Source organism: Pseudomonas sp. SM4 (genome assembly GCF_051913165.1).
GTDB lineage: Bacteria > Pseudomonadota > Gammaproteobacteria > Pseudomonadales > Pseudomonadaceae > Aquipseudomonas.
Genome location: NZ_JBODOE010000008.1, coordinates 249,703 through 305,700 on the forward strand (window position 1 = coordinate 249,703; position 55,998 = coordinate 305,700).

General features: G+C 60.8%; 53 protein-coding genes (2 of these 53 cut by a window edge). 30 read left to right on the forward strand and 23 right to left on the reverse strand.

The features are described 5' to 3' along the window. From gshB to ACQ4MY_RS17250, 7 genes are all read left to right on the forward strand, one after another. Nucleotides 1-963, forward strand: the 3' portion of a protein-coding gene (gene gshB, locus ACQ4MY_RS17220; RefSeq protein ID WP_122604418.1) for a glutathione synthase. The gene continues 9 nt to the left of window position 1, outside the view; only the last 963 of its 972 coding nucleotides appear in the window; its start codon lies beyond the left edge, outside the window; the stop codon is at nt 961-963. A gap of 107 nt (nt 964-1,070) precedes the next feature. Next, nucleotides 1,071-1,970 carry an energy transducer TonB gene (locus ACQ4MY_RS17225; protein ID WP_008077848.1) on the forward strand — a complete coding sequence of 300 codons (900 nt, stop codon included), beginning with the start codon at nt 1,071-1,073 and terminating at the stop codon, nt 1,968-1,970. A 240-nt stretch (nt 1,971-2,210) separates the two neighbouring features. Then, complete coding sequence (locus ACQ4MY_RS17230) at nt 2,211-2,783, forward strand: YqgE/AlgH family protein (protein ID WP_440095928.1); 573 nt, start codon at nt 2,211-2,213, stop codon at nt 2,781-2,783. Beyond that, on the forward strand, nt 2,783-3,220 hold the full coding sequence (gene ruvX, locus ACQ4MY_RS17235; protein WP_008077844.1) for a Holliday junction resolvase RuvX: 438 nt from the start codon (nt 2,783-2,785) through the stop codon (nt 3,218-3,220). Before ACQ4MY_RS17230 ends, ruvX begins: the two co-directional genes overlap by 1 nt. A gap of 81 nt (nt 3,221-3,301) precedes the next feature. Next, nucleotides 3,302-3,808, forward strand: coding sequence for a bifunctional pyr operon transcriptional regulator/uracil phosphoribosyltransferase PyrR (gene pyrR, locus ACQ4MY_RS17240; RefSeq protein ID WP_008077843.1), 507 nt, complete (start codon nt 3,302-3,304; stop codon nt 3,806-3,808). A 27-nt stretch (nt 3,809-3,835) separates the two neighbouring features. Further along, nucleotides 3,836-4,840, forward strand: coding sequence for an aspartate carbamoyltransferase catalytic subunit (locus tag ACQ4MY_RS17245; protein WP_007913665.1), 1,005 nt, complete (start codon nt 3,836-3,838; stop codon nt 4,838-4,840). Beyond that, entirely contained in the window at nt 4,837-6,108 is a 1,272-nt protein-coding gene (locus ACQ4MY_RS17250) for a dihydroorotase (RefSeq protein ID WP_440095929.1), read from the forward strand. The genes ACQ4MY_RS17245 and ACQ4MY_RS17250 overlap by 4 nt, the downstream gene beginning before the upstream one ends. A 147-nt stretch (nt 6,109-6,255) precedes the next feature. Here the strand turns inward: ACQ4MY_RS17250 and ACQ4MY_RS17255 are convergent, their stop codons facing one another. Then, the gene (locus ACQ4MY_RS17255; RefSeq protein ID WP_008077835.1) at nt 6,256-6,675 is read right to left on the reverse strand and encodes an NINE protein; all 420 of its coding nucleotides are present in this window, start codon (nt 6,673-6,675) and stop codon (nt 6,256-6,258) included. 250 nt (nt 6,676-6,925) lie between these two features. Between ACQ4MY_RS17255 and ACQ4MY_RS17260 the strand changes: the two genes are divergently transcribed. Further along, nucleotides 6,926-7,549: a C40 family peptidase gene (locus ACQ4MY_RS17260; protein ID WP_008077834.1), complete on the forward strand. Its 624-nt coding sequence runs from the start codon at nt 6,926-6,928 to the stop codon at nt 7,547-7,549. Nucleotides 7,550-7,632: 83 nt separating this feature from the next. Here the strand turns inward: ACQ4MY_RS17260 and rpoH are convergent, their stop codons facing one another. From rpoH to ftsY, 4 genes are all read right to left on the reverse strand, one after another. Continuing rightward, nucleotides 7,633-8,487: an RNA polymerase sigma factor RpoH gene (gene rpoH, locus ACQ4MY_RS17265; protein ID WP_007897890.1), complete on the reverse strand. Its 855-nt coding sequence runs from the start codon at nt 8,485-8,487 to the stop codon at nt 7,633-7,635. A 114-nt stretch (nt 8,488-8,601) separates the two neighbouring features. Continuing rightward, nucleotides 8,602-9,627: a permease-like cell division protein FtsX gene (ftsX, locus tag ACQ4MY_RS17270; protein WP_158833538.1), complete on the reverse strand. Its 1,026-nt coding sequence runs from the start codon at nt 9,625-9,627 to the stop codon at nt 8,602-8,604. Beyond that, a complete protein-coding gene (gene ftsE, locus ACQ4MY_RS17275) occupies nt 9,624-10,295 on the reverse strand; it encodes a cell division ATP-binding protein FtsE (protein WP_008065082.1) in 672 nt (223 codons plus the stop codon). The genes ftsX and ftsE overlap by 4 nt, the downstream gene beginning before the upstream one ends. Continuing rightward, nucleotides 10,292-11,827, reverse strand: a complete 1,536-nt coding sequence (gene ftsY / locus ACQ4MY_RS17280) for a signal recognition particle-docking protein FtsY (RefSeq protein WP_440095931.1) — start codon at nt 11,825-11,827, stop codon at nt 10,292-10,294. Before ftsY ends, ftsE begins: the two co-directional genes overlap by 4 nt. On the opposite strand from ftsY, the gene ACQ4MY_RS17285 reads away from it, so the two are divergent. From ACQ4MY_RS17285 to ACQ4MY_RS17310, 6 genes are all read left to right on the forward strand, one after another. After that, a complete protein-coding gene (locus ACQ4MY_RS17285) occupies nt 11,826-12,020 on the forward strand; it encodes a hypothetical protein (RefSeq protein WP_025112092.1) in 195 nt (64 codons plus the stop codon). The genes ftsY and ACQ4MY_RS17285 overlap by 2 nt on opposite strands. A 152-nt stretch (nt 12,021-12,172) precedes the next feature. Further along, nucleotides 12,173-13,528 carry a M16 family metallopeptidase gene (locus tag ACQ4MY_RS17290; protein WP_440095932.1) on the forward strand — a complete coding sequence of 452 codons (1,356 nt, stop codon included), beginning with the start codon at nt 12,173-12,175 and terminating at the stop codon, nt 13,526-13,528. Further along, the gene (locus tag ACQ4MY_RS17295) at nt 13,521-15,011 is read left to right on the forward strand and encodes a M16 family metallopeptidase (protein WP_440095933.1); all 1,491 of its coding nucleotides are present in this window, start codon (nt 13,521-13,523) and stop codon (nt 15,009-15,011) included. The genes ACQ4MY_RS17290 and ACQ4MY_RS17295 overlap by 8 nt, the downstream gene beginning before the upstream one ends. Next, nucleotides 15,011-15,625 (forward strand): 16S rRNA (guanine(966)-N(2))-methyltransferase RsmD, encoded by a 615-nt coding sequence (gene rsmD / locus ACQ4MY_RS17300; RefSeq protein ID WP_440095935.1) that lies wholly within the window; start codon nt 15,011-15,013, stop codon nt 15,623-15,625. The genes ACQ4MY_RS17295 and rsmD overlap by 1 nt, the downstream gene beginning before the upstream one ends. Before the next feature lie 63 nt (nt 15,626-15,688). Further along, nucleotides 15,689-16,684: a hydrolase gene (locus ACQ4MY_RS17305; RefSeq protein WP_440095936.1), complete on the forward strand. Its 996-nt coding sequence runs from the start codon at nt 15,689-15,691 to the stop codon at nt 16,682-16,684. Next, nucleotides 16,681-17,511, forward strand: a complete 831-nt coding sequence (locus tag ACQ4MY_RS17310; protein ID WP_440095937.1) for an AraC family ligand binding domain-containing protein — start codon at nt 16,681-16,683, stop codon at nt 17,509-17,511. Before ACQ4MY_RS17305 ends, ACQ4MY_RS17310 begins: the two co-directional genes overlap by 4 nt. Before the next feature lie 77 nt (nt 17,512-17,588). Here the strand turns inward: ACQ4MY_RS17310 and ACQ4MY_RS17315 are convergent, their stop codons facing one another. Then, the gene (locus ACQ4MY_RS17315; RefSeq protein ID WP_440095938.1) at nt 17,589-18,443 is read right to left on the reverse strand and encodes a sulfurtransferase; all 855 of its coding nucleotides are present in this window, start codon (nt 18,441-18,443) and stop codon (nt 17,589-17,591) included. A gap of 32 nt (nt 18,444-18,475) precedes the next feature. Beyond that, complete coding sequence (locus ACQ4MY_RS17320; protein ID WP_008088393.1) at nt 18,476-19,147, reverse strand: TetR/AcrR family transcriptional regulator; 672 nt, start codon at nt 19,145-19,147, stop codon at nt 18,476-18,478. A gap of 146 nt (nt 19,148-19,293) precedes the next feature. Between ACQ4MY_RS17320 and ACQ4MY_RS17325 the strand changes: the two genes are divergently transcribed. From ACQ4MY_RS17325 to ACQ4MY_RS17345, 5 genes are all read left to right on the forward strand, one after another. Next, nucleotides 19,294-20,724, forward strand: a complete 1,431-nt coding sequence (locus ACQ4MY_RS17325; RefSeq protein WP_440095939.1) for a coniferyl aldehyde dehydrogenase — start codon at nt 19,294-19,296, stop codon at nt 20,722-20,724. Nucleotides 20,725-20,752: 28 nt separating this feature from the next. Then, on the forward strand, nt 20,753-21,298 hold the full coding sequence (locus ACQ4MY_RS17330; protein WP_440095940.1) for a twin-arginine translocation pathway signal protein: 546 nt from the start codon (nt 20,753-20,755) through the stop codon (nt 21,296-21,298). A 119-nt stretch (nt 21,299-21,417) separates the two neighbouring features. After that, nucleotides 21,418-23,013, forward strand: a complete 1,596-nt coding sequence (locus ACQ4MY_RS17335; RefSeq protein ID WP_440095941.1) for a GMC family oxidoreductase N-terminal domain-containing protein — start codon at nt 21,418-21,420, stop codon at nt 23,011-23,013. A 115-nt stretch (nt 23,014-23,128) separates the two neighbouring features. After that, entirely contained in the window at nt 23,129-23,608 is a 480-nt protein-coding gene (coaD, locus tag ACQ4MY_RS17340) for a pantetheine-phosphate adenylyltransferase (RefSeq protein WP_008088403.1), read from the forward strand. Between the two features lie 145 nt (nt 23,609-23,753). Continuing rightward, nucleotides 23,754-24,005, forward strand: a complete 252-nt coding sequence (locus ACQ4MY_RS17345) for a YfhL family 4Fe-4S dicluster ferredoxin (protein ID WP_003213796.1) — start codon at nt 23,754-23,756, stop codon at nt 24,003-24,005. A gap of 75 nt (nt 24,006-24,080) precedes the next feature. Here the strand turns inward: ACQ4MY_RS17345 and ACQ4MY_RS17350 are convergent, their stop codons facing one another. The 3 genes from ACQ4MY_RS17350 to ACQ4MY_RS17360 all read right to left on the reverse strand — a co-directional run bounded on the left by ACQ4MY_RS17350 (nt 24,081) and on the right by ACQ4MY_RS17360 (nt 26,111). After that, nucleotides 24,081-24,404 (reverse strand): multidrug transporter, encoded by a 324-nt coding sequence (locus tag ACQ4MY_RS17350; RefSeq protein WP_440095943.1) that lies wholly within the window; start codon nt 24,402-24,404, stop codon nt 24,081-24,083. Nucleotides 24,405-24,473: 69 nt separating this feature from the next. Then, on the reverse strand, nt 24,474-25,286 hold the full coding sequence (gene mutM, locus ACQ4MY_RS17355) for a bifunctional DNA-formamidopyrimidine glycosylase/DNA-(apurinic or apyrimidinic site) lyase (protein ID WP_166221559.1): 813 nt from the start codon (nt 25,284-25,286) through the stop codon (nt 24,474-24,476). A 12-nt stretch (nt 25,287-25,298) separates the two neighbouring features. Next, nucleotides 25,299-26,111 (reverse strand): HDOD domain-containing protein, encoded by an 813-nt coding sequence (locus ACQ4MY_RS17360; RefSeq protein WP_178116960.1) that lies wholly within the window; start codon nt 26,109-26,111, stop codon nt 25,299-25,301. Between the two features lie 227 nt (nt 26,112-26,338). On the opposite strand from ACQ4MY_RS17360, the gene ACQ4MY_RS17365 reads away from it, so the two are divergent. The 6 genes from ACQ4MY_RS17365 to ilvD all read left to right on the forward strand — a co-directional run bounded on the left by ACQ4MY_RS17365 (nt 26,339) and on the right by ilvD (nt 34,222). Next, nucleotides 26,339-26,878, forward strand: a complete 540-nt coding sequence (locus tag ACQ4MY_RS17365; protein WP_158833570.1) for a type 1 glutamine amidotransferase domain-containing protein — start codon at nt 26,339-26,341, stop codon at nt 26,876-26,878. A 342-nt stretch (nt 26,879-27,220) separates the two neighbouring features. Then, entirely contained in the window at nt 27,221-28,417 is a 1,197-nt protein-coding gene (locus ACQ4MY_RS17370; RefSeq protein ID WP_008088415.1) for a class I SAM-dependent rRNA methyltransferase, read from the forward strand. 444 nt (nt 28,418-28,861) lie between these two features. Next, nucleotides 28,862-29,935 (forward strand): SagB family peptide dehydrogenase, encoded by a 1,074-nt coding sequence (locus tag ACQ4MY_RS17375; RefSeq protein WP_440095944.1) that lies wholly within the window; start codon nt 28,862-28,864, stop codon nt 29,933-29,935. Continuing rightward, the gene (locus ACQ4MY_RS17380; RefSeq protein WP_008088420.1) at nt 29,932-30,909 is read left to right on the forward strand and encodes a diiron oxygenase; all 978 of its coding nucleotides are present in this window, start codon (nt 29,932-29,934) and stop codon (nt 30,907-30,909) included. The genes ACQ4MY_RS17375 and ACQ4MY_RS17380 overlap by 4 nt, the downstream gene beginning before the upstream one ends. Further along, complete coding sequence (locus tag ACQ4MY_RS17385; RefSeq protein WP_440095945.1) at nt 30,902-32,125, forward strand: MFS transporter; 1,224 nt, start codon at nt 30,902-30,904, stop codon at nt 32,123-32,125. The genes ACQ4MY_RS17380 and ACQ4MY_RS17385 overlap by 8 nt, the downstream gene beginning before the upstream one ends. 255 nt (nt 32,126-32,380) lie before the next feature. Beyond that, entirely contained in the window at nt 32,381-34,222 is a 1,842-nt protein-coding gene (ilvD, locus tag ACQ4MY_RS17390) for a dihydroxy-acid dehydratase (RefSeq protein ID WP_008088424.1), read from the forward strand. Nucleotides 34,223-34,388: 166 nt separating this feature from the next. On the opposite strand, the gene ACQ4MY_RS17395 is transcribed toward ilvD, so the two are convergent. Further along, the gene (locus ACQ4MY_RS17395) at nt 34,389-35,450 is read right to left on the reverse strand and encodes a haloacid dehalogenase-like hydrolase (RefSeq protein WP_440095946.1); all 1,062 of its coding nucleotides are present in this window, start codon (nt 35,448-35,450) and stop codon (nt 34,389-34,391) included. Between the two features lie 241 nt (nt 35,451-35,691). On the opposite strand from ACQ4MY_RS17395, the gene ACQ4MY_RS17400 reads away from it, so the two are divergent. Beyond that, nucleotides 35,692-37,083 (forward strand): L-cystine transporter, encoded by a 1,392-nt coding sequence (locus ACQ4MY_RS17400; RefSeq protein WP_008088428.1) that lies wholly within the window; start codon nt 35,692-35,694, stop codon nt 37,081-37,083. A 110-nt stretch (nt 37,084-37,193) separates the two neighbouring features. On the opposite strand, the gene ACQ4MY_RS17405 is transcribed toward ACQ4MY_RS17400, so the two are convergent. Beyond that, entirely contained in the window at nt 37,194-37,706 is a 513-nt protein-coding gene (locus ACQ4MY_RS17405) for a dihydrofolate reductase (RefSeq protein ID WP_141126276.1), read from the reverse strand. 85 nt (nt 37,707-37,791) lie between these two features. Here ACQ4MY_RS17405 and ACQ4MY_RS17410 point away from each other — a divergent pair, with 85 nt between their 5' ends. Both ACQ4MY_RS17410 and ACQ4MY_RS17415 read left to right on the forward strand, forming a co-directional pair. After that, the gene (locus ACQ4MY_RS17410; protein ID WP_440095947.1) at nt 37,792-39,165 is read left to right on the forward strand and encodes a DUF2868 domain-containing protein; all 1,374 of its coding nucleotides are present in this window, start codon (nt 37,792-37,794) and stop codon (nt 39,163-39,165) included. Next, nucleotides 39,158-40,534: a GTPase/DUF3482 domain-containing protein gene (locus ACQ4MY_RS17415; RefSeq protein WP_008088431.1), complete on the forward strand. Its 1,377-nt coding sequence runs from the start codon at nt 39,158-39,160 to the stop codon at nt 40,532-40,534. Before ACQ4MY_RS17410 ends, ACQ4MY_RS17415 begins: the two co-directional genes overlap by 8 nt. A 129-nt stretch (nt 40,535-40,663) precedes the next feature. Here ACQ4MY_RS17415 and ACQ4MY_RS17420 read toward each other — a convergent pair whose 3' ends face one another. From ACQ4MY_RS17420 to ACQ4MY_RS17450, 7 genes are all read right to left on the reverse strand, one after another. Further along, nucleotides 40,664-41,221, reverse strand: coding sequence for a phosphonate degradation HD-domain oxygenase (locus tag ACQ4MY_RS17420; RefSeq protein WP_440095949.1), 558 nt, complete (start codon nt 41,219-41,221; stop codon nt 40,664-40,666). Then, nucleotides 41,221-42,354, reverse strand: a complete 1,134-nt coding sequence (locus ACQ4MY_RS17425; RefSeq protein WP_440095950.1) for a TIGR03364 family FAD-dependent oxidoreductase — start codon at nt 42,352-42,354, stop codon at nt 41,221-41,223. The genes ACQ4MY_RS17420 and ACQ4MY_RS17425 overlap by 1 nt, the downstream gene beginning before the upstream one ends. A gap of 143 nt (nt 42,355-42,497) precedes the next feature. Further along, entirely contained in the window at nt 42,498-43,523 is a 1,026-nt protein-coding gene (locus tag ACQ4MY_RS17430; RefSeq protein ID WP_007912988.1) for a putative 2-aminoethylphosphonate ABC transporter substrate-binding protein, read from the reverse strand. Between the two features lie 36 nt (nt 43,524-43,559). Continuing rightward, a complete protein-coding gene (locus ACQ4MY_RS17435) occupies nt 43,560-45,284 on the reverse strand; it encodes a putative 2-aminoethylphosphonate ABC transporter permease subunit (protein ID WP_440095951.1) in 1,725 nt (574 codons plus the stop codon). Next, nucleotides 45,284-46,360, reverse strand: a complete 1,077-nt coding sequence (locus ACQ4MY_RS17440) for a putative 2-aminoethylphosphonate ABC transporter ATP-binding protein (protein ID WP_440095952.1) — start codon at nt 46,358-46,360, stop codon at nt 45,284-45,286. Before ACQ4MY_RS17440 ends, ACQ4MY_RS17435 begins: the two co-directional genes overlap by 1 nt. Nucleotides 46,361-46,581: 221 nt before the next feature. Further along, entirely contained in the window at nt 46,582-47,445 is an 864-nt protein-coding gene (locus ACQ4MY_RS17445) for a LysR family transcriptional regulator (RefSeq protein WP_122842395.1), read from the reverse strand. A gap of 14 nt (nt 47,446-47,459) precedes the next feature. Further along, complete coding sequence (locus tag ACQ4MY_RS17450; RefSeq protein WP_440095953.1) at nt 47,460-49,769, reverse strand: heavy metal translocating P-type ATPase; 2,310 nt, start codon at nt 49,767-49,769, stop codon at nt 47,460-47,462. Nucleotides 49,770-49,853: 84 nt separating this feature from the next. Here ACQ4MY_RS17450 and cadR point away from each other — a divergent pair, with 84 nt between their 5' ends. Beyond that, nucleotides 49,854-50,303, forward strand: a complete 450-nt coding sequence (gene cadR / locus ACQ4MY_RS17455; protein ID WP_008088440.1) for a Cd(II)/Pb(II)-responsive transcriptional regulator — start codon at nt 49,854-49,856, stop codon at nt 50,301-50,303. A 126-nt stretch (nt 50,304-50,429) separates the two neighbouring features. On the opposite strand, the gene ACQ4MY_RS17460 is transcribed toward cadR, so the two are convergent. The 3 genes from ACQ4MY_RS17460 to ACQ4MY_RS17470 all read right to left on the reverse strand — a co-directional run bounded on the left by ACQ4MY_RS17460 (nt 50,430) and on the right by ACQ4MY_RS17470 (nt 53,171). Then, complete coding sequence (locus ACQ4MY_RS17460) at nt 50,430-51,401, reverse strand: thymidylate synthase (RefSeq protein WP_440095955.1); 972 nt, start codon at nt 51,399-51,401, stop codon at nt 50,430-50,432. A gap of 50 nt (nt 51,402-51,451) precedes the next feature. Beyond that, nucleotides 51,452-52,309 carry a prolipoprotein diacylglyceryl transferase gene (lgt, locus tag ACQ4MY_RS17465; protein ID WP_008088444.1) on the reverse strand — a complete coding sequence of 286 codons (858 nt, stop codon included), beginning with the start codon at nt 52,307-52,309 and terminating at the stop codon, nt 51,452-51,454. Nucleotides 52,310-52,388: 79 nt separating this feature from the next. Continuing rightward, nucleotides 52,389-53,171, reverse strand: coding sequence for a sulfite exporter TauE/SafE family protein (locus ACQ4MY_RS17470; RefSeq protein ID WP_440095956.1), 783 nt, complete (start codon nt 53,169-53,171; stop codon nt 52,389-52,391). 129 nt (nt 53,172-53,300) lie between these two features. Here ACQ4MY_RS17470 and ACQ4MY_RS17475 point away from each other — a divergent pair, with 129 nt between their 5' ends. After that, entirely contained in the window at nt 53,301-54,047 is a 747-nt protein-coding gene (locus ACQ4MY_RS17475; protein ID WP_440095957.1) for an NRDE family protein, read from the forward strand. Nucleotides 54,048-54,117: 70 nt separating this feature from the next. Here the strand turns inward: ACQ4MY_RS17475 and ptsP are convergent, their stop codons facing one another. Beyond that, nucleotides 54,118-55,998, reverse strand: partial view of a phosphoenolpyruvate--protein phosphotransferase gene (ptsP, locus tag ACQ4MY_RS17480; RefSeq protein ID WP_158834152.1) — the 3' portion only. Its footprint extends 399 nt past the window's final position; 1,881 of the gene's 2,280 nt are visible here — the last part of the coding sequence; its start codon lies off the right edge, out of view — the gene reads right to left on this strand; the stop codon is at nt 54,118-54,120.

Here is a 55,998-nt window from a genome sequence, read left to right on the forward strand (position 1 = left end):
CGCGTCGGGATTGTCATGGACCCTATCGCCAGCATCTCCTATAAAAAGGATAGCTCGCTGGCCATGCTGCTGGCCGCGCAGAAGCGTGGCTGGGAACTGTTCTATATGGAACAGCGCGACCTGTATCAGGGCGAAGGTCAGGCACGGGCGCGCATGAAGCCGCTGAAAGTCTTCGCCAACCCGGAAAAATGGTTCGAACTGGACGCCGAGCAGGACAACCTGCTGAGCGATCTGGACGTGATCCTGATGCGCAAGGATCCGCCGTTCGACATGGAGTTCGTCTACTCCACCTACCTGCTTGAACAGGCTGAAACCGCCGGCGTACTGGTGGTGAACAAGCCGCAGAGCCTGCGCGACTGCAATGAAAAGCTGTTCGCCACGCTGTTCCCGCAGTGCACGCCGCCGACCATCGTCAGCCGCCGCGCCGACGTGCTGCGTGAATTCGCCGCGAAACACGGCGACGTGATCCTCAAGCCGCTGGACGGCATGGGCGGCACCTCGATCTTCCGTCACCGTGCGGGCGATCCGAACCTGTCGGTAATTCTCGAAACCCTGACCGCCCTCGGTGGCCAGCAGATCATGGGCCAGGCTTACCTGCCGGCGATCAAGGACGGCGACAAACGCATCCTGATGATCGACGGCGAGCCGGTGGATTACTGCCTGGCGCGGATTCCGGCGCAGGGCGAAACCCGTGGCAACCTCGCGGCCGGTGGTCGTGGTGAAGCGCGTCCGCTGACTGAAAAGGATCGCTGGATCGCCGCTCAGGTCGGCCCGACCCTGCGTGAGAAAGGCCTGCTGTTCGTCGGCCTCGATGTGATCGGCGAAAGCCTCACCGAAATCAACGTCACCAGCCCGACCTGCATCCGTGAAATCGACAATGCCTTCGGCACTGACATTGGCGGCATGCTCATGGATGCCATCGCCAAGAAGCTGCAAGCCGCCGGCAAATTGCCACAAGCTTGATGCACGTCACATGCAGTCTGTCGCTTGAAGCGTGAAGCCCAAGGCGTGAAACCAACATTGCGTTATCATGCGCAGCCTCTGAAAAGCGCGATGTTGGTTTTCTTGTCATGACCCTCCCGTCCGATCTGCCCGCAGAACTCGCCCACCGTGGCGTGCGCCCGGCCGATCGCCTCGGATTTACCCTGTTTCTCGCAGCGCTGATCCATTTGGCGCTGCTGCTTGGCGTCGGCTTCACGATGGTCGAGCCCAAGCAAATCAGCAAAACCCTGGAAATCACCCTCGCCACCTTCAAGAGCGAAAAGAAGCCGGAGAAGGCTGACTTTCTTGCTCAGGAGCATCAGGAAGGCAGCGGCACGCTGGACAAGAAGGCGATCCCCAAGACCACTGAGGTGGCGCCGTTCCAGGACAATCAGGTCAAGAAAGTCACCCCGCCACCGGCCGCCAAACCAGAAGTGCAGGAAGCCGCGCCCAAGGCTGCGGTGACCACCGTCGCGCCAAAGCCGAAAAAGGCGCCAACCAAGAAAGAAGAAACCAAGACCGAGGTCAAACCGACGGTTGATGCGCCGGAATTCGACAGCTCGCAGCTGTCCAGCGACATCGCCAGCCTCGAAGCCGAACTGGCCAAGGAACAACAGCTGTACGCCAAACGTCCGCGCATCCACCGCTTGAGCGCGGCGTCGACCATGCGCGACAAGGGTGCCTGGTACAAAGATGACTGGCGCAAGAAGGTCGAGCGCATCGGCAACCTCAATTACCCCGAAGAAGCGCGGCGCAAGCAGATCTACGGCAATTTGCGCCTGATGGTGTCGATCAACCGCGACGGTTCGCTGTATGAAGTGCTGGTGCTGGAATCGTCCGGCCAGCCGCTGCTGGATCAGGCGGCGCAGCGCATTGTTCGACTGGCGGCACCGTTTGCGCCGTTTACCGGCGATTTGTCGGATATCGACCGCCTGGAAATCATCCGCACCTGGAAATTTGCTCGCGGTGACAAACTCTCCAGCAACTGAATATTTCAGTGACGACGAGATTCATTGTGGCGAGGGGATTTATCCCCGATGGGGCGCGCAGCGGCCCTGAATCCATTGACATGACCTGCCTGACACATCGTGCGTGATGGTTTTGCGACTGCTTCGCAGCCGATCGGGGATAAATCCCCTCGCCACAAAGCCAGGTTCCAACAAGGGATCTATGTTGTTGTCAGCATCTCCAGCTTGTCAGTTTGCCCCCCGAACGCCACACTAGCGCACATGAAAAACGTCAGCCCCAGCTACCTCAAGCATCAATTCCTGATCGCCATGCCACACATGGCCGACCCGAACTTTGCCCATACCTTGACCTACATCGTCGAGCACACGGCCAATGGCGCGATGGGGATTGTGGTCAATCGACCGCAAGAGCTGAATCTGGCCGACATTCTCGAGCAACTGCGCCCGGACATCGACCCGCCAGCACTGTGCCAGCACGTACCGATTTTTATCGGCGGCCCTGTGCAGACTGATCGCGGTTTCGTTCTGCATCCGGCGGGCAAGACCTTCCAGGCCACTGCGCAACTGGACGGCGATCTGGCCCTGTCGACCTCGCAGGATGTGCTGTTCGCCATCGCGGACGGCGTTGGCCCGGCGAAAAGCCTGATTGCCCTCGGTTACGCCGGTTGGGAAGCCGGGCAACTGGAAGCGGAAATGGCCGACAACGCCTGGCTGACCTGCCCTTACAACGCCGACATCCTCTTCAACACCAGCAGCGAGCTGCGTCTTGAAGCGGCGGCCAGGCACTTGGGGATCAACCTCAGCCTGCTGACCAGCCAGGCAGGTCACGCCTGATGGCCCTGCGCCTGATTCTCGGCTTTGACTACGGCACCAAACAGATCGGCGTCGCGGTCGGCCAGGTGATTACCGGCCAGGCTCGCGAGCTGTGCACCTTGAAGGCACAGAACGGCGTGCCGGACTGGAACCAGGTCGAAGCCCTTATAAAAGAATGGAAACCCGACGCTGTCGTCGTCGGCCTGCCGCTGAACATGGACGGCACACCCAGCGAAATGTGCCTGCGCGCGGAAAAATTCGCCCGCCGCCTCAACGGCCGCTTCAACGTGCCTTTCTATACCCACGACGAGCGCCTGACCACCTTCGAGGCCAAAGGCGAGCGCCTGGTGCGCGGCGGCCAGAAAGGCAGTTACCGCGACAACCCGGTGGACGCCATCGCCGCCGCTCTGCTGTTGCAGGGCTGGCTCGATGAAAACACTGCATTGTTTGAATCCTGACAAGCGCTTCGGCGCTTTTCTTTTGAGTGAAAAACCGAGTCGCGTCCAAGGACGCCGACTCGCCCCCAACAAGGAGCAACCATGAGCCTGCCAAATCCCGCCGATCTGATCAGCCAGATGGCGACCCGCCTCAAGGCGCACCTTGCCCAGCGTGAAATCACTGAACCGCGTTATATCGGCATTCGCACCGGCGGCATCTGGGTTGCACAGGCCTTGCTCAAGGAATTGGGCAGCGACGCGCCACTGGGCACGCTGGATGTTTCCTTCTACCGCGACGACTTCAGCCAGAACGGCCTGCACCCGCAAGTGCGCCCGTCCGCCCTGCCCTTCGAGATCGAAGGCCAGCATCTGGTGCTGATCGACGACGTACTGATGAGCGGCCGCACCATCCGCGCCGCCATGAATGAATTGTTCGACTACGGTCGCCCGGCCAGCGTGACCCTGGTCTGCCTGCTGGACCTCGACGCCGGCGAGCTGCCGATCCGCCCCAACGTGGTCGGCGCGACCTTGTCGCTGGCGGCTCACGAACGGGTAAAGCTGTCCGGCCCCGAGCCGTTGACGCTCGAACTGCAAGACCTGTCCCTTTAATCCGCCCTATTGAGAGTCCCCTTCGCGATGACGCCTCTAGATACCAAGCGCCCGCTGCAGCTCAATGATCAGGGCCAGCTGCGCCACTTCCTCTCGCTCGACGGCCTGCGCCGCGAGTTGTTGACGGAAATCCTCGACACTGCCGACTCGTTCCTCGAAGTCGGTGCCCGGGCGGTGAAGAAAGTCCCGTTGCTGCGCGGCAAGACCGTGTGCAACGTGTTCTTCGAAAACTCCACGCGCACCCGCACCACCTTCGAACTGGCGGCCCAGCGGTTGTCGGCGGACGTGATCACCCTGAACGTGTCGACCTCGTCGGCAAGCAAGGGCGAAACCCTGCTCGATACCCTGCGCAACCTTGAAGCCATGGCCGCCGACATGTTCGTCGTGCGCCACGGTGATTCCGGTGCCGCGCACTTCATCGCCGAACACGTTTGCCCGCAAGTGGCGATCATCAACGGCGGCGACGGCCGTCACGCGCACCCGACGCAAGGCATGCTCGACATGCTCACCATCCGTCGGCACAAGGGCGGCTTCGAAAACCTCTCGGTGGCCATCGTCGGCGACATCCTGCACTCGCGGGTCGCGCGCTCGAACATGCTCGCGCTGAAAACCCTCGGTTGCCCGGACATCCGCGTGATCGCGCCGAAAACCCTGCTGCCGATCGGCATCGAGCAATACGGCGTGAAGGTTTACACCGACATGACCGAAGGCCTGAAGGACGTCGATGTGGTAATCATGCTGCGCCTGCAGCGTGAACGCATGACCGGCGGCCTGCTGCCGAGCGAAGGCGAGTTCTACCGCCTGTTCGGCCTGACCACCGCGCGCCTGGCCGGGGCCAAACCCGATTGCATCGTCATGCACCCGGGGCCGATCAACCGCGGCGTGGAGATCGAGTCCGCAGTGGCCGACGGCCCGCACTCGGTGATCCTCAATCAGGTCACCTACGGCATCGCAATTCGTATGGCTGTGCTGTCCATGGCCATGAGCGGACAAACCGCGCAGCGTCAATTCGAGCAGGAGAACGCCCAGTGAAGCTCAGCATTCTCGGCGCACGCGTCATCGATCCAAGCAGCGGCCTGGATCAAGTCACCGACATTCACGTTGAAGCCTGCAAGATCGTCGCCCTCGGCGCCGCTCCAGCGGGTTTCACGGCAGTGGAAACCATCGACGCCCAAGGCCTTGTCGCCGCTCCGGGCCTCGTTGATCTGAACGTTGCCCTGCGCGAGCCGGGCTATAGCCGCAAAGGCTCGATCATCAGCGAAACCCGCGCCGCCGCTGCTGGCGGTGTGACCAGCCTGTGCTGCCCGCCGAAAACCAAACCGGTGCTCGACACCTCCGCTGTCGCCGAGCTGATCCTCGACCGCGCCCGTGAGGCCGGCAACACCAAGGTGTTCCCTATTGGCGCGCTGAGCAAAGGTCTGGATGGCGAGCAACTGGCTGAACTGGTGGCGTTGCGCGACGCTGGTTGTGTGGCGTTCGGCAACGGTCTGGAGAGCTTCCGCAATACGCGCACCCTGTGCCGGGCGCTGGAATATGCGGCGACGTTTGATCTAACGGTGATTTTCAACTCGCAGGATCATGACTTGGCCGAGGGCGGTCTCGCCCACGAAGGCGCAGTGGCCAGCTTCCTCGGTCTGCCGGGGATTCCGGAAACCGCTGAGACTGTGGCCTTGGCTCGCGACCTGCTACTGGTCGAGCAGACTGGCGTGCGCGCGCACTTCAGCCAGTTGACCAGCGCGCGCGGCGTTGCCCTGATCGCTCAGGCGCAGGCCCGTGGTTTGAAGGTGACGGCGGACGTGGCGTTGTATCAGTTGATTCTGACCGACGAAGCGCTGATCGACTTCAGCAGCCTGTACCACGTGCAACCGCCGCTGCGTACGCGCGCGGATCGCGATGGTTTGCGTGCGGCAGTGAAGTCCGGGGTGATCTCGGCGATTTCCAGCCATCACCAGCCACACGAACGTGACGCCAAACTGGCACCGTTCGGCGCGACCGAGCCGGGCATCAGCAGTGTTGAGTTGTTGCTGCCATTGGCGATGACGCTGGTGGAGGATGGTTTGCTGGATCTGCCGACGTTGCTGGCGCGTTTGAGCGCTGGCCCGGCCGAGGCGTTGCGTTTGCCGGCGGGCAAGCTGGCGGTGGGCGGTGCGGCGGATATCGTGCTGTTCGACCCGCAGGCTTCGACGGTGGCCGGTGAGAACTGGTTGTCGAAGGGTGAGAACTGCCCGTTCATTGGGCATACGCTGCCAGGCGTGGTTCGTTACACCTTGGTGGATGGCCGGATCAGCCACCAGGCTTGATACCAAGGGATATTGTGGCGAGGGGATTTATCCCCGCTCGGCTGCGAAGCAGTCGCGAAGCCGTTGCACGCGGTGGATCATCTCCACCGCGTTCTCGGATTCAGGGCCGCTTCGCAGCCCAACGGGGATAAATCCCCTCGCCACAGGTTACTGGAAGGCGCCGCGATTCTGCGCGTTACGCACCGAGACCTGATCATTCAGCGTCCAGAAGTCATACAGCACGCCAATAAAGAACAATCCGCCCGTGAGCAGATACACCAGCCCGCTGATCCATTTCCCCTGATACATCCGGTGCACCCCGAAGACGCCAAGGAACGTCAGCAGAATCCACGCGACGTTGTATTCGATCGGCCCAGCGGTAAAACGCAGATCCGCCTCTCGATCCATCGCCGGGATCAGGAACAGGTCGATCAGCCAGCCAATGCCCAACAAACCGAAGGTGAAGAACCAGATCGTCCCGGTCACCGGCTTGCCGTAGTAGAAGCGGTGAGCGCCGGTGAAACCTAAAATCCACAACAGGTAACCGATGACCTTGCTGTGCGTATCCTGGGATTGATAGCGGTTCATGAATGACCTCGTTTGCCTCGATAGATAAATATTTTCTGCATCTTTGTGACTTTTTTATGTCGAGCCGACAAGTGGCTCTTCACTGTTACACCGTGCGCAAAGCCTTGTGGGGCTTGGGTTCTGTCCGACAATTGAGTCAATTTGCCGCTTGTTGAGCGAAATTGACCCCTTGGTTGAATCGACCAACGGCCTCGGAAGAGACAAAAAAGCTGTTATAAAGTTGCGCGCTACCACTTAAGAGCCACGCCTAATGCGACCATTTTTCAAGACATGGCTAACCATCTGCCTATTAATGCCACTGGCCGCCCACGCCACCAATCGTGAGCAACGTCTTCCTAACGTTAACGGCTTCACCCCTAAATCCCATGCTTCGGCTCCTTCGAGCAAAAGCAGCAAAAGCAAAACCACCACGCTGAGCAGCAAGAGCCACAGCAAGCTGGTGCCACCGATGGCGAGCAAGGAAAGCAGCAATGTGCTGAGCCGTGCGGTGAACGTCCTCGGTACCCCTTATCGTTGGGGCGGCAGCAGCCCAAGTAAAGGCTTCGATTGCAGCGGTCTGGTCAAATATGCGTTCAACGACGCCACGTTTGACCTGCCACGCACCTCTAACGCCATGGCCAGCGGTCACGGCGAGAAGGTTGAGCGCAAGGACCTCAAGCCCGGCGACCTGATCTTCTTCAACATCAAGAGCCGTCGCGTCAACCATGTGGCGATCTATCTGGGCAACGACCGCTTCATCCACGCGCCGCGTCGCGGCAAGTCGGTGAGCATCGATACCCTGAACAAGCCGTACTGGGAAAAGCACTACGTGGTGGCCAAACGCGTACTGCCGAAAGAGCCGGCCAGCAAGCAATTGCGCGTGGTTCAGCGCTGATCTGATCAGCCTGAACGAAACGTCACATACGAAAACGCCCCGATCATTGCTGATCGGGGCGTTTTTTATTGCCTGTTCACCGGTTACGCGGCAATCGACAACTTGAGCTTGTTCATCGCGCTCTTCTCGAGCTGACGGATACGCTCGGCCGACACGTTGTACTTCTGCGCCAGGTCATGCAGCGTGGCCTTCTCTTCTGCCAGCCAGCGCTGGTAGAGGATGTCACGGCTGCGGTCGTCCAGCACTTCCAGCGCTTCGTGCAGGTTGTGGTTGGAGTTGTCGCTCCAGTCGGCATCTTCCAGTTGACGCGCCGGGTCGTACCGGTGGTCTTCCAGATAGTTGGCCGGCGACTGGAAAGCGCTGTCGTCGTCGGCTTCAGCAGCCGGGTCGAAGGCCATGTCATGACCGGTCAGGCGACTTTCCATCTCGCGCACTTCACGCGGCTCCACGCCGAGGCTTTCCGCCACACGGTGGACTTCCTCGTTGTTCAGCCACGCCAGACGTTTCTTCTGGCTGCGCAGGTTGAAGAACAGCTTGCGCTGGGCCTTGGTGGTCGCGACTTTCACAATGCGCCAGTTGCGCAGGATGAACTCGTGAATTTCCGCCTTGATCCAGTGCACAGCGAACGACACCAGACGCACACCCATTTCCGGGTTGAAGCGCTTCACGGCCTTCATCAGGCCGACGTTACCTTCCTGGATCAGGTCAGCCTGAGCCAGACCGTAGCCGGAATAGCTACGGGCAATGTGTACGACAAAACGCAGGTGGGCGAGCACCATCTGCCGAGCCGCCCCCAAATCCTGCTCATAGTAGAGACTCTCGGCCAGTTCACGCTCCTGCTCCGGCGTCAGCAATGGAATGCTGTTGACGGTGTGCACATAGGCTTCCAGGTTCGCGCCCGGAACCAGTGCATACGCAGGTTGCAAAGAATTGGTCATACGAAAAAACCTCCCACTTACATACTCGTGCCTCTCGGCACTGCGAAAAATTGACCGGGAATTCAAGTACAAGTTCCCAAAAAACCGCGAGGCCAATCACGCGCAAAAAAGATTCTACTTCGGCGCCAGCTCCCTGAGATGACGTGCGACTGCAATCCATGCACCGATATAACCCAACAGCACCGCGCCAAGCAAGAGCGACAGACCGTCGGCAACTGGCACTCCGGCCAGCGCGAAATCACTGCCGTACAAGCCGGCCAGCCCAACCACCGCATCGTTCAGCCAGTTCAGGCCGAACGCCAGGACACCCCAGGACAACAGCCCCGCACCGAAGCCATACAACGCGCCCATATAAAGGAAGGGACGCCGCACATAGCTGTCAGTGCCGCCGACGAGTTTAATCACTTCTATCTCGGTGCGGCGGTTTTCAATATGAAGACGAATGGTATTGCCTATCACCAAAAGTAATGCAGAAACCAACAGCACCGTCAGACCGAAGACAAAACGATCGCCAAGCTTGAGGATGGCGGCCAGACGCTCGACCCAGACTAGATCAAGTTGCGCCTGTTGTACCTTGGGCAGCTCGGAAAGTTTTTGTCTTAATGCTTCCAGGGTTGGCTTGTCGACCTCGTTCGGCGTCACCAGCACCACGCCCGGCAGCGGGTTCTCCGGCAGTTCGCGCAGGGCCTCACCCAGCCCGGACTGTTGCTGGAACTCTTCCAGCGCCTGATCGCGACCGACATATTCAGCGTCTGCTACGCCGGGCATGCCTTTGATCTGCTCGCGCAACGCTTCACCCTGCTGCGGGCTGGCATCGAGTTGCAGATACAGCGAAATCTGCGCCGCACGCTGCCACGAACCGCCGAGACGTTCGACGTTGTTGAGCAGCAGCGACAAGCCCATCGGCAGGCTCAGCGCCACCGCCATCACCATGCAGGTGAAGAAGCTGCCGATCGGCTGCTTGCCGAGGCGACGCAGGCTGTCGAGCAGGCTGGCGCGATGGCTTTCAACCCAGGCGCGGAACAGCGTGGCGAAGTCCGGGCCATCGTCATCGTCGTGTTTTTTCTTCTTCGGCGGCTGCGGATCGGCGGCTTTCGGGGCCACCCGCTCGGAAACCTTGGGGCTACGTGTTGCACTCATTCCCCAGCCTCCCCGTCGCCGATCAAGCGGCCACGTTGCAGGGTCAACATGCGGTGGCGCATTCGCGCGATCAGGGCCAGGTCGTGACTGGCGATCAGCACGCTGGTGCCCAGACGGTTGATGTCTTCGAACACGCCCATGATTTCCGCCGCCAGACGCGGGTCGAGGTTACCGGTCGGTTCGTCCGCCAGCAGCAAGGCCGGGCGGTGCACGATCGCGCGGGCAATGCCGACGCGCTGTTGCTGACCGGTGGACAGGTCGCCCGGGTACAGATCGGTTTTATCCGACAGCGCCACACGCTCCAGCGCCGAATCGACACGCTTGGCGATTTCGGCCTTGGACAGCCCGAGAATCTGCAGCGGCAACGCGACGTTGTTGAACACCGTGCGATCGAACAGCAACTGGTGATTCTGGAACACCACGCCGATCTGCCGGCGCAGGAACGGAATCTGCGCGTTGCTGATGGTGCTCAGGTCTTGCCCGGCCAGCAGCAGTTTGCCGCTGGTTGGCCGTTCCATTGCCAACAGCAGGCGCAACAGAGTGGATTTACCGGCACCGGAGTGACCGGTGACAAACAAGAATTCGCCACGACGGACTCGAAAGCTCAGCTCATGCAAGCCGACGTGACCGTTCGGGTAGCGTTTACCGACCTGTTCGAAACGAATCATGAACGCTCCCGCTCGGCAAACAGTGCCTGGACAAAGGGTTCGGCTTCAAAGGTACGCAAATCGTCGATGCCTTCACCGACGCCGATGTAGCGGATCGGCAGGCCGAACTGCTTGGCCAGGGCGAAAATCACCCCGCCCTTGGCGGTGCCGTCGAGTTTGGTCAGCGCCAGGCCGGTCAGTTCGACGGTCTGATTGAATTGCTTGGCCTGGTTGATGGCGTTCTGGCCAGTACCGGCGTCGAGTACCAGCAGCACTTCGTGCGGCGCGTCGGCGTCGAGCTTGCCGATGACCCGGCGAACCTTTTTCAGTTCTTCCATCAGGTTGTCTTTGGTGTGCAGACGACCGGCGGTGTCGGCGATCAATACGTCGATACCACGGGCCTTGGCGGCCTGCACGGCGTCGAAGATCACCGAAGCCGAGTCGGCGCCGGTGTGCTGGGCGATCACCGGGATCTTGTTGCGCTCACCCCAGACCTGCAACTGCTCAACAGCTGCAGCGCGGAAAGTGTCACCGGCGGCGAGCATGACTTTCTTGCCTTCCAGTTGCAGCTTCTTCGCCAGTTTGCCGATGGTGGTGGTTTTGCCGGCGCCGTTGACGCCAACCACCAGAATCACGAAAGGCTTGTTCTGCGAGGTGATTTTCAGCGGTTGTTCGACCGGCTTGAGCATCGCGGCCAGTTCGGCCTGCAGGGATTTGTACAACGCATCGGCGTCGGCCAATTCCTTACGAGCAACCTTCTGGGTCAGGCGCTGGATGATCTGCGTGGTGGCTTCGACGCCGACGTCGGCGGTGAGCAGACGGGTTTCGAGGTCATCAAGCAGATCGTCGTCGATGGTTTTGCGGCCGAGGAACAGGCTGGCCATGCCCTCGCCGATGCTGGCGCTGGTTTTCGACAGACCCTGTTTCAGACGGGCGAAGAAACCGGCTTTGGTTTCTTCGGTGCGCGGGGCTTCGACGGGGGTTTCGGCAACCACTTCGACCGGCATGACTTGAGCTGCAACTACGGGAGCCGGTGCCGCTGCTGGCTCGGGCTGTTGCACGACTGGAGCAACAGGAGCAACAACGACCGGAGCAACAGGCTCAGGCGCAATAATTTCAGGAACAGCTTCAGCCACGACGGGCGCAGGCTCGATGATCGGCTCAACCACTGGCGCCGGCGCCACTTCAGGCACAAACGCAGCAGGCGCAGGAATCACTGGCGTAACGTGCGGCGCAGCCTCTTCAACCAATGCCACCGGCTCTTCCGCCACCGGCAAGGTCAGCCACGGCTCGGCCGCCGGGGTCAGCGGCAGTTCGGCCGCGACAGGCGCTTCAGGCTCTGGCTCAACCGGTTGCAACACCGGCTCGGCAATCGGCAGAACGATCGGTGCCGGCTCTTCTTCTATTACCGGAGCCGGCGCGGGAGCGGGTTCAGGAATCGCGGGCGGCTGTTCGACGACGGGTTCCTGCGGTTTCTTACGCAGCCATCCGAACAGGCTTTTCTTCTCGCCAGCCGCAGCTGGGGTCTTCTTGTCGTCGTTGGAACCAAACATGGAGGACGGCTATCTCACGGTAGCGACGCGCCATAAGGGCGCCCCGGCAAATAAATATTCGATGCAGAACAGACTGTGTTTCATCCAGCTTGTTCACGCGCAACATTTTGTCGAGGCGCCACAGGCACCTCAAAGGTCGATTAATACGAAGGACTGGAACGGCATCGTCGGCGAAAACGCAGAGTTTAGCTGACAAACTCAAAGCTTCTGCCGGAAACCCATACAACCTATCGACCGATCAGTGGCTTGATAGGCGTGGCCGCCAGTAAAACGGATCAGTATCCTAGCACCTCCTCGCCCGCCTAGGCTAAGACCAAGCGGGCAGCCCAACAGGTTAAAAAACGAATGAATGCTCTAGCCCGCCGCGCCGCAGGCCTGCTGCTCAGCACAGTCTGCCTGCCCCTTTCGGCCCTGGCGGCCGACCCGCAACCGACCCACGAATTCACCCTCGACAACGGCCTCAAGGTCGTCGTGCGCGAAGACCATCGCGCGCCAGTGGTGGTCTCGCAGGTCTGGTACAAGGTCGGCTCCAGCTACGAAACCCCGGGCCAGACCGGTCTGTCTCACGCGCTTGAGCACATGATGTTCAAGGGCAGCGAGAAAGTCGGCCCCGGCGAAGCGTCGCTGATCCTGCGCGATCTGGGCGCCGAAGAGAACGCCTTCACCAGCGACGACTTCACCGCTTATTACCAGGTGCTGGCCCGCGACCGTCTGGGCGTAGCCTTTGAACTGGAAGCCGATCGCATGGCCAACCTGCGCCTGCCGGCCGACGAGTTCGCCAAGGAAATCGAAGTCATCAAGGAAGAGCGCCGCTTGCGCACTGATGACAAGCCGATGTCCAAGGCTTACGAACGCTATAAAGCCATGGCCTACCCGGCCAGCGGCTATCACACGCCAACCATTGGCTGGATGGCTGACCTCGATCGCATGAAGGTCGAAGAGCTGCGCCACTGGTACCAATCCTGGTACGTGCCGAACAACGCCACGCTGGTGGTGGTCGGCGACGTCACTCCGGACGAGGTGAAAACCTTGGCCCAGCGCTATTTCGGCCCGATCGCCAAACGCGACGTGCCACCGGCGAAAACACCGCTGGAACTGGCCGAGCCGGGCGAACGCCAGATCACCCTGCACGTGCAGACACAACTGCCTAGCCTGATGCTCGGCTTCAACGTGCCCAGCATCGCCACCGCTGAAGACAAGCGTTCGGTCAACGCCCTGCGTCTGATTTCGGCGTTGCTCGACGGCGGCTACAGCGGTCGCATCCCGACACAACTGGAACGCGGCGAAGAGCTGGTTTCCGGCGGTTCGTCGAACTACGACGCCTACACCCGTGGCGACAGCCTGTTCACCCTCTCGGCAACGCCGAATACGCAGAAGAAAAAGACCATGGCGCAAGCCGAGGCCGGCCTGTGGAAACTGCTGGAGCAGCTGAAAACCACCGCGCCGTCCGCCGAAGAACTGGAGCGCGTACGTGCCCAAGTGATTGCCGGCCTGGTCTTCGAACGTGATTCGATCACCAGCCAGGCCACTGCGATTGGCCAACTGGAAACCGTCGGCCTGTCGTGGAAACTGATGGACACCGAACTCGCCGATCTGGAAAGCGTGACCCCGCAAGACATCCAGAACGCCGCCAAGCTGTATTTCACCCGCGAACGTCTCAGCGTCGCCCACGTCCTGCCACTGGAGACGACTCATGAGTGAGCGCAAAACCCCACGTTTGATGCTGCTCGGCCTGATCGCCGTGGCGGTGATCGGCTCTGCTGCTTTCTATCTGTCGCCAAGCGCTGACAGCAAGGCCAGCGAAGCCCTCGACAACGCCAAGTCCAGCCAGAAGTTGCAATCGCTGGCCGAGCTCGACGGCAAAGCCCCGGCCAGCCGCAAACTCGATGTACAGACCTGGAACACCGCCGAGGGCGCCAAGGTGCTGTTCGTCGAAGCCCACGAGTTGCCGATGTTCGACATGCGCCTGATCTTCGCCGCCGGCAGCAGCCAGGACGGCAGCGCTTCGGGTCTGGCGGTGCTGACCAACGCGATGCTCAACGAAGGTGTGGCTGGCAAAGACGTCGGCGCCATCGCCCAAGGCTTTGAAGGTCTTGGTGCGGATTTCGGCAACGGTGCTTTCAAGGACATGGCGCTGGCTTCGCTGCGCAGTCTGAGTGCGCCTGAGCAACGTGAACCGGCGCTGAAGCTGTTCTCGGAAGTGGTCGGCAAACCGACCTTCCCGGCTGACTCCTTTGCACGCATCAAAAACCAGATGCTCGCCGGTTTCGAATACCAGAAACAGAACCCCGGCAAACTCGCCAGCCTTGAGCTGATGAAGCGTCTGTACGGCGATCACCCCTACGCGCATTCGAGCGACGGCAATCCGCAAAGTGTGCCGAAGATCACCCTTGCGCAATTGCGTGAATTCCACGCAAAGGCCTACGCGGCTGGCAACGTGGTGATCGCGCTGGTCGGTGACTTGTCTCGCGCAGAAGCCGAGGCGATTGCCAATCAGGTCTCTACTGCCCTGCCGAAAGGTCCGGCGCTGGCGAAGATCGCGCAGCCGCAGGAACCGAAAGCCAGCGTTAATCACATCGAGTTCCCGTCGAAGCAAACCAACCTGTTGCTCGCGCAACTGGGCATCGACCGCGACGACCCGGATTACGCCGCGCTGTCGATGGGCAACCAGATCCTCGGTGGCGGTGGTTTCGGCACCCGTCTGATGAGCGAAGTGCGTGAAAAACGTGGCCTGACTTACGGCGTGTATTCGGGTTTCAGCCCAATGCAGGCGCGTGGCCCGTTCATGATCAACCTGCAGACCCGCGCGGAAATGAGCGAAGGCACCCTGAAACTGGTGCAGGATGTGCTCGCCGACTACCTGAAAACCGGGCCGACGCAGAAAGAACTCGACGATGCCAAGCGTGAACTCGCCGGCAGCTTCCCACTGTCCACCGCGAGCAATGCCGATATCGTCGGCCAACTCGGCGCGATGGGCTTCTATAATCTGCCGCTGAGCTATCTGGACGACTTCATGCGTCAGTCGCAAAGCCTGACCGTGGAACAAGTCCGCGACGCCCTGAACAAACATTTGAGCACGGATAAAATGGTCATCGTCACCGCTGGCCCGACCGTGCCGCAAAAGCCGTTACCGGCCCCTTCTGATAAACCTGCCGAGCAACCGCTCGGGGTTCCGGAGCATTAATGGCGACTCGATCCCCCAAAAAACCTGCGCACAACGTTCACAACGGTGTGAACCAGTTGCGCATCATTGGCGGCCAATGGCGCAGCCGCAAGCTGAGCTTCCCCGACGCACCGGGCCTGCGCCCGACGCCGGACCGTGTGCGTGAAACCCTGTTCAACTGGCTCGCGCCGTACGTTGAAGGGGCCAAGGTACTCGATCCGTTCGCCGGCAGCGGCGCGCTGTTCCTCGAAGCACTGTCGCGTGGCGCGGCCATGGGTCAGGCGCTGGACGCCAGCAACATCGCGGTGTCCAGCCTCAAAGAACACCTCGGCACGCTGCGCTGCACCAACGGCCAGGTACAAACGGCTGACGCCCTGCGTTATCTGGAAACCCAGACGGCGACACCGTTCGACCTGGTGTTCCTCGACCCGCCGTTCAACCAGAACCTGCTGCCCGCCGTGTGCTCCTTGCTCGAAGAACGTCAGTGGCTGGCGCCCGATTCGTGGATCTACACTGAAAGTGAAACCGCGCCGTCGACGCTGGGCCTGCCGGGCAACTGGCGCCTGCACCGCGAGCAGAAATCCGGCCGGGTTTACTACGCGCTGTGGCAACGTACGGCAGAGATCGCCGGTTAACTGACCGGTCTGAATAAGCGGCACCCTCCCAAACAGGGTCGCCGCGCTGCATCGAGAACCATCGTGTCCGCCTCTTCAGAACGTTTCTCCCCCGCCCTCGGCCTCGGCAATCCGCACCTGCAAACCTTGTGGGGGCCGCTGTGGCGCAAAACCGTGCATATCCAGCGTGAGCGCGAGCGCCTGTGGCTTGAGGATGGCGACTTTCTCGACCTCGACTGGCATGGCCCGCATTCGGCAGAAGCGCCTTTGGTGCTGGTGCTGCATGGCCTGACCGGTTCTTCCAATTCGCCTTACGTGGCCGGCGTGCAAAAAGCCTTGGCCGATCAGGGTTGGGCCAGTGTTGCGCTGAACTGGCGTGGTTGCTCCGGTGAGCCAAACCTGCTGCCGCGCAGCTACCACTCCGGCGCCAGCGAAGACCTCGCCGAAACCATCAAACACCTGCGCGCGAAACGCCCATTGGCGCCGTTGTATGCCGTTGGCTATTCACTGGGCGGCAACGTGCTGCTCAAACATCTCGGCGAAACCGGCAGCGCCAGCGGCGTGCTCGGTGCGGTGGCGGTATCGGTGCCGTTCCGCCTCGATCAATGCGCCGACCGCATTGGTCAGGGCTTTTCCAAGGTGTATCAGGCGCATTTCATGCGCGAGATGGTCGCCTACATCAAGAACAAGCAACGGCAGTTTCAGCACGATGGGCGCGAGGATGGGCTGGCGGCTTTGGCAGCGCTCGGTTCGCTGGAGAACATGCGCACGTTCTGGGATTTCGATGGCCGGGTGACCGCGCCGCTGCACGGTTTCGAGAATGCCGAGGATTATTACCGGCGGGCGTCGAGCCGCTATTTTCTCGGCGAGATTCGCACGCCGACCCTGATCATTCAGGCGGCAGACGATCCATTCGTGTTCCCGCACAGTTTGCCCCAGGCTGATGAGCTGTCAGCCTCGACCGCGTTTGAGCTGCAACCACGCGGCGGCCACGTCGGTTTCGTCGATGGCTCGCTGCGTCAGCCCGGTTATTACCTCGAACGCCGCATCCCGCGATGGCTGTCCAGCGTGCCCACATGAGCGATCACGGCGAGTCGATCCATTTCTGGCAAACCGCGCCACTGGCCGGCGTCGAACTGTTGTCGGCACGCTACATCGATCATCGCTTCGCCCCGCATGTACACGACGGTTTTGTGATCGGCATGATCATGGCCGGCGCTCAGCGCTACCGTTATCGCGGCGCCGAGCATCTGGCCGGCAGCGGCACGCTGGTGTTGATCAACCCGGATGAACTGCACACAGGCCACAAAGGCACCGAAGACGGCTGGCTGTATCGGGCGTTCTATCCGGAGACCAGCAAGATTGTTTCGCTGCTCGATGAGCTGGAACTGTCGACGACCAGTCTGCCGGCCTTCGGCGCCACGCTGTATCGCGATCCGGACCTGGTCAGCGGGTTTGCACAGTTGCACCGTTTACTCGAAAGCCCGGCCACCGCGCTGCAACAGCAAACGGTGTGGCGCGAAATGATGTTGCTGCTGTTGCAGCGCCACGCGGCGGTGCGAGAAGTCGGCAACCCCGGCAAGGAGCACCGCGCAGTGCTGATCGCCAAGGATCTGCTGCACACGCATCTGGCTGCGCCGCCGTCGCTGGAAGAGCTGGCGGCGGCGGTCAATCTGTCGCCGTTCCATTTCGCCCGGGTGTTCCGCCGCGCGACCGGCATGCCGCCGCACACCTGGCTGATGCAGCAGCGCATCGCTCAGGCGCGGGCCTTGTTACAGAGTGGCTGCTTGCCGCTGGAAGTCGCGACACAGTTGGGGTTTGCCGATCAGAGCCACTTGAGCCGACAATTCAAACAGGCTTATGGCGTAGGGCCCGCGGCGTATCGCAGTGCCCGCCTGAAAAGCTAAAAGATCGCAGCCTGCGGCAGCTCCTACAGGGAATGCATTCCAATGTAGGAGCTGCCGAAGGCTGCGATCTTTTGATCTTATTCGCCGGTGGCGACGCCGCGCGCCGGCTCATTGATCCACTCGCTCCACGACCCGGCATACAACGAACCCAACGGATACCCCGCCAGGCACAACGCAAACAGGTTGTGACACGCCGTCACCCCAGAACCGCAATAAGCCACCAGTTCCGACGGCGAACGCTCACCCAGTTGCGCCGCAAAGCGCTGCTTGAGCTGATCGGCCGGGAGGAATCGCCCGTCGCTGCCAAGGTTGTCGGTGAACGCCGCGCACTGCGCACCGGGAATGTGCCCGGCCACCGGGTCGATCGGTTCCACTTCACCCTTGAAGCGCGGCAAGGCGCGGGCGTCGATCAGCGTCAGCGTCGGCTGGCCCAGGCGCTGTTGCAATTGCTCGGCGCTGAGTAGCAAAGCTTCATCTGGCTGACCATTGAAATCGCCACGGCTGACCGTCGGCGCATCCAGACTCAACGGCAAACCCGCCGCATGCCAGGCCTTGAGCCCGCCATCAAGAATGAACACGCCCTCGCGCTTGCCCAGCCATGCCAGCAACCACCACGCCCGCGCCGCATAAGCACCGGGGCCGTCGTCATACAAAACCACGTCGCTGTCACTGTTTATGCCCCAGGCTTGCAGGCGCTCGATCAACTCTGCCGGCTCGGGCAGCGGATGACGACCGGTGACGCCCTTGACCACTTTACCGCTGAGGTCGCGCTCAAGGTCCGCAAAGCTCGCCCCGGCAATGTGCCCTTCGGCATAGCTGCGCTGGCCGTAATCCGGATCTTCGAGGGCAAAACGACAATCGAGAATCACCAACCCGGGCTGTTCCTTGCGGGCATCCAGTGCTTGCGGGCTGATCAACTGCGCAATCGGCATAACGGGCTCCTGAGGGATTTCAACAGAACGGTTTATTTCACGTCTTCGAGGGCCTGGGCCAGCGGCACGTAGAACTCGTCGAACAGCGCATTGACCTGATCGCGCGCCTCGTCGGTGACAAACCCGGCTTCGAGCACCAGCACCTGATACACGCCGCGTTTAACGGCCTGCTCGCTGAGGTGGTTGGAGTTTTCGCGGGTGGTGCACAGAAAGCGTACCCACGACGTCAGGATGATCCAGGCGTTGAGCGTCAGCGATTCGATCTGCACGCGGTCCATCTTGAGGATTCCGGCGGCGACAAACCCTTCGTAGATCGCCGCGCCCTGAATCACGCAACGCTGCGAGAAGCGCCGATAACGGGCGGCCAGTTCCGCATCGCTGTCGAGCAGATGCTCAAGATCGCGATGCAGGAAACGGTAACGCCACATCGCCGAGAGCAGCTCCTTGAGATAGAAACGCTTGTCTTCCACCGTCGCGCCACGCCCCTGCGGCGGGCGCAGAAAGCTGTCGACCAAGGCTTCGTACTCACTGAACAACACGGCGATGATCGCCTGCTTGTTGGGGAAGTGGTAGTACAGGTTGCCCGGAGAAATCTCCATGTGCGCGGCAATATGGTTGGTGCTGATGCTGCGCTCGCCCTGTTGATTGAACAGCTCAAGGCTGTTCTGCACGATGCGCTCGCTGGTTTTTATTCGTGGGGCCATGGCTTGAGCTTTAATTCAGAGTGCGGTGAGGGGCATCTTACGACCTATCCGGAAATGGATAAAACAAAGCTGCACACGGAAGTCATTTGACTTTATAGAGCATAGACTCTAAAAAGTTCATCACTACAATAAATCCGGAGCCTACGATGACTGCCGATATTGCCTACCTGCAAACGCTGCAACAGCCTCTCGAAGAGCTCAACCGTTTGTTTGCCGGGCAACGCGTTGCGTACGCCGCCAACCCGATGCCACCTGCGGCCCAGCGCCAGCAATGGCTGAAGGCATTGCGCGATCTGCTGAGCAGCGAGCGCCAGGCCTTGATCGACGCCATCAGCGCGGATTTCAGCCATCGCAGCGCCGACGAAACTCTGCTCGCCGAACTGATGCCGAGCCTGCACGGCATTCATTACGCCAGTCGCCGACTCAGGGGCTGGATGAAACCATCGCGGCGCCACGTCGGCATGGCGTTCCAGCCTGCTGCGGCGAAGGTCATTTACCAGCCGCTGGGCGTCATTGGCGTGATCGTCCCGTGGAATTACCCGTTGTACCTGGCCATCGGCCCGCTGGTCGGCGCACTCGCGGCGGGTAACCGGGTGATGCTCAAACTCAGCGAATCGACCCCGGCCACCGGGCTGTTGCTCAAGGAACTGCTCGCGCGAGTGTTTCCCGAAGACCTGGTCTGCGTGGTGCTCGGCGAGGCTGATGTCGGCGTCGCGTTCTCGCGCCTGCCCTTTGATCATCTGCTGTTCACCGGTTCCACCAGCGTCGGCAAGCATGTGATGCGCGCGGCTGCCGAGAACCTCACGCCTGTCACCCTGGAACTGGGTGGCAAGTCGCCGGCCATCGTCTCCCACGACGTGCCACTGAAGGATGCTGCCGAGCGCATCGCCTTCGGCAAAACCCTGAATGCCGGGCAGACCTGCGTCGCCCCCGATTACGTATTGGTGCCGGAAGACCGCGTCGGCGGCTTCGTCGAAGCCTATCGCCAAGCGGTGCAGAGCTTCTATCCGACCCTCGCTGATAACCCGGACTACACGGCGATCATCAACGAACGTCAGTTGGCGCGACTCAATGGCTACGTCAGCGATGCTACCAGCAAGGGCGCGCTGCTGATTCCATTGTTCGAACAGGGCCAGGGCCGGCGTATGCCGCACAGTGTGCTGTTGAATGTCAGCGACGAAATGACCGTGATGCAGGACGAAATCTTCGGCCCGTTGCTGCCGATCGTGCCGTACCGCGATCTGGAGCAGGCATTCGCTTACATCAATCAGCGCCCGCGACCTCTGGCTCTTTACTACTTCGGCTACGACAAACGCGAACAAAACCGCGTGCTGCACGAAACCCACTCGGGCGGCGTGTGCCTGAACGACACGCTGCTGCATGTCGCGCAGGACGATATGCCGTTTGGCGGCATCGGCCCATCCGGCATGGGCCATTACCACGGGCATGAAGGTTTCCTGACGTTCAGCAAGGCCAAAGGCGTATTGATCAAACAGCGCTTCAACGCGGCCAAATTGATCTACCCGCCGTACGGCAAATCGATTCAGAAACTGATCCAGAAGCTGTTTATTCGCTAACGTTCGTCACCGCCGGGTAATAACAACAATGCACCCAAGCCTGACCGAAACACCTGCGCTGTCACGCCGCGGCCTGCTGAAATTCAGCCTCGGTGCCACGGTGTTCCTCGCCACCGCCGGCCTTGGCGCCAGCCTCAGTGGTTGTTCCTCCAGCATCGCGGCCAACGGTTTCATCACCTTGCGCGATGGCGACCTGCTGTTTCTGCGCGCGCTGATTCCAGTGATGCTCGACGGCGCCGTGGCCGCCGAGAAAATGCCCGGTGCTGTCGACGGCACGCTCAAGTCGCTGAACTACAGCCTCGATCACCTGTCGCCGGAAATGCTCAAACTCACCCGGCAACTGTTCGATGTGCTGGGCATGGCCGTGACGCGCGGGCCGCTCACCGGGATCTGGGGCAGCTGGGAAAATGCCAGTGCCGAGGCGATGCGGCATTTCCTTGAGCGCTGGAAGAACAGTTCATTGAGTCTGTTGCGCATGGGGCATAGCTCGTTGCAGCAGATGGTGATGATGGCTTGGTACACCCGCGCCGAATCCTGGGCGCATTGCGGTTATCCCGGCCCGCCTACCGTTTGAGACCGTGTAGCGCCCATCGCGAGCAAGCTCACTCCTACAAGGGATTGCATTCCAAATGTAGGAGTGAGCCTGCTCGCGATGAGGCCCGCCAAAACAACAAAAACAAGAGAACCTGACCGATGCCCGTACCCGACCCGTTCCGCGAAGGCCTCGCCCGAGGCTGGAAAACCTACAACGGCGCACAACTGAGCGACGACCTGACCCTGGAAGCCGACGTCGCGATCATCGGCAGCGGTGCCGGTGGCGGCACCACCGCTGAAATCCTCAGCGCCGCCGGCTACAAAGTCCTGCTGATCGAAGAAGGCCCGCTGAAAACCAGCTCCGACTTCAAAATGCTCGAAGATCAGGCTTACAGCAGCCTTTATCAGGAAGGCATCGGCCGCATGAGCAAGGACGGCGCGATCACCATCCTGCAGGGTCGCGCGGTCGGCGGCACGACGTTGATCAACTGGACATCGAGCTTTCGCACACCCGAACCGACCCTCGAACACTGGGCCCGGGAACATAACGTCAAGGGCCACAGCGTCGCCGAGATGGCGCCGTGGTTCGAGAAAATGGAACAGCGCCTCGGCGTCGCGCCGTGGCTGGTGCCGCCCAACGCCAACAACGACGTGATCCGCAAAGGCTGCGAGCAACTCGGCTACAGCTGGCACGTGATCCCGCGCAACGTACGCGGCTGCTGGAATCTGGGCTACTGCGGCATGGGCTGTCCGACCAACGCCAAGCAATCGATGATGGTCACTACCATTCCCGCGACACTGGAAAAGGGCGGCGAACTGCTCTATCTGGCCCGCGCCGACAAACTGCTGATCAACGGCGACAAAGTCACCGGCCTGCACTGCGTGGCGATGGACGAGCGCTGCGTCGAGCCGACCGGGCGCACCATCACCGTCAAGGCGCGGCATTACTTGCTGGCTGGCGGCGGCATCAACAGCCCGGCGTTGCTACTGCGCTCCGATGCGCCGGATCCGCACAAGAATGTCGGCAAGCGTACTTTTCTGCACCCGGTGAACATGTCCGCCGCGCGTTTCGATGAGGTGGTCAATCCTTTCTACGGCGCGCCGCAGTCGATCTACTCCGACCATTTTCAGTGGAAGGACGGCACCACCGGGCCGATGGCGTTCAAACTCGAAGTGCCGCCCCTACACCCGGCGCTGGCGGCAACGCTGCTCGGCGGTTTCGGCCAGGAGAACGCGCAGCACATGGCTGATCTGCCGCACACCCACGCCATGCTTGCCTTGCTGCGTGACGGTTTTCACCCGGACAGCAGCGGCGGCGCCGTGGAATTACGCGGTGACGGCTCGCCGGTGCTCGACTACCAGGTGTCGCCGTACGCTTGGGAAGGTTTGCGCAAAGCCTTTCACGTCATGGCGGAAATCCAGTTCGCCGGCGGCGCGAAATCGGTGATGCCGATGCACGCCGACGCCCGTTACGTGAACAGCCTGGCCGAAGCGCGCACGCTGATCGATGGCCTGAGCCTTGAGCTGTACCGCACGCGCCTGGGCAGCGCACACGTCATGGGTGGCTGCGCGATGGGTGAAGACCCGAAAACCGCCGTCACCGACAGCCTCGGCCGTCATCATCAACTGGGTAATCTGTCGATTCACGACGGCTCGCTCTTCCCCACCAGCATTGGCGCCAATCCGCAGCTGTCGGTGTACGGCCTGACCGCGCAACTGGCGACAGCTCTCGCCGAGCGGCTGAAAAATCCATGAAAAAGCGGATAATTGCCCTCGTCTATAGTGCTTTCTTACCCAACAGGCGACTTGGCCGACCGGGACGGCTGCGATACCATCCGACTCCCCAACGGACTCCCGCCAGGACGACGCGATGAACCGAGTGTTGTACCCAGGTACCTTCGACCCTATTACCAAGGGCCATGGCGATCTGGTCGAACGCGCCTCGCGCCTGTTCGATCACGTGATTATTGCGGTCGCTGCCAGCCCGAAGAAAAATCCGCTGTTCCCGCTGGAACAACGGGTTGAACTGGCTCGCGAGGTCACCAGCCACCTGCCGAACGTGGAAGTGGTCGGTTTCTCGACGCTGCTTGCGCATTTCGCCAAAGAGCAGAACGCCAACGTGTTCCTGCGTGGTTTGCGTGCGGTGTCGGACTTCGAATACGAATTTCAGCTGGCCAACATGAATCGCCAGTTGGCGCCGGATGTCGAGAGCCTGTTTCTCACCCCGTCCGAGCGTTATTCGTTCATTTCGTCGACGCTGGTGCGGGAAATTGCCGCGCTGGGCGGCGATATCAGCAAGTTCGTCCACCCCGCCGTGGCCGACGCCCTGACCCTACGCTTCAAAAAGTAGGCGCTGCCGCAGGCTGCGATCTTTGTTTTTTGATCGCAGCTATCAGTGCCCTTGATCGCACCCGCGTGCACTGCGCTCGCCAATGCGGCACAATTGCGCGCATTGATTTATAGCGCCCGGGCCTGCCGCCCCGGCTGGAGTTAGCATGTCCCTGATCATCACCGACGATTGCATCAACTGCGACGTCTGCGAACCCGAGTGCCCGAACGCCGCCATCTCCCAAGGCGAAGAGATCTACGTGATCGACCCGAACCTGTGCACCCAGTGTGTCGGCCACTACGACGAACCGCAGTGCCAACAGGTCTGCCCGGTGGATTGCATCCCGCTGGACGAGGCGCATCCGGAGACTGAAGAGCAGTTGATGGAAAAGTACCGCCTGATCACCGGCAAGGCCTGAATCGCTAAAAAGATCGCAGCCTGCGGCAGCTCCTACACAGATCTCATGTAGGAGCTGCCGTAGGCTGCGATCTTTTCACTCGCGCTGCTCAAACCCCTCTCCCGTACACCCCAGACACCGCACAAACGCCGCCCTCGCCGGATCCACCACCAACGCCTGTCCCGCATCGCCCACCCCGCCACCCAGCGCGGTAAACGGCAGCGACACAACAAACACTCCCGCACCAATCACTGTCGCCACCACCAGTAAAGGTCGGGCAATCAGCAAGTCGCCGATCATCGCGTAGGCCGGGGGATTCTGGATGGTGTAGCGCGGATCACCGCTGCCGCTCTGCGTGGCCTGAGCGGCCAGACTGGTACACAGCAGCAAGGTGACAAACAGGACTTGCAAGGATTTCATGGCACGATCCTTCGGGCTGAACAGTGAGACAACTCACTATAGACCGTAGGACTGTTTCAGCCGTTTGCCTCAGCTCTGACAGCGCGGGCAGAACACACTGGCGCGCTGGCCCAGTTTCACCTCACGCAAACCGGTGCCGCAGACCTTGCAGTGTTCGCCGCCACGGCCGTAAACAAACAGTTCCTGCTGGAAATAGCCCGGCTGCCCGTCGCCGCCGATGAAGTCACGCAACGTGGTGCCGCCGCGCTCGATGGCAGCAGCAAGGATGCGTTTGATCTCGATCGCCAACTTCAGATAACGCGCGCGGGAAATGCCGCCGGCCTCGCGACGCGGGTCAATCCCGGCAGCGAACAGCGCTTCGGTCGCGTAAATATTGCCGACGCCCACCACCACCGCGTTGTCCATGATGAACGGCTTGACCGCCATCGACCGCCCGCGCGATAGCTGGAACAGCCGCTCGCCGTCGAACAGATCGGTCAACGGCTCCGGACCGAGACGAATCAGCAGCTCATGATTGAGCGGATCGTTACTCCAGAGCATCGCACCGAACCGGCGCGGATCGGTGTAGCGCAGCGCCAGCCCCGATTCCAGCTCGATATCGACATGCTCATGCTTCAACGCCGGCAGGCCGACTTCGACCAGACGCAAATTCCCGGACATGCCCAAATGGCTGATCAACGTGCCGACTTCGGCGTTGATCAACAAATATTTGGCCCGCCGCTCGACCAGCACGATGCGCTGCCCCGACAGGCGCACATCGAGGTCTTCCGGGATCGGCCAGCGCAGGCGCCGATCACGCACGATCACCCGGCTGACGCGCTGGCCTTCCAGATGCGGGGCAATACCGCGGCGGGTGGTTTCGACTTCCGGCAATTCAGGCATGGTGTTCTCGAATCAATGCGCGCCGAGGTCGCGGATCGTTTGTTTGAGCGTTTCGAAGTCGTAATCCGACAGCCCTACGTAATCGAGTACCAGCGGCCCGACCGCGTTCCATTCGAAATCTTCGGTCTGATTGCCCAGCACGCGATACGAGGCGCAAATGTGCTCGGCCATCTTCAGGATCGCCAGCAGGTTTTTCAGCTGACTGTTGCGCGACGATTCATCGCTGAAAATCGCCAAGGCATTGTGGTGATTGGCGATGGCGGCGCTGACGTGTTCCGGCAGGCGCCACGACTTGGCGGTGTAGTAACCGACCACGGCATGGTTGGTGTTGAACTCGCTGTTTTCAGTGTCGACCACGCGGCATTCCGGGCTGGCGTTGGCGTAAGCCTTTTCCAGCACCGTCATGTAATTGGGGAAGCGCTGCAACATCAGCGGCACGCCGCAATCGTGGAACAGGCCCAAGGCGTAGGCCTCGTCACCGGCCTGGGTGCCGACGCGTTTGGCCAGGGTCAGGCACGTCATCGCCACATCCTGGGCGGTGTCCCAGAAACGGTTGAGGGTGACGATGGTGTCGTCGTTCATCTCGCCCTTGATCGACTGCGCATTGATCAGGTTGATGATCGAACGGCTGCCCAACAGGTTCACCGCACGCTGGATCGAGGTGATCTTGTTGCTCAAGCCGTAATACGGCGAGTTGACGATTTTCAGCAGCGAGCCGGACAAGCCAGGGTCCTGCGCGATCAGCTTGGCGATCACCTCCAGGTCCGGATCGGGCATGTACTGCTCCATTTGCAGATCCACCATGATCTGCGGTTGCGCGGGCACACTGATGCCTTGCAGCGATTGTTGAATCTGTTCGGTGGTCAGCTCTTGGGACATAAGTACACACTCTGGGACAGGCGGCGATTCTAACCGCTGAAACTGGACGGGGACACACCAATGGGCACATCGGAGGAACTTTCATTCAAGCTCAGGCTTCGGATTTCGTAAGGCCCGACGGACAATTTCTGTCCGGTGCGGCAACAAATCCCCACAGACTCAGGAGCTTATCGATGGCCACCTCCCTCAACGGCAAGCGCGTCGCTTTTTTGGTAACCGATGGTTTCGAACAGGTTGAATTGACAGGTCCCAAGCAGGCGCTGGAGCAGGCTGGCGCGCAGGTCGACATCCTTTCGGCCGAGGCCGGCAAGGTCAAAGGCTGGAATCACGACAAACCGGCGGACGACTTCACCGTCGACCAGACTTTCCAGGCGGCGAGTATCGAGCAGTACGACGCCGTGGTGCTGCCGGGCGGCGTGCAGAACTCCGACACTATTCGTATCGATCAGGATGCCCAGCATCTGGTCAAGACCGGCGCCTCGGCCGGCAAACCGATCGCGGTGATCTGTCATGGCAGTTGGCTGTTGATTTCCGCCGGGCTGGTCAATGGCAAAACCATGACCAGCTATAAAACCGTCAAGGATGATCTGGTGAACGCTGGCGCGCACTGGGTGGACAAAGAAGTGGTCAAGGACGGCAACCTGATCAGCAGCCGGCAGCCGGATGATATTCCGGCGTTCAGCAAAGAGTTGATCGATACACTGTCTGCCTAGCTTTCAAGGCAGTCTTCGCGAGCAAGCCCACTTCCACAGGGGAATGCTTTTCTCCTTTCACACTGATCTATTGTGGCGAGGGGATTTATCCCCGTTCGGCTGCGCAGCAGTCGCAAAACCTGACAGCGCGGTGTATCAGACATACCGTGTCAGATGGCCTTGGGACGGCTGCGCCGTCCAACGGGGATAAATCCCCTCGCCACAGATAAATCCTCTAGCCACAGATAAGTCCCCTGGCCACAGGCAAATCCCCCCACATTGGGAACGCACCACATGTCCATTTGCCGGCCAATCAGCCGGCCTGACGCGCTATACTCCCGCTCTTTTTTCCGGAGCGACGTCATGTCCCTGCCTAGCCTGCGCCTCAAAGCCAATGCCGACCGTCGCCTGCGCAACGGCCACTTGTGGGTCTACAGCAACGAAATCGATGTGGCCGCCACCCCATTGCACGGCTTCAAGGCCGGCGATCAGGCGATCCTCGAAGCCGCCGGCGGCAAAACGCTGGGCATCGTAGCGATGAGCCCGAACAACCTGATCTGCGCCCGTCTGGTGTCGCGCGACATCAAGCTGCAACTGGACAAATCGCTGCTGGTACATCGCCTCAACGTGGCCCTGTCGCTGCGCGATCGCCTGTTCGACAAGCCGTTCTATCGTCTGGTCTACGGTGATTCCGACCTGTTGCCAGGCCTGGTGGTTGACCGTTTCGGCGACATCCTCGTCGTGCAGATCGCCTCGGCGACCATGGAAGCGCACAAAGACGACGTGATCGCGGCGCTGACCCAAGTGCTCAAGCCAAGCGGCATCCTGTTCAAGAACGACTCCGCAGCACGTGATGCCGAAGGCCTCAACCGCTACGTCGAAACCGTGTTCGGCCTGGTGCCGGAGTGGGTGGCGCTGGAAGAGAACGGCGTGAAATTCGAAGCCCCGGTCATTCAGGGTCAGAAAACCGGCTGGTTCTACGACCACCGCATGAACCGCGCACGCCTGGCGCCGTACGCCAAAGGCAAACGCGTTCTCGACCTTTATAGCTACATCGGTGGTTGGGGCGTGCAGGCTGCCGCTTTCGGCGCCAGTGAAGTGTTCTGCGTCGATGCGTCGGCCTTCGCCCTCGACGGCGTTGAGCGCAACGCTGCGTTGAACGGTTTCGCCGACAAGATGACCTGCATCGAAGGCGACGTCTTCGAAGCGCTGAAAGAGCTGAAAGCCAGCGAAGAGCGTTTCGACGTGATCGTTGCCGATCCGCCGGCGTTCATCAAACGCAAGAAAGACATGAAGAACGGCGAAGGCGCCTACCGTCGTCTGAATGAGCAAGCCATGCGCCTGCTCAACAAAGACGGCATCCTGGTCAGCGCTTCGTGCTCGATGCACCTGCCGGAAGACGATCTGCAGAACATCCTGCTGACCAGCGCCCGTCACCTGGATCGCAACATCCAGATGCTCGAACGCGGCGGTCAGGGCCCGGATCACCCGGTGCACCCGGCGATCCCCGAAACGCGCTACATCAAGAGCATCACCTGCCGCCTGCTGCCTAACAGCTGATAGCCGAGCAAAAGCGGGGAGCCCAAGGGCTCCCCGCTTGTTTTCGGGCGGTGCAAGGCCGTCGATTGCCATTCAGTTTTTTCTTTTCCTACAACTAACTTCCTGGCAGCGTGCAGGAAATTTCTCTGCGTCTTTAAAACAATGGAAAACAACTTACAAGCACAGGCCTGAAGCAAGGTTTGCTCCGACAAATTTACGGAATCTTCCTACTTAATCTCCGCTTGCCATTAATCAATTACAAACTATGATTAAGTTGTCACCACGAGGTGGCATTCAATCTCGATGAACAAGGAGTTCATACTATGAAAGCAATTACTCTGGAAACTAACAAAATCGCAAACCTGGCTTTTCTGGTTGCCCCTAAAGCCCGTTAAGTAAGTCAGGACGCTGGGGAGTGCCGGCACCCCAGCGTCCTTCAGACCTCTCCAGAGTGAAGCATTGAACATGCACATCAATCCGTACTTATTCATATTGCCGCGCACGCCCGGATTCATAGTCTGGAATTACAAAGACCACCTCCAGCACGAACTGGATCTTGATTACTCTTGTAGACTTGCAAAACTTATCAACAACCCAAACTTGTTCAATCAAGACAATATAATAGACACCCAACTATTAAACGCAGGAATAATAACTGCTTCAAAGATTGACAGCCCAGAATGGGGCTGGGATGAACTGTCGAAGATTTATCACATCGGCACACAAAACATTCCGTGCGAACAACCACCACAGAATATCCAAGAGTGGTCCAGACAATACCTGAGCCACTGCAATGAAGTGCTGGCCAAACCGGCGCCCACGACAGAGCGCCCGGCACAGGGCACACAGCCGCGCATCGCGCTCCCGGCGTCCCGCGTGTTGACCGATGACAGCCTTGGCCACGCGCTGCGCGAGCGCAAAACCTGCCGTTCCTATACCGGTGAAGCGATCACATTGAATGATGTCGCCACCCTGCTCTATCTATCCTTCGGCTATTTACACGAGCGCGACAACGACCGCGACGACAGCATTGCCAACGGTCTCGACGCGCGTCGCAGCAGCCCCTCGGGTGGTGGACTGAATGCCTGCGAGGGCTTTGTTCTGGCACAGAACGTCAGCGGCCTGCAGCCCGGCGTCTATGCCTATCATCCGGCAGAACATGCCTTGAGCCTTATCAACCCACTGCCGGAGTCGGCGCTGGGCCTGCTGCTCGGCGGCCAACACTTCATCAACAACTTGCCGCTGGGGCTGTTCATCACCGCGCGCTTCGACAAGCTCTGGTGGAAATACGAGCATTCACGAGCCTATCGCATGGCATTCGTCGAAGCGGGCCATCTCTCACAATCCTTTCAACTGGTGGCCACCGCACTGGGCTTCGGCACCTGGCTGACCGGAGCGTTCTCGGATGATCAGGTCGAAACCTTGCTGAGCATCACTGGCAGCGCGGAACAACCGCTGTTCTTCGTCGGTTGTGGCGCCAGCGACGGTCAGGCCATGTGCCAGGAAATGCAGGATCTGTTGCAGCAGGCCCAAACATGAGCTCACAGATTCAGCAGCAGACCGAAGCCCCCGAGTCGTGGGCACACAAGTTCATTCTCAGCGACTGGAACAATCGCGCTTCGGTACGTTCCAGCCAACACGATTACCAACTGCCGCCGGATCTGGCGCAGCAACTGCAAACCCGCCACTGGTTTCCACCCGCCTTTCTTCCGTACCTCGCACACCCGGTCATCCAGGCTGCGGGCAGCGCAGTCACCCACAGCCTGGCGGCCAGGCATCTGGTGCATTTTCTCGACTACACCACACTGCTCGAACACCGCATCGTCAACCGGGCCGTCGAAACCATCGTCCACGGCGAGTTGCCCGCCTACGTGCCCTCGCGCATGAAAAACGCCGCCCTGCAGCTCTACACCGACGAGGGCTATCACGCGCTGTTTTCCCATCAACTCGCCGAACAGATCGCCCGCCTGCATGGCATCACCGATCGCCCGGCGATGCCGTTGCGCATCACTCGCTTGAACGCAGTGATTGCACGCACCCCGGAAGGCAACCGCCCGCTGGCCTGGTTTCTGCTTGGATTCGTATCGGAAACCATCATTGCCCGGGAGTTGCTCGATGTCTGCCGCGACAGCCTGGTATCCAGTGTGAGCGACATGCTGCGCGATCACCTCGCTGACGAGGCCCGTCACAGCCGCTATTTCGCCGAGGTTTTTCATTACCTCTGGCTGACCCTGAACAGCCGCCAGCGCATGTTCAGCGCAAAAATACTGTTAGAGGTCATCAGGATTTTTTTCGAGGTCGATGAGCAATGGCTGCAACAAAGTCTGCGCAGTGAGGCTATCGCCGACAGCGCTATCAGGGAAATTCTCGATGGCTTGATCAACGCCAATGCCAGCCGTCAGCGCGCCAGAACGGGTGCAACCGCGACGCTGGATGCCCTGAAAAAGGCCGGATTTTTCGCACTCGCCCACAACCAGAAACTCTTTGCCAAGGCAGGATTGATCGATGGATGAAGGAAAATCTGTGGTAACCACCCGCCAACGGCACGGAGCAGTCAGCCTGCTGCTGGCGATGGTGCTGCTGGGGGTATTTCCACTGGATGTCCTGCTGCCCTCGTTTCCGGCGCTGGCCGAACACTTCGGCAGCACCCCGGCGGATATCGCGCTGTCGATCAGTCTGTTCGCCGTCGGCATTTCCTTCGCTCAATTGCTGATCGGGCCCCTGTCCGATGTCATCGGGCGCAAGGGTTTGCTGCTGCTGGGCATGACGATTTCGATTCTCGGTGCCCTCGGTTGCGTGGCCACCAGCGATTACCGACTGTTTCTGCTGTTCCGGCTCATGCAGGCCTTGGGCTGCGGCTGTTTCGTGCTGTCCCAGGCCCTCGTGCAGGATCTGTTCGAAGGCGAACAGCGTGATCGACTGCGTATTTTGATGGTCACGGCTTCGGGGCTGTTCATCTCGGTATCACCGCTGGCCGGCACGTTCCTGCAAGCCTGGCTTGGCTGGCGTGGCAGCTTTTGGGTGTTTGTCGCGCTGGCCGCCGTGGTGATGATCAAGGCCTGGGCGTTTCTGGACAACAGCCGTCCGGCCCACAGCGGCGCACGCCTGGGTTTCACTCAGTCATATCGACGGGTACTGGGGAATTTCGAGTTTGTCGGTTACTGGCTGATCTCGGCATTCGCCTTTGCCTGCCACTTCTCGTTCATCGTCATTTCACCGCTGATCTTCATGGACCAACTGCAATTGGCGCCCTATGACTTTTCGCTGATCCTGCTGGTTTACGGGGCCGCGTATGTGGTTGGCGGCATCGTCGCCACGCTACTCAGTCGCAGGATAACGCCCGGCCAGCAAATCATCGTCGGCTTGAGCCTGATCCTCTTGGCGGGACTGGCGATGCTCTACCTGTCCTCGAATTTTGCCCTGGCGCCGGCGACCGTGCTGATTCCGATGCTGATCTGCACCGCCGGCACCACCATTACTCGCCCGGCAGCGACGTCGAGGGCCATGGGCCTGTTCCCCGAGGCGGCCGGCACTTCAGCCTCGGCCGGCAGTACCCTCATCTTTATTTGCGGCGGGCTGATCAGCGCCTTGATCAGCTTGAGCACAGCCAACCTGCAATCGACACTGGGCTACAGCTTTATGCTGCTCAGCGGCGTGGCATTGATGCTCAACTGGCGTATCAGCCAGCGCGCCAGAGTCTGCGAGGCCAGCGCCATTGGCGGCGATTAGCCTGCCGGTCGTCATGCCGCACACACCGTCGGCGCTGGAACAACACTTTGCGCCATTCCCTCCAGACGCCAGCGGTGTAGAATCGCCTGATTCATCGCCATTCATCCCCCGGCGGGTTTATGAGCTCAGGCTGAGACCAGCGGCGATCCCGCAACGTCATCGGCAGCTTCCGGACACACGGCCATTTCTGAGTGTTCCAGACGTTAATAGAAGCTCACTCCCATTTAGTACCTGATTAGCCGCCCGGAGTGCTCCATGCCAGATTACCGCTCGAAAACATCCACCCACGGCCGCAACATGGCCGGCGCCCGCGCACTGTGGCGCGCCACCGGGATGAAAGATGACGACTTCAAAAAGCCGATCATCGCCATTGCCAACTCGTTTACCCAGTTCGTACCGGGCCACGTGCACCTGAAAGATCTGGGCCAACTGGTCGCCCGCGAAATCGAACGCGCCGGCGGTGTAGCGAAAGAATTCAACACCATCGCCGTGGATGACGGCATCGCCATGGGTCACGACGGCATGCTCTATTCGCTGCCGAGCCGCGAGATCATCGCCGACTCCGTCGAGTACATGGTCAACGCCCACTGCGCCGACGCCATCGTCTGCATTTCCAACTGCGACAAGATCACCCCGGGCATGTTGATGGCTGCGTTGCGCCTGAACATTCCGGTGATTTTCGTTTCCGGCGGCCCGATGGAAGCCGGCAAGACCAAACTCGCTTCCCACGGCCTCGACCTTGTCGACGCCATGGTGATCGCCGCCGACGAAAGCGCTTCTGACGAGAAAGTCGCCGAGTACGAGCGCAGCGCTTGCCCGACGTGCGGTTCGTGCTCCGGCATGTTCACCGCCAACTCGATGAACTGCCTGACCGAAGCCCTCGGCCTCGCACTGCCGGGCAACGGTTCGACCCTTGCCACCCACAGCGACCGCGAACAGCTGTTCCTGCAGGCTGGCCGCACCATCGTCGAGCTGTGCAAGCGTTACTACGGCGAGAACGACGAGTCGGTATTGCCGCGCAACATCGCCAACTTCAAGGCGTTCGAGAACGCGATGATGCTCGACATCGCCATGGGCGGTTCGACCAACACCATCCTGCACTTGCTCGCTGCCGCCCAGGAAGCCGAAATCGATTTCGACCTGCGCGACATCGACCGTCTTTCGCGCACCGTTCCACAGCTGTGCAAAGTCGCGCCGAACATCCAGAAGTACCACATGGAAGACGTACACCGCGCCGGCGGCATTTTCAGCATCCTCGGTTCGCTGGCCCGTGGCGGTTTGCTGCACACTGACCTGCCGACCGTACACAGCCGCAGCATGGAAGAAGCCATCGCCAAGTGGGACATCACCCAGACCACCGATGAAGCGGTGCATCACTTCTTCAAGGCTGGCCCGGCCGGTATCCCGACGCAAACAGCGTTCAGCCAGTCGACCCGTTGGGAAACCCTGGATGACGACCGTGAAAACGGCTGCATCCGCAGCTTCGAGCATGCCTATTCGCAAGAAGGTGGTTTGGCTGTGCTGTACGGCAACATCGCGCTCGACGGCTGCGTGGTGAAAACCGCTGGCGTCGACGAGTCGATCCACGTTTTCGAAGGCAACGCGAAGATCTTCGAAAGCCAGGACAGCGCGGTGCGCGGCATCCTCGCTGACGAAGTGAAGGCTGGCGACATCGTCATCATTCGCTACGAAGGCCCGAAAGGCGGCCCGGGCATGCAGGAAATGCTCTACCCGACGTCGTACCTGAAATCCAAAGGCCTGGGCAAAGCCTGCGCCTTGCTCACCGACGGTCGTTTCTCCGGCGGTACGTCCGGCCTGTCCATCGGTCACGCTTCGCCAGAAGCAGCGGCCGGCGGCGCGATCGGTCTGGTGCAGGACGGCGATAAAGTGCTGATCGACATTCCGAACCGCTCGATCAACCTGTTGGTCAGCGACGAAGAACTGGCGGCACGCCGCGCTGAACAGGACAAAAAAGGCTGGAAACCGGTCGAGATTCGTCCACGCAAAGTCACCACCGCCCTCAAGGCTTACGCCCTGCTGGCGACCAGCGCCGACAAAGGTGCTGTGCGTAACAAAGCGATGCTCGACGGCCTGTAAGCCTTAAGCGACGAATAGAAAATGCCCCGCCTCAGTGCGGGGTTGATCGTTCCCACGCTCTGCGTGGGAATGTCTCAAGGGACGCTCCGCGTCCAGTGACGCGGAGCGTCACGGGCTGCATTCCCACGCAGAGCGTGGGAACGATCAACCCGATCCCTTCTGGGGGTTACTGGATTTCTTCTGGTTTGACGATCACCCAATTCTTGTCTGCCGTCACCGGCAACCCTTCCTTCGCCTGCGCCGCCGCGTGCTTGGCCATCATGCCGTTCAACTGCGTCATGTACTTGTCCTTGCGGTTGATCCACAAGTGAATCCCGCCCTTGGCCACGTCGACATCGTGGAACAGCATGTAACCGTCGCTGGTCGGCGTATCGCCACCGACCAATATCGGTTTTTTCCACTCATCAATGTAAGTAAGAATCGCCGCGTGCTTGCCGGCCATCCACGTCGCCGGGGTCCACAGGTACGGCGTCAACTCCAGGCCCAGGTTGGCCTTCTCGTCATATTTGCCGGCAGTGATCTGCTTGCGCGCGGTGGTCAGTTCGTTGGTTTCACGGTTTTTCAGCAGCGTGGTCACACCAATGACGTTCTGCGGTTTGACGTTGTAGCCGTACTTCGGATCAGCCGCGACCATGCGCACCAGCTCCTCGGAAGCAGCGGTCATCACGTAAACCTCGATGCCGTTCTCCATCAGCTTGTTGTACAGCTCAACCTGACCGGTGAAGATTTTCGGCGGCTGCACATCAAGGGTTTTGACCACATCGCCTTCGTAATAAGTCGCCGGCACCGGTTTGCCCGAAGCCATCAGCTCATCGACGTAGCCTTTGAGTTCCTTGAGGGTGAAACCGGAGAACACCTGCGCCACCCACGGGTAGCAGACCATGTCGTCGACTTCGCAGAGACGATAGTAGTAACTGAACAGGCTTTCCTTGTGGTCGGCGGTGTCCTTGAACGGCATCAGTTTCAAGGAGGGGTCGAGTTTGTCGCGGGTGATCAGGCCCTTGTTCTCCATGAACGGCAGCAACGACTCTTCGAGGTCGTAGCGGTAACTGGTGTTGTCCATGTCAAACACCGCGTAGTTACCCTTGTTGGCGTTGGCCGCGATCATCGCGTCCAGCGCTTTGGCCTGATCGGCGGGCCAGTGTTTCAGGTCGGTGGCGAAAGCCTGAGAAGCCAGGCCCATCCCCACAGCCAGTGCGACAGCCAGAAATTTCGGTGCGAACTTCATCGACGCTTTCTCCCTGATGTAAAAGCATCGACGCTAACAAATGTGTATGACAGTCCTCGTCTGTCAGCGACCGCCCACGCCGCTATTTGCGCCAGATGCATTGCCGAGAGCGACACGCGCTTATTCCAAAAACGACGGACACCCTAAGATTTCGGTATTAAATCATTGTAAATCAAGCTGTTAGGCTTGCCGGTTCGCAGCAGCCCCGGAAGGCTGTTGGCAAAGTCTTTCTGGAGTTCTCATGAACCTACCGTTGATTCTCAACCTGCTGGTGTTCCTCGCCCTGCTGTTCGGTCTGGCGCAAACCCGCCACACCACGTGGAGCCTGGCGAAAAAAGTCCTGCTCGCACTCGCGCTGGGCGTGGCCTTCGGCGTGGCGTTGCACACCGTTTACGGTGCCGGCAACCCGGTGCTGAAAACCTCAATCGGCTGGTTCGATCTGGTCGGCAACGGCTACGTGCAGTTGCTGCAAATGATCGTTATCCCGTTGGTGTTCGCCTCGATCCTCAGCGCCGTGGCGCGCCTGCACAACGCGTCGTCGCTGGGCAAAATCAGCTTTCTGACCATTGGCACGCTACTGTTCACCACGGCGATTGCCGCGCTGATTGGTATCGGCCTGACCAACCTGTTCGGCCTTACTGCGGAAGGTCTGGTCGCCGGCACCCAGGAAATGGCTCGTCTGCAAACCATTCAGACTGACTACGCCGGTAAGGTTGCCGACCTGAATGTGCCACAACTGCTGCTGTCGTTCATCCCGCAAAACCCGTTCGCCGACCTGGCCCGGGCCAAGCCGACCTCGATCATCAGCGTGGTGATTTTCGCGGCATTCCTCGGGGTTGCCGCGCTGCAGCTGCTCAAGGATGACGTCGAGAAAGGTCAGAAAGTGATCAACGCCATCGACACCCTGCAAGCCTGGGTGATGCGTCTGGTGCGTCTGGTGATGAAGCTGACCCCGTACGGTGTGCTGGCGCTGATGACCAAAGTGGTCGCTGGGTCCAACCTGCAGGACATCATCAAGCTCGGCAGTTTCGTCGTGGTGTCGTACCTCGGTCTCGGCCTGATGTTCGTCGTGCACGGCTTGTTGGTGTCGGCGGCCGGGATCAACCCGCTGCGTTTCTTCCGCAAGATCTGGCCGGTGCTGACGTTCGCATTTACCAGCCGTTCCAGCGCGGCGAGCATTCCGCTGAGTATTGAGGCGCAGACCCGTCGATTGGGGATTCCGCAATCGGTGGCGAGTTTCGCAGCATCGTTCGGTGCGACCATCGGCCAGAACGGTTGCGCCGGTCTGTACCCGGCGATGTTGGCGGTAATGGTTGCGCCGACCGTGGGCATCAACCCGCTGGATCCGTTGTGGATCGCGACGCTGGTGGCGATTGTGACGCTGAGTTCGGCCGGTGTGGCCGGTGTCGGTGGCGGCGCGACGTTCGCGGCGCTGATCGTGCTGCCGGCGATGGGTTTGCCGGTGTCACTGGTGGCGTTGCTGATTTCGGTTGAACCGCTGATTGATATGGGGCGTACGGCGTTGAACGTGAGCGGTTCGATCACCGCTGGCGCGATTACCAGTCAGGTGATGCAGCAGACTGATAAAGAGTTGCTGGATGCCGATGAGCATGCGGAGCTAGCTCAGGCTTAACCGCAACACATACTTGTGGCGAGGGGATTTATCCCCGTTGGGTTGCGTAGCGACCCCATTATTTTGGGGCTGCTGCGCAACCCAACGGGGATAAATCCCCTCGCCACAATTTAGGCTTTCTCCCAAACCTCAAAGCTGTACGCGGGTTTATCGCCCTCAGCTGGATTCGGCACGTTCGACACCAGTTTCCACTGGTTCAAATCAAACTCCGGAAACCACGCATCCCCTTCCGGGCTCAACGCCACGCGCGTCAGATACAGACGATCCGCCTGCGCCAGCCCTTGCGCGTACAACTGCGCGCCACCAATCAGCATCAGCTCATCAACGCCCTGTTCCTTCGCCCATTCTCCGGCGCGAACCACCGCGGCTTCCAGCGACGGATACACCTCGGCACCTTCCAACACCAGATCGGCCTGACGGCTGACTACGATGTTCAAGCGCCCCGGCAGCGGTCGGCCGAGCGAATCCCAGGTCTTGCGACCCATGATGATCGGCTTGCCCAAGGTGGTGGCCTTGAAGTATTTGAAGTCCCCCGGCAGGTGCCAGGGCATGCTGTTGTCGACGCCGATCACGCGGTTTTCACCGAGGGCTGCGATCAGGCTGAGGGGGAGTGATTTAGTCATGCCGGCGAGGATACCAGAGCCGCGCTTACCCCGATAAGCGCCACAGCGGTTATGCTCAGCGCTGGATTAAGCGACGGGATGCCGCGTGACTGAACTGACTCCACTGCAAAACCTCTGGCTCACCGAGACCGTGCGCCTGCGCGAAGAACACGCCGGCCCGCTGGAAGATCTGGAAGCCAATCGACTGGCGCGCACCGCTGGCGGCGATCTGCCGAGCCGCATTCAACGCCGCGCGTTATGGCTGGCAGAACGTGACGGGCTGACGGCCGCACTCAAACACTGGCTGCAAGGCGCGCGTCTGGCGCTGGTGTTGCTGATGATCTTCGCGGTGTTGAGCGGCGCTGGTCTGGCCTTCGCCGCACTCGGCCAGACGCCGGTCAACGTGTTCTGGGCCTTGGGCAGTCTGCTCGGGCTGAACCTGATTCTGCTGCTGAGCTGGTTGCTGGGCTTGATCTTCGCCGGCGAACACGGCGCCACCCTTGGACGATTGTGGCTGTGGCTCAGCGAAAAAATGGCCCGTGACGCCAAAGCCGCGCAACTGGCGCCGGCACTGTTACTAATGCTGCAACGCAAGAAACTCAATCGCTGGGCACTCGGTACGCTGGTCAACGGCTTGTGGCTGTTGGCGATGCTCAGCGCATTGATTCTGCTGCTGACACTGATGGCGACCCGGCGCTACGGCTTCGTCTGGGAAACCACGATTCTCAGCGCCGACACCTTTATCCATGTCACCCACGCGCTCGGTTATCTGCCGTCGCTGCTCGGTTTCAATGTGCCGACGGTGGACATGATCCGCGCCAGCGGCGACGGCGCGCTCGACATCGAAAGCGCTCGTCAGGCCTGGGCGACCTGGCTGGTTGGCGTTTTGGTGGTGTACGGCGTGCTGCCGCGTCTGCTGCTGACGCTGTTGTGTTTCTGGCGCTGGAACAGCGGCAAAGCCGCGCTGCGTCTGGAACTGAACCTGCCCGGCTACGCGCAATTGCGTGAACGCCTGATGCCGACTAGCGAACGCCTCGGCGTCAACGATCCGGAGCCTGCGCAAATGCATCGTGTCGAAAGCAGCGTTGGCGAATTCGCCAGCGAAGGCGCGCTGCTGGTCGCCATCGAACTCGATGAACAACGTCCATGGCCGCCGGCATTGCCGAAAAATGTCAGCAACGCCGGCATCCTCGACAGCCGCGAGTCACGGCACAAACTCCTCGAACAATTGAGCCGCTTTCCGCCAGCACGCCTGGCGATTGCCTGCGATCCACGGCGCTCGCCGGATCGTGGCAGCCTCGCGCTAATCGCCGAGCTGGCGCGCAGCGCTGGCGAAACCCGCGTGTGGCTGCTGCAAGCGCCGCCCGGCGAAGCGCTGGACGCCGAACGCCTCGGCGACTGGCACATAGCGCTGCAACAACTGGAGTTGCCGTTCGCCGATTGCGCGCCGTTGAACTGGCTGGAGACGGGTCATGACTGATGCCTGGAAAGCGCCGCTGAAACTCGCAGTGGTCGGCCACACCAACGTCGGCAAGACCTCACTGTTGCGCACGTTGACCCGCGATGTCGGCTTCGGCGAAGTGTCTCATCGCCCGAGCACCACGCGGCATGTCGAAGGCGCGCGGTTGTCGGTGGACGGCGAGCCATTGCTCGACCTCTACGACACGCCGGGGCTGGAAGACGCCATCGCCCTGCTGGATTTTCTCGAGCGCCTGGAACGCCCCGGCGAACGCCTCGACGGCCCGGCGCGACTGGCGCGGTTTCTCGACGGCAGCGAGGCGCGCCAGCGTTTCGAGCAGGAGGCGAAAGTGCTGCGGCAACTGCTCGCCTCCGACGCCGGTTTGTATGTGATCGACGCCCGCGAGCCGGTGCTGGCCAAGTACCGCGATGAACTGGAAGTGCTCGCCAGTTGTGGCAAACCGCTGCTGCCGGTGCTGAATTTTGTCAGCAGCGCCAACCATCGCGAGCCGGATTGGCGCGAGGCGCTGGCGCGGCTGGGGCTTCATGCGTTGGTGCGTTTCGACAGCGTGGCGCCGCCTGAAGATGGCGAGCGGCGGCTGTATGAAAGTCTTGCGCTGCTGCTGGAAAATGCCCGTCCGCAACTGGAACGGTTGATTGCTGATCAACAGGCTCAGCGCCTGGCGCGTCAGCAAAGTGCGGCGCGGTTGATTGCTGAATTGTTGATCGACTGTGCGGCTTGTCGGCGCAGTGTGGTCAGTGAAGCGGCACAGGAACAGCAAGCCATCAGCGAGCTGCGCAAGGCTGTGCGCCAGCGCGAGCAAAAGTGTGTTGAAGCGCTGCTCAAGCTGTATGCGTTTCGTCCGCAGGATGCGGCGGCAAGTGATTTGCCGTTGCTCGATGGGCGCTGGGGCGACGATCTGTTCAACCCGGAAACCTTGAAGCAACTTGGTGTGCGGGTGGGTGGCGGAATTGCTGCCGGTGCGGCGGCAGGGGCTGGTGTGGATTTGCTGGTTGGCGGGATTACCCTTGGCGCAGCGGCGTTGGCGGGAGCGATTGCCGGGGGTGCGCTGCAGACGGCGCGTAGTTATGGCAGTCGCTTGCTCGGCAAGATCAAAGGGCAGCGTGAGTTGACGGTGGATGACGGGGTGTTGCGGCTGTTGGCGCTGCGCCAGCGGCAGTTGGTGTTGGCGCTGGATCAGCGCGGGCATGCGGCGATGGACGCGGTTCAGGTGGCGACGCCGCAGGATAAGACCTGGCGTGAGGGCAAGTTGCCGGAGGCGCTGAACAAAGCGCGGGCGCATCCGCAGTGGTCGTCGTTGAATCCGCAGGCGAAGTTGAATCAGGCGGAAAGGCAGGAGCAGGTTGAGTCGTTAGCCAAAGGGCTCTAGTGCCTGACCTGGCCCCATCGCTGGCAAGCCAGCTCCCACAGGGATCTCGGCTGATCACAAAAAATTGTATTCACCGAAAAACCTGTGGGAGCTGGCTTGCCAGCGATGGCAGCAACCCGGTTCCAAGACCTAAGCAGCCAACAATCGCGCCGCTTTCTCCTTCAATAAGGCCAGATCAATCACCGGCACCGCCCTCTCCTTGGCCAGCTCATCCCACTGCCTCATCCGCAGGCTGACGGCACACAACGGATCGCGCTCAAACACATCCGCCTCAGCCTCCGTCATCACCCCACCCTGATACTCCAGCGTCCGCCGGCTCGCCTCACTCAACCGCTCGAAATACCCCGGCTCACGCAACGTCAGATACCGCTTGGCCTGCACGTGATATTCCACCAGCCGCGCCATACGCTCGCTGAAACCGGCCTCACGCAAATAATCCGCGCCGAGCCTTTCATGGCTGACCACGCCATAGCCGCCCATGTTTTCCGCGCCTTCGCCACACAAATGGCCGATGTCATGGAAGAACGCCGCCAGCACCACTTCATCATCAAAGCCCTCGGCGATCGCCAGTTCGGCGGCCTGGGACATGTGTTCGATCTGCGACACCGGTTCGCCGATGTAATCGCTGGTGCCAAAACGCTCATACAGCGCGAATACCCTGGCGACGGTTTGTTCGTGACCTGTCATCAAATCTCCTCCAGCAACTGCGCAATGTTGCGCTCAGCCAGCGCCGGGCCGACGCTCATGCCGACGCCGCTGTGCATCAGCGCCACACTCAACCCCGCTGCCGGGCGCAGCAACGAAAACGGTGCCGGCCCCCGAGCACCATAGACGCCCTGCCAGCGCTCGACCACTTGCACTTTGCAGCCCAGGGTCTGCTCGGCCAACTCGATCATCCAGTTGTCCACTTGCTCAGCGTTGAACGGTGAAGGGTCGCTGCCGTAATGGTGCGAGTCGCCGATGATCAGTTCGCCGTACGGCGTCGGGCTGATCAGCAGGTGGATTCCGTTGTCGTGCAGATGCGGTTGTTCACGGAGGATCTGCGCCTGCACCGCCGCCGCTTCCGGCAGATCGGCGAAGGCGCCGTAGTGCACGCAACTGAGGCCGGTGAGCAAGGCGTGTTGCAGATTCAGATCGGTCGCAGGTTTGGCGCGGAGCATTTGCAGGCGGCAGATTTGCGGGTCGAGGGCGGCGATTGGTTCGGCCAGCAGGGTTTGATAATCGTGGCCGGAGCAGACGATGATCTGCTTGGCGGTAAAACTGCCGGCGGTGCTGTGCAGGTGACCGGGTTCGACATCGCGCACCAGTGTGGAGAAGTGAAACTCAACGCCGAGGTCGCGGCGCAGGTAATCGATCAGCGCCGGGATCGCTTCGCGCGAGTACAGCTGTTGATCGTCGATGCCATGAAGCGCGGCGCGGTGATGACTGAACTGGCCGTTGTAGAGATCGCGTAGGGCGGCGCCGCGCAGCAGTTGAATGTTGTAACCGTGCTCCACGGCGCGACCGTTGCAGAAGGCTTCGAGCAGATGTTCTTCGGCTTCAGTGCGGGCGAACAAATACGAACCGTTGCGCTTGATTTGCAGGCCGGCGAGTTGCGCCCAATCGCCCCAGATCTCGCGGCTGGCTTTGGCTAGATCAAGCATTTGGCCCGGTGGCTGGCCGGTGACCAGGGCCTGACCGAAGTTGCGCACCGAGGCGCCGAGGGGCGTGGCGGTGCGTTCGAAAACAGCGACCTTGAGGCCGCGTTTGGCGGCGGCGTAGGCGTGGGACAGGCCAAGGATACCGGCGCCTACGATGAGCAGGTCTTTGTGTTGTGTCATTTAGAGGTGCTCTGAATGAGAGGCCGTCATCGCTGGCAAGCCAGCTCCCACAGGTATCGAGGTGTTCACAAAATTCGTGTTCACCGCAAAACCCTGTGGGAGCTGGCTTGCCAGCGATGAGGCCCTGTCAGTCGATTAAGATCTTACTTGGCAGCCACTTTCTCGGACTTGCCGTCATAACGCTTGCGCCACTCGGTAAGGATCTCGTCGCGATTCTTCGAGGCCCAGGCAAAGTCGTTCTTGATCAGACGTTGCTCATAATCCGCCGGCAATTCGGTCTGCGGCTTGGCAATCCCCGGCTGCGCAAGAACCGCAAAGTTCTCCTTGTACAGATCCATCGCCTCAGCACTCGCCGAGAAGTCAGCAAGTTTCTTCGCCGCCTCTTCATGCGGCGTACCTTTGATCACGGCAGTCGCTTCGATCTCCCAGCCCAGACCTTCTTTCGGCAGAATAATGTCCAGCGGCGCGCCCTGACGCTTCAGCTGTACCGCCGGGTATTCAAAGGAAATCCCGATCGGAAACTCGCCCGCCGCTGCCAGTTTGCAAGGCTTGGAACCGGAGTGAACATACTGGCCAATGTTCTGATGCAGGCCATCCATGTACGCCCAACCCTGCTTCTCGCCGAAAGTTTGCAGCCAGGCGCTGACGTCGAGGAAACCGGTGCCGGACGACGCCGGGTTCGGCATAACAATCTTGCCCTTGTACTCAGGCTTGGTCAGATCCTGCCAGCTCACTGGCTTGGTCAAACCCTGCTTCTCGGCTTCTACAGTGTTGAAGCAAATCGTTGCGGCCCAGACGTCCATGCCGACCCACGCTGGCGGGTTTGCGGCGTCGCGGTAGTTCGCGCCGATCTTGCCGAGATCCTTCGGCGCGTAGCTTTGCAGCATGCCTTGCTGATCGAGGATCGCCAGGCTGGAAGCGGCCAGGCCCCACACCGCGTCAGCCTGCGGACGGGCCTTTTCGGCGAGCAGTTTGGCGGTGATGATCCCGGTGGAATCGCGTACCCATTTGATCTCGACGTCCGGGTTGGCTTTTTCGAAGGCTTCTTTGTAGGACTTCAGTTGCTCGGCTTCGAGGGCGGTGTACACCGTCAACTCGGTTTTTGCCGCGAAGGCATTCAGGCTGAAAGTAGCGAGCACAGCAGCGGCCAGGGCCATAGGCTTGAACATGATCGTTTTCCTGTAATGAGTTGAACGGGGTTGGAATCAGTGACCGGGCGCGGTTTGCCGCCAGGCTTGAGAACGGCGCAGCAAGCCGCGCGACGCCCACGCCAGCAGCAAGGACACGCCCGCCGAAGTGAACAGAATCAGGGTCGACATCGCTGCCGCGCCGCCAACGTTGCCGGCGTCATCCATGTTCAGCACTGCGACCGCCGCGAGGATGGTGTCGGGGCTGTAGAGGAAGATCGCCGCCGACACGGTGGTCATCGCCGAGACGAACAGGTAGCGCACGATGTCGAGCAGCGCCGGCAGGCAGATTGGCACAGTGACGCGCAGGTAATGCCGGTACAACGGCGCCTTCAGCGACAGCGCGGCGGCTTCGAACTCGGCGTCGAGTTGGCGCAATGCAGTGGTCGCGGTCATTTGGGCGGTGGTCAGGTAGTGCGCAATGGTGCAGACGATCAGCAGCGTCATCGTCCCGTAGAGCACGTGCAGCGGGTTACCCGTGAGGTTGAAGAAGAAAACGTAACCCAGACCGAGAACCAGCCCCGGCACCGCCATCGGCACAAAGCTGAGCATGCGCAACGCCAGGTTGAGGCCGCGCTGGTCGCGGGTTTTCTCCATCAGATAAGCGCCGGTGAAGATCAGCACGCTGCCGATCAACGCCGTGCCCAGCGCCATTTTCAAACTGTTGCTGTAAGCCAGCCAGCCACCGCCGGCGGTCTCGTTGAACTGATAGTGGTTGAGCGACAGCGACAGGTTGTACGGCCAGAACTTCACCAGCGACGAAAACACCGCCATGCCGAACACCAGAATCAACGCCGCGCTGATCAGCAAAACAATCGCCAGATAGCAGCCATCGCGCAGCTTCGACGGCGCCGGTTTGAACACCTGAGCGCGACCGCTCATGGAGTCACCGTGACGACGACGCAACCAGGCATCGACACCGAAGCTGAACAGCGCCGGCAGCAACAGCACCATGCCAATCAACGCGCCGCGACCGAATTGTTGCTGGCCGACCACAGCTTTGTAGGCTTCCAGCGCCAGCACTTGATAGTCGCCACCGACCACCACCGGCACACCGAAATCGGTGATGGTCAGGGTGAACACCAGACAGAACGCGGCGAACACAGCCTGACGCGTCGCCGGCCAAGTGATGCTGCGAAACGCCTTGGCCGGACTGGCGCCCATGCTCGACGCGGCATCGAACAGCCGCGCATCGGCCAGCGACAATGCCGAGAGCAGAATCATCAGCGCATGGGGGAAGGTGTAAATCACCTCGCCCAGCACAATCCCCCAGAACCCGTAGATGTTGTCCGAGAGCAGCCCGCGTAACATGCCCTGGTTGCCGAACAGATAAACCAGTGCAATCCCCGGCAGCATCGACGGCGCCATCAGCGGCAGCAGAGAAATCCCGCGCCAGATACCCTTCGCCGGAATCATCGTGCGTTGCAGCGCGTAGGCAAACAGGTAAGCCAGCGGTACGACGATGGCCGCAACGCTGAGTGAAACTTTCAGACTGTTGCCGAGCAGCCAGTGGAAATTCTCGCTGGTGACCATCTCCTTCGCCGCGATCCAGCCACCGCCCTGCCCGGCCTCATTACTAAAGCCACGCCAGAAGATCGCCAGCAACGGCAGCAACACCGCGATACCGAGCAACAGCAGCAAGAGGATTTTGCCGCCGACGACAAAAATGCGGTCGCCGATCTCGGCTTTCGAGGACTGTCGCACCTGCTTGTGCGGTAGCGGCAGCGCGAGGTTGCTGTTCATCAGGCAAACACCTGCAGGCTGCGCGGCGGCAAGGCGACCATGATCTGCTGGGCGCCGAGGCGTGGCATGGCTTCCGGGGCGAGTTCGGCGAGCAAGGCGTGGCCAGGCAATTGGTCGAGTTCGAAGCTCATGCGGCAGCGATTGCCGAGGAAGGTGATCTCGCGGACTTTGGCCGGGAACAGGTTTTCTTCGTGCACCGGCGGGTTGACGTTGATCGCCTCCGGGCGGCAGAACAAACGGCCCGAAGCACGCTGAACGCTGCCGTCGCTGAGGCGCAGGTTCATCCCGCCGACCTGTGCGTGGCTGTCGCTGCTGCGCTGAAACGGCAACCAGTTGCCCTGCCCGACAAATTCGGCCACGAACGGCGTGGCCGGGCGGTTGTAGATTTCCTGCGGGGTGGCGTACTGCTCGACGCGGCCGTTGTTCATCACCGCGATACGGTCGGCCATCAGCATGGCTTCGTCCTGATTGTGCGTGACCATCAGCGTGGTGATGCCGAGGCTGCGTTGCAGCTGGCGCAGTTCGGTGCACAGATGCTCGCGGACGCGGGCGTCGAGGGCGGACATCGGCTCATCAAGCAACAACAGCGACGGTGCTGGTGCCAAGGCCCGAGCCAGAGCCACGCGCTGCTGTTGGCCGCCGGACAATTGACCGGGGTATTTTTTCTCGCTGCCGAGAAGGCCGACCAGTTCCAGCATCTGGCCGACGCGACGGCGGACTTCGTCGCGACCGCTGCCGGCGAGGCCGTAGGCAATGTTCGCTTCGACGGTCAGATTGGGGAACAGCGCGTAGGACTGGAACAGAATCCCGTAATCACGGGCTTGCGGGGCAAGGTGCGAAACGTCGCGATCGCCAAGGTACAACTCGCCGCTGTCCTGCTTCTCCAGACCGGCGATGCAGCGTAGCAACGTGGTCTTGCCGCAGCCCGAGGGGCCGAGCAGGCACACCAGTTCACCGGCGGCGACGTCGAGGGAGACATTATCCAGTGCAGTGAACGCGCCGAAGCGTTTCTGCACGCCGCGCACTTTCATCGGCGCACCGGGGTTGGTCAGGGCAGTTGCGATGGCAGGATTCATGGACAGACCTCATCAAGCAGATGGGGCCAATCCTAGAGTTGTAATGCGTCCGTCATGTGGCAACGAGGCAAAAACTGCTGATAGTGGTATTCAGGGATTTTGGTTCACCAGAGATCGTTCCCACGCTCTGCGTGGGAATGCCTCATCGGACGCTCCGTGTTCGGCTCTTGGGACGCAGAGCGTCCCGGGCTGCATTCCCACGCGGAGCGTGGGAACGATCATTACGCGGGGGACATTTCTTGGGCCAGGCCTAGGAACGCCGCGGGCAACCGCGCGCCCTTGCGTTCCTTCAGGCAATACAAATATTCAGGAATCTGCGGCGCATTCTCGATCGTCAACACGCGCAACTGCGGATCATGCGGCACTTCCTGGCGCGCAATGATGCTGATGCCGATATTGCGCAACACCGCCTCCCGAATCGACTCCCGGCTGCCAATCTCCAGCAACGGCCCGAAACTCACCCCGGCACTCGCCAGCAATTCTTCCGTCAACCGCCGCGTGGTCGAGCCCGACTCACGCATCAACAACGTATGCCCGGCCAGCGCACTCAACGTCACATGCTCCTGCGCCGCCAGCGGATGATTGCGATGCACCGCCAGCACCAGCGGATCAGTACCGAGCACCCGGCGAATCAACCGCGCGTCATCCAGCAACTGCGATGACGCAGCGATATCCACCCGATAGTCCTCCAGCGCTTCGAGCACCTGCTGCGAATTGCCGATTTCCACCGACACTTCCACCTGCGGCAAACGCTCGCGAAAGGTCTTCACCAGATCGAGGATGTAATACGGCGCCGTCGCGGCGATGCGCAACGTGCCTTGCACCTGACCGCTGTTGCGCAGGAAAAACTCAATGTCGGCTTCCTGCTGCAAAAGCGTCTTGACCATCGGCAGCAACCGCGCACCTTCGTCACTGACGCTCAACCGTCGACCACCGCGATAAAACAGCTCCACCGAATACTGACTTTCCAGATTGCGGATCTGCGTGGTCACGGTCGGTTGGCTGAGGCCGAGTTTTTTCGCCGCCAGCGTGATGCTGCCCAGGCGGGCGACCATGTAAAACGCTTTCAGCTCGGCACTCAGCACAACCTTTCCTCACTCTATTTGCGCAGCAGGCGCAAACCGTTGAACACCACCAACAGGCTCACGCCCATGTCGGCAAACACCGCCATCCACATGGTGGCGAGCCCGGCGAAGGTTACCGCAAGAAAGATCGCTTTGATCACCAGCGCCAGCGCGATGTTCTGTTTCAGGATGCTGGCGGTGTTGCGCGACAGGCTGATGAACGCCGGGATCTTGCGCAGATCGTCGTCCATCAGGGCGACATCGGCGGTTTCGATCGCCGTGTCGGTACCGGCGGCGGCCATGGCGAAACCGATCTCGGCGCGGGCCAGTGCCGGCGCGTCGTTGATGCCGTCGCCGACCATGCCCACACGATGGCCCTGCTTGTACAGATCTTCAATGGCTTGCAGTTTGTCGGTTGGCAGCAAATCACCGCGAGCCTCGTCGATGCCGACCTGCGCGGCAATCGCCTGAGCGGTGTGGACGTTGTCGCCAGTGAGCATCAGGGTTTTTACCCCGAGTTCATGCAACTGACGGATCGCTTCGCGGCTGGTTTCCTTGACGGTATCGGCCACAGCGAACAGCGCCAGCGGGCCGGAACTGTCGAGCAGCAGCACCACGGATTTGCCCTGTTTCTCCAGCGCGAAGAGTTTTTCTTCCAGCGCTGGCGAGCACAGGCCGAGTTCTTCGACCAGACGATGGTTGCCCAAATGATAGGTCTGGCCGTTGATTTCGCCTTTGACGCCACGCCCGCCCAGCGCTTCGAAGTTATCCACAATCAGCGCGGCAAAGTTTTTATCCACAGCGGCGTTGGCGATGGCCAGCGACACCGGATGGTCGGAACGTCCGGCCAAGGCAGCGGCGATTGCCGGTGCCGTGGCATCGGCGGTCGCGTCGAGGGACAGGTAATCGGTCTGCACTGGTTTGCCGTGGGTGATCGTGCCGGTTTTATCCAGCGCCAGATAATCCAGTTTGAAACCGCCCTCCAGGTACACACCGCCCTTGACCAGAATGCCTTTGCGCGCCGCTGCCGCGAGGCCGCTGACGATGGTCACCGGGGTGGAAATCACCAGTGCACATGGGCACGCGACCACCAGCAACACCAGCGCGCGGTAGATCCAGTCGAACCACACGGCGCCCATGAACAACGGCGGAATGATCGCCACGGCCAAGGCAAACACGAACACGACGGGCGTGTAGATTTTCGAGAACTGATCGACGAAACGCTGAGTCGGTGCGCGCGCCCCTTGGGCTTGTTCGACGGCGTGGATGATCCGCGCCAACGTCGAGTTGTTCGCCGCAGCAGTGACCGCGTATTCCAGCGAACCGGCCTGATTGATGGTGCCGGCGAAGACTTTGTCGCCCACGGTTTTCTCGACCGGCAGGCTTTCACCGGTGATCGGCGCCTGGTCGATGGTCGAGTTGCCGCTGAGCACTTCACCGTCCAGCGCAATACGCTCGCCCGGTTTCACCCGCACGCGCGCGCCGAGTTCGACGCTTTTTACGTCTTGTTCAATCCACGAACCGTCAGCCTGCAACACCGTGGCTTGCTCCGGAGTCATCTGCATCAAGCCGCTGATCGCATTGCGCGCACGGTCAAGCGAACGCGCTTCGATCAGCTCGGCGACAGTGAACAGGAACATCACCATCGCCGCTTCCGGCCACTGGCCGATGAGGATGGCACCGGTCACGGCGATGCTCATCAGCGCGTTGATGTTGAGGTTGCGGTTCTTCAGGGCGATCCAGCCCTTTTTATAAGTGGTCAGGCCACCGCTGAGGATCGACACCAGCGCGATGATCGCCACCACCCAGGTGGGCGCGGCGTTGGTGAAATGAATGACTTCAGCGGCGAGCGCACCAATGCCGGACAACGCCAGCGGCCACCAGTGTTTTTTCACTGGCGCCGGGGCTGGCGAATCGACGCCCGCCTCCAGCGGCTCGGCGTGCATGCCGAGGGATTTGATCGCTTCGGTGATCGGCTCGGTACCCGGCAGATTGTGGGTCACGCCGAGTACGCGATTGATCAGGTTGAATTCCAGCTGCTGCACGCCGGCGAGTTTGCCGAGCTTGTTCTGGATCAGCGTCTGCTCGGTCGGGCAATCCATCGCCTCGATGCGGAAAGTGCTCAGCCGCGCATCGGCGGTGGTCTTTTCGCTCAGTTGCACCAACGCAGGCGCGGCGGCGTTCGACGAGCAGCAAGAATCTTCGTGCGCATGCACCGGGGCCGGCGCTGCGACTTTCGACCCGCAGCAAGAATCGCCGCCATGGGCATGCTTATGCACAGGCTGCAATTTATGACTGTGATCGTGGCCGTCGCCGGGCTTGTGGGTGTGCTGGGAATCGCTCATTGGTCGCGTCCATGAAGGTGCCTGTTGCCAAGTAAAGACCCTGTAGCCACTATAGGGTCAAGCACCCTTTTGGAGATTGCCGTCATGAAGATCGGAGAACTGGCCAAGTTGACCGACTGCGCCGTGGAAACCATCCGCTACTACGAGCGCGAAAACCTCCTGCCGGAACCGGCCCGCAGCGACGGCAACTACCGCGTCTACACCCAGGCGCACGCCGAACGCCTGACTTTCATCCGCAACTGCCGCACCCTCGACATGACCCTCGAAGAAATCCGCAGCCTGCTGGCCATGCGTGACAGCCCGCAGGATCAGTGTGAAAGCGTGAATACGCTGATCGACGAGCACATTCAGCATGTGAAGGCGCGGATTGATGGGTTGTTGGCGTTGCAGACACAGTTGCTCGACCTGCGCCAACGCTGTGGCGAAGGGCCGGGGGCCGATCAATGCGGGATTTTGCAGCGCTTGGAGGTCAGCGGCGGAGTCGTCGCCACCGAAGTCGAACACTCCCACGTAGGCCGCAGCCACGGCCACTAAAGAACACCGCATAACGCTCGTTCCCATGCTCCGCGTGGGAATGCCGCCATGGACGCTCCGCGTCCAAAGTGACGCAGAGCGTCACGGGATTCATTCCCACGCAGAGCGTGGGAACGATCCTACCGACTAGACCGCCATTGGCGCGGTCATTGGTGCGTGGTGCTCGTAGCCTTCCAGCGAGAAATCGCTCGGTTCGACCAGTTCCAGCCATTCCGGCTGGTACACGCCAGTCTTGGCAAACTCCGGCACGCGGTCGGAGATCTTCAGCTTAGGCATGGCGAACGGCTCGCGCTTGAGCTGTTCGTTGAGCATGTCCAGATGGTTCTCGTAGACGTGCGCATCACCGATGAAATAGGTGAACCAGCGCGGCGTGTAGCCGGTCAGGCGACCGATCAGGCTCAGCAGCGCGGCGCCTTCGGTGAGGTTGAACGGCGTGCCCAGACCCAGATCGTTGGAACGGATGTAGAGGGTCAGGGAAATTTCCTTGGTCTCGACATTCGGGTGGAACTGGTACAGCAGATGGCACGGCGGCAGGGCCATTTCATCGAGCTGAGCGACGTTCCAGCCGTGGAACAGAATGCGACGACTGCCCGGATCGTTGATGATCGTGTCGACGCACTGACGCACCTGGTCGATGGCTTTGTACAGCACCACGTAGGCCCGGCCGTCTTCTTCGCCTTGAGCGATCTGCTTGTAGCCGTTGCTCAGAGTTTGTTCGATGGCGGCGGTGTTGCTCAGCGGGATCTGCTTGTACGCCGGCCATTTACGCCATTGCACGCCGTAGATTTCGCCGAGGTCGTCGTCACCCTGACGGAAAGGGTTGGCCAGCCACTGCGCGTTTTCGTTGGCGTTCTGATCCCAGACCTTGCAGCCCAGCGCGCGGAATTCAGCGGCGTTGTTGACGCCACGGAGAAAACCGCACATCTCGCCGATGGCCGATTTGAAGGCCATTTTGCGCGTGGTGATCGCCGGAAAACCTTCCTGCAGATCGAAACGCAGCATCGCACCCGGGAAGCTGATGGTGTTGATGCCGGTGCGGTTGGCCTGTTTGCTGCCGTTCTGAATGACGTGCGAGACCAGTTCGAGATATTGCTTCATGAGTTACCTGTGTCCTTTGAGCCCCGGCGTCGCGCGCCGGGGTTCGTAGTTTAAGCCGTCGGCGCGAGCGGTGCTGCCGGTGCGCGACGATAGGCCAGCCAGATCAGGAACAGCCCGCCGATGATCATCGGCACACAGAGCACTTGCCCCATGGTCAGCCAGTTCCAGGCCAAGTAGCCGAGTTGCGCATCCGGTACGCGAACAAATTCGACGATGAACCGGAAGATGCCGTAGAACAGCGCGAACATGCCGGAAACAGCCATGGTCGGACGCGGCTTGCGCGAGAAAATCCACAGGATCAGGAACAGCGCCACGCCTTCGAGCGCGAACTGATACAGCTGCGACGGGTGACGCGGCAGTTGCGCCGGATCGCTGAACGGCGGGAAGACCATCGCCCACGGCACGTCGGTGGCTTTGCCCCACAATTCGGCATTGATGAAGTTACCGATGCGCCCGGCGCCCAGACCGATCGGCACCATTGGCGCGACGAAGTCCATCAACTGGAAGAACGACTTGCCGTTGCGCTTGCCGAACCACAATGCAGCCAGCATTACGCCGATAAAGCCGCCGTGGAACGACATGCCGCCCTTCCACACCTCGAAAATCAGCGTCGGGTTGGCCAGGTAGGCGCTCAGATCGTAGAACAGCACATAGCCCAGACGTCCGCCGACGATCACGCCCATCGACAGCCAGAAGATCAGATCGGAGAGCTTCTCCTTGCTCCAGGTCGGGTCGAAACGGTTGAGCCGGCGCGACGCCAGCAGCCACGCACCGCCGATGCCGATCAGGTACATCAGGCCGTACCAATGGATATTCAGCGGACCGATGGACAGAAAACGGTTGAACACATGTATGTCCAGCGGACCGATGGATAACGCCACCGGGTCGATCTGCGGGTAAGGCAGCATTGCGACTCCTCGTTAGAGTTGAAACCAAAATTCCCGGGCGACGCTGCCACCTCAGGATTAAGCCAGGATTGCGACGCGGCTAAAGCAGGAAGCTCAAACCCACGCTGAACAGCAAAGCGGCGAACAGCCTTTTCAGCAAGCGCGGCGACAATCTATGCGCCAGTCGCGCGCCGAGACGGGCGAAAACCATGCTGGTCAGGGCGATGCCCAACAACGCCGGCAAATAAACAAAACCGAGACTATGCGGCGGCAACAACGGATCGTGCCAGCCCAGAATCATGAAACTTAATGCACTGACCAAGGCAATCGGCAGACCGCAGGCCGATGACGTCGCCACCGCTTGCTGCATCGGCACACTGCGCCAGGTCAGGAACGGCACGGTCAGCGACCCGCCGCCAACGCCAAAAATCGCCGAGGCCCAACCAATCACACTGCCGGCCACGGTCAGACCCACTTTGCCCGGCACGGTTCGGCTGGCCTTGGGTTTGACGTCCAGCGCCAACTGCACCGAGATCACCAAAGCGAACACGCCGATGATCTTTTGCAGGTGCGGCCCGGAAATCGCCTCGGCGGTCAGCGCGCCAAACCCGGCGCCCATGAGAATCCCCACGGTCATCCACATGAAGATCGGCCAGCGCACTGCGCCGCGACGATGGTGTTCACGCACGGCATTGACCGAGGTGAAGATGATCGTCGCCAGCGACGTACCGACCGCCAGGTGGGTCAGGATCGACTGATCGAAGCCCTGCAAGGTGAAACTGAACACCAGCACCGGAACGATGATGATCCCACCACCGACACCGAACAGCCCGGCCAACACGCCAGCACAGGCGCCGAGCGCCAGATAGAGCAGAAATTCCATGTCCTTCTCCCAGACGCATCCCAAAACCGGAGCGGCATGGTAACGGATGCGCGGCCTTCTGCTCCACTGGCGATGGATGCACGGGCGCCGGATGCGTAGAGTGGGCAAAAAACACACAAGGACCACTTTATGTGCCTGATCGTTTTTGCCTGGCGCCCGGGCCATGCCCAGCCGCTGATCGTCGCGGCCAACCGTGACGAGTTCTACGCCCGGCCGAGTCTGCCGCTGGCGCAATGGCCCGAAGCGCCGCACGTGCATGCGGGGCGTGATCTTGAGGCTGGCGGGACGTGGCTAGGCATCGGCGCCAACGGCCGCTTTGCCGCGCTGACCAATATTCGCGACCCGCAGCAGCCGCCCGCGCGCAAATCGCGCGGCGAACTGGTGGCGCGGTTTCTGACCGGCGATCTGTCGATTGATGATTATTTGAGCGATGTGGTCGGGCGCGCCTCGGAATATGCCGGGTTTAACCTGCTGCTCGGCAATAGTCATGAGCTGTGGCATTTCAATGCACGGATATCGGAGCCGATCATGCTGGAGCCCGGTGTTTACGGGCTCTCCAATGCCGGGCTGGATACGCCGTGGCCGAAGTTGCTCAAGGCCAGGGCGGCGTTGGGCGCAGTGCTGGATGAACCGACACCTGCGCGGTTGCTGGGGTTGTTGAGCGATGCGCAGACTGCGCCGTCTGCCGAATTGCCGGATACCGGGGTCGGCATGGCGACGGAGACGTTGTTATCGAGTGTGTTTATCGCCAGCCAGAGTTACGGGACGCGGGCGAGTACGGCGCTGATCGTGCAGGCGGATGGGACGCGGCGGATGGTCGAGCGGAGTTTTGGGCCGTATGGCGGGCATTTGGGCGAGGTGGATATCAGAATCTAAAGATCGCAGCCTGCGGCAGCTCCTACAGGAATACACATTCCATGTAGGAGCTGCCGCAGGCTGCGATCTTTTAAAGAGCCTTGATGACGGCCGGTGGATTGATCTTCGACAACCCTAGGTTCTTCAGCGCCAGTTGCAGCGAGCTGTGGATCACTTGCGGGTTATCGATGGTCATCAGTTCAGCCAGCAACTCCTTGGCCTTGCTCAGATTGACCTGACGCAACATCCACTTGACCTTCGGCAAGTTGGTGGCGTTCATCGACAAACTGTCGAAACCCATCGCCATCAACAGCACCGCCGCCGCCGGATCACCGGCCATCTCGCCGCAGATACTCACCGGTTTGCCTTCCGCATGCGCATCACGCACCACCGTTTGCAGGGCTTGCAACACCGCCGGGTGCAGGTAGTCGTAAAGATCGGCCACACGCGGGTTGTTGCGGTCGACCGCCAGCAAATACTGGGTCAAGTCGTTAGAGCCGACAGAAAGGAAGTCGACCATCCGCGCCAATTCCTTGGTCTGGTACACCGCTGCAGGGATCTCGATCATCACGCCAATCGGCGGCATCGGCACGTCGGTGCCTTCGTCGCGCACTTCGCCCCAGGCCCGATGGATCAGGTGCAGGGCTTCTTCGAGTTCATGGGTGCCGGAGATCATCGGCAGCAGAATCCGCAGGTTGTTCAGGCCTTCGCTGGCCTTGAGCATCGCGCGGGTCTGCACCAGGAAGATTTCCGGGTGGTCGAGGGTGACGCGAATGCCGCGCCAGCCGAGGAACGGGTTGTCTTCCTTGATCGGGAAGTACGACAGCGACTTGTCACCGCCGATGTCGAGGCTGCGCATGGTCACCGGTTGCGGGTGGAATGCGGCGAGCTGCTCGCGGTAGATCGCCAGTTGTTCCTTCTCGCTTGGGAAGCGCTGGTTGATCATGAACGGCACTTCGGTGCGGTACAGGCCGACACCTTCGGCGCCACGCTTCTGCGCCCGCGCCACGTCGGCGAGCAAACCGGTGTTGACCCACAGCGGCATGCGGTGGCCATCGAGGGTCACGCACGGCAGGTCGCGCAGGGTATCGAGGCCCAGCGCCAGTTGTTTCTCTTCTTCGACGACTTCGGCGAACTGCTTGCGCAGCACTTCGCTCGGGTTGGTGTAGACCTCGCCGCGTGTGCCGTCGACGATCATTTCGATGCCGTCGACCTTGGCGTACGGCAGGTCGACCAGACCCATCACCGTCGGAATGCCCATCGCCCGGGCAAGGATCGCCACGTGCGAGTTACCCGAACCGAGTACCGAGACCAGACCGACCAGCGTGCCTTCCGGCACCTCGCCGAGCATCGCCGGCGTCAGTTCTTCGCTGACCAGAATGGTTTTTTCCGGGTAGACCAGGTTCTGCTGACGCTCTTCCTGCAAATACGCGAGCAGGCGACGGCCAAGGTCTTTGACGTCTGACGCACGTTCCCGCAGGTAGGCGTCGTCCATCAGTTCGAAACGGTTGACGTGTTCCGTGACCACCTGCCGCAGCGCGCCCTGGGCCCACTGACCGGTCTTGATCACGGTGGTGATTTCGCTGCCCAGCGAGGCATCGTCGAGCATCATCAGGTAGACGTCGAACAGCGCGCGCTCTTCCGGGCGCAACTGCGTCGCGAGTTTGGCGGACAACGCGCGCATGTCGGCACGCACGCCTTCGATGGCGGTCTTGAACAGCGCCAGCTCAGCGTCGATGTCGGTGATGGTCTTGTCGGGCACCACGTCGAGATCGGCCGGCGGCAGCATGACCACCGCCGTACCGACCGCCGCACCCGGCGAACCCGGCACGCCGACGAACTTGGCTTCCTGAATGCCTTTGCCCTGACGGCCCAGACCACGGATCGAACCGGTGGCCTCGGCGTGGGCGATAACGCCGGCGAGCTGCGCGCTCATGGTCACGAGGAAGGCTTCTTCACCTTCGTCGAACTG

Excerpts from the sequence above, each read along its gene's own strand:
- ACQ4MY_RS17225 (WP_008077848.1), top strand. The coding sequence starts at position 1,071 with ATGACCCTCCCGTCCGATCTGCCCGCAGAACTCGCCCACCGTGGCGTG.
- ACQ4MY_RS17230 (WP_440095928.1), top strand. The coding sequence starts at position 2,211 with ATGAAAAACGTCAGCCCCAGCTACCTCAAGCATCAATTCCTGATCGCC.
- ruvX (WP_008077844.1), top strand. The coding sequence starts at position 2,783 with ATGGCCCTGCGCCTGATTCTCGGCTTTGACTACGGCACCAAACAGATC.
- pyrR (WP_008077843.1), top strand. The coding sequence starts at position 3,302 with ATGAGCCTGCCAAATCCCGCCGATCTGATCAGCCAGATGGCGACCCGC.
- ACQ4MY_RS17245 (WP_007913665.1), top strand. The coding sequence starts at position 3,836 with ATGACGCCTCTAGATACCAAGCGCCCGCTGCAGCTCAATGATCAGGGC.
- ACQ4MY_RS17255 (WP_008077835.1), bottom strand. The coding sequence starts at position 6,675 with ATGAACCGCTATCAATCCCAGGATACGCACAGCAAGGTCATCGGTTAC.
- ACQ4MY_RS17260 (WP_008077834.1), top strand. The coding sequence starts at position 6,926 with ATGCGACCATTTTTCAAGACATGGCTAACCATCTGCCTATTAATGCCA.
- rpoH (WP_007897890.1), bottom strand. The coding sequence starts at position 8,487 with ATGACCAATTCTTTGCAACCTGCGTATGCACTGGTTCCGGGCGCGAAC.
- ftsX (WP_158833538.1), bottom strand. The coding sequence starts at position 9,627 with ATGAGTGCAACACGTAGCCCCAAGGTTTCCGAGCGGGTGGCCCCGAAA.
- ftsE (WP_008065082.1), bottom strand. The coding sequence starts at position 10,295 with ATGATTCGTTTCGAACAGGTCGGTAAACGCTACCCGAACGGTCACGTC.
- ACQ4MY_RS17285 (WP_025112092.1), top strand. The coding sequence starts at position 11,826 with ATGGAGGACGGCTATCTCACGGTAGCGACGCGCCATAAGGGCGCCCCG.
- ftsY (WP_440095931.1), bottom strand. The coding sequence starts at position 11,827 with ATGTTTGGTTCCAACGACGACAAGAAGACCCCAGCTGCGGCTGGCGAG.
- ACQ4MY_RS17290 (WP_440095932.1), top strand. The coding sequence starts at position 12,173 with ATGAATGCTCTAGCCCGCCGCGCCGCAGGCCTGCTGCTCAGCACAGTC.
- ACQ4MY_RS17295 (WP_440095933.1), top strand. The coding sequence starts at position 13,521 with ATGAGTGAGCGCAAAACCCCACGTTTGATGCTGCTCGGCCTGATCGCC.
- rsmD (WP_440095935.1), top strand. The coding sequence starts at position 15,011 with ATGGCGACTCGATCCCCCAAAAAACCTGCGCACAACGTTCACAACGGT.
- ACQ4MY_RS17310 (WP_440095937.1), top strand. The coding sequence starts at position 16,681 with ATGAGCGATCACGGCGAGTCGATCCATTTCTGGCAAACCGCGCCACTG.
- ACQ4MY_RS17315 (WP_440095938.1), bottom strand. The coding sequence starts at position 18,443 with ATGCCGATTGCGCAGTTGATCAGCCCGCAAGCACTGGATGCCCGCAAG.
- ACQ4MY_RS17320 (WP_008088393.1), bottom strand. The coding sequence starts at position 19,147 with ATGGCCCCACGAATAAAAACCAGCGAGCGCATCGTGCAGAACAGCCTT.
- ACQ4MY_RS17325 (WP_440095939.1), top strand. The coding sequence starts at position 19,294 with ATGACTGCCGATATTGCCTACCTGCAAACGCTGCAACAGCCTCTCGAA.
- ACQ4MY_RS17330 (WP_440095940.1), top strand. The coding sequence starts at position 20,753 with ATGCACCCAAGCCTGACCGAAACACCTGCGCTGTCACGCCGCGGCCTG.
- ACQ4MY_RS17335 (WP_440095941.1), top strand. The coding sequence starts at position 21,418 with ATGCCCGTACCCGACCCGTTCCGCGAAGGCCTCGCCCGAGGCTGGAAA.
- coaD (WP_008088403.1), top strand. The coding sequence starts at position 23,129 with ATGAACCGAGTGTTGTACCCAGGTACCTTCGACCCTATTACCAAGGGC.
- ACQ4MY_RS17345 (WP_003213796.1), top strand. The coding sequence starts at position 23,754 with ATGTCCCTGATCATCACCGACGATTGCATCAACTGCGACGTCTGCGAA.
- ACQ4MY_RS17350 (WP_440095943.1), bottom strand. The coding sequence starts at position 24,404 with ATGAAATCCTTGCAAGTCCTGTTTGTCACCTTGCTGCTGTGTACCAGT.
- mutM (WP_166221559.1), bottom strand. The coding sequence starts at position 25,286 with ATGCCTGAATTGCCGGAAGTCGAAACCACCCGCCGCGGTATTGCCCCG.
- ACQ4MY_RS17365 (WP_158833570.1), top strand. The coding sequence starts at position 26,339 with ATGGCCACCTCCCTCAACGGCAAGCGCGTCGCTTTTTTGGTAACCGAT.
- ACQ4MY_RS17370 (WP_008088415.1), top strand. The coding sequence starts at position 27,221 with ATGTCCCTGCCTAGCCTGCGCCTCAAAGCCAATGCCGACCGTCGCCTG.
- ACQ4MY_RS17375 (WP_440095944.1), top strand. The coding sequence starts at position 28,862 with ATGCACATCAATCCGTACTTATTCATATTGCCGCGCACGCCCGGATTC.
- ACQ4MY_RS17380 (WP_008088420.1), top strand. The coding sequence starts at position 29,932 with ATGAGCTCACAGATTCAGCAGCAGACCGAAGCCCCCGAGTCGTGGGCA.
- ACQ4MY_RS17385 (WP_440095945.1), top strand. The coding sequence starts at position 30,902 with ATGGATGAAGGAAAATCTGTGGTAACCACCCGCCAACGGCACGGAGCA.
- ilvD (WP_008088424.1), top strand. The coding sequence starts at position 32,381 with ATGCCAGATTACCGCTCGAAAACATCCACCCACGGCCGCAACATGGCC.
- ACQ4MY_RS17395 (WP_440095946.1), bottom strand. The coding sequence starts at position 35,450 with ATGAAGTTCGCACCGAAATTTCTGGCTGTCGCACTGGCTGTGGGGATG.
- ACQ4MY_RS17400 (WP_008088428.1), top strand. The coding sequence starts at position 35,692 with ATGAACCTACCGTTGATTCTCAACCTGCTGGTGTTCCTCGCCCTGCTG.
- ACQ4MY_RS17405 (WP_141126276.1), bottom strand. The coding sequence starts at position 37,706 with ATGACTAAATCACTCCCCCTCAGCCTGATCGCAGCCCTCGGTGAAAAC.
- ACQ4MY_RS17415 (WP_008088431.1), top strand. The coding sequence starts at position 39,158 with ATGACTGATGCCTGGAAAGCGCCGCTGAAACTCGCAGTGGTCGGCCAC.
- ACQ4MY_RS17420 (WP_440095949.1), bottom strand. The coding sequence starts at position 41,221 with ATGACAGGTCACGAACAAACCGTCGCCAGGGTATTCGCGCTGTATGAG.
- ACQ4MY_RS17425 (WP_440095950.1), bottom strand. The coding sequence starts at position 42,354 with ATGACACAACACAAAGACCTGCTCATCGTAGGCGCCGGTATCCTTGGC.
- ACQ4MY_RS17430 (WP_007912988.1), bottom strand. The coding sequence starts at position 43,523 with ATGTTCAAGCCTATGGCCCTGGCCGCTGCTGTGCTCGCTACTTTCAGC.
- ACQ4MY_RS17435 (WP_440095951.1), bottom strand. The coding sequence starts at position 45,284 with ATGAACAGCAACCTCGCGCTGCCGCTACCGCACAAGCAGGTGCGACAG.
- ACQ4MY_RS17440 (WP_440095952.1), bottom strand. The coding sequence starts at position 46,360 with ATGAATCCTGCCATCGCAACTGCCCTGACCAACCCCGGTGCGCCGATG.
- ACQ4MY_RS17450 (WP_440095953.1), bottom strand. The coding sequence starts at position 49,769 with ATGAGCGATTCCCAGCACACCCACAAGCCCGGCGACGGCCACGATCAC.
- cadR (WP_008088440.1), top strand. The coding sequence starts at position 49,854 with ATGAAGATCGGAGAACTGGCCAAGTTGACCGACTGCGCCGTGGAAACC.
- ACQ4MY_RS17460 (WP_440095955.1), bottom strand. The coding sequence starts at position 51,401 with ATGAAGCAATATCTCGAACTGGTCTCGCACGTCATTCAGAACGGCAGC.
- lgt (WP_008088444.1), bottom strand. The coding sequence starts at position 52,309 with ATGCTGCCTTACCCGCAGATCGACCCGGTGGCGTTATCCATCGGTCCG.
- ACQ4MY_RS17470 (WP_440095956.1), bottom strand. The coding sequence starts at position 53,171 with ATGGAATTTCTGCTCTATCTGGCGCTCGGCGCCTGTGCTGGCGTGTTG.
- ACQ4MY_RS17475 (WP_440095957.1), top strand. The coding sequence starts at position 53,301 with ATGTGCCTGATCGTTTTTGCCTGGCGCCCGGGCCATGCCCAGCCGCTG.